50 protein-coding genes and 2 pseudogenes (1 of these 52 running past the window's edge) are annotated in these 57,671 nt (G+C 65.6%); 34 read left to right on the forward strand and 18 right to left on the reverse strand.

The genetic code is table 11. The annotated features are described in order from the left end of the window. Together HTS88_RS14960 and HTS88_RS14965 are read left to right on the forward strand one after the other, a co-directional pair. Positions 1-860, forward strand: an 860-nt coding sequence (locus tag HTS88_RS14960) for a carbohydrate ABC transporter permease (RefSeq protein ID WP_217432634.1), incomplete at its 5' end; no start/stop codon positions are given. Positions 861-898: 38 nt separating this feature from the next. Then, positions 899-1,987 carry a LacI family DNA-binding transcriptional regulator gene (locus tag HTS88_RS14965; RefSeq protein WP_174179689.1) on the forward strand — a complete coding sequence of 363 codons (1,089 nt, stop codon included), beginning with the start codon at positions 899-901 and terminating at the stop codon, positions 1,985-1,987. Between the two features lie 7 nt (positions 1,988-1,994). On the opposite strand, the gene HTS88_RS14970 is transcribed toward HTS88_RS14965, so the two are convergent. Together HTS88_RS14970 and HTS88_RS14975 are read right to left on the reverse strand one after the other, a co-directional pair. Next, a complete protein-coding gene (locus HTS88_RS14970; RefSeq protein WP_246256354.1) occupies positions 1,995-3,209 on the reverse strand; it encodes an MFS transporter in 1,215 nt (404 codons plus the stop codon). Between the two features lie 100 nt (positions 3,210-3,309). After that, positions 3,310-3,981 (reverse strand): GntR family transcriptional regulator, encoded by a 672-nt coding sequence (locus tag HTS88_RS14975; protein WP_174179691.1) that lies wholly within the window; start codon positions 3,979-3,981, stop codon positions 3,310-3,312. Between the two features lie 156 nt (positions 3,982-4,137). On the opposite strand from HTS88_RS14975, the gene glyA reads away from it, so the two are divergent. From glyA to purU, 7 genes are read left to right on the forward strand one after another with little or no spacing between them, the layout of a single operon-like run. Further along, positions 4,138-5,478 carry a serine hydroxymethyltransferase gene (gene glyA, locus HTS88_RS14980; protein ID WP_285835568.1) on the forward strand — a complete coding sequence of 447 codons (1,341 nt, stop codon included), beginning with the start codon at positions 4,138-4,140 and terminating at the stop codon, positions 5,476-5,478. After that, positions 5,475-6,695, forward strand: coding sequence for a sarcosine oxidase subunit beta family protein (locus HTS88_RS14985; protein ID WP_104185774.1), 1,221 nt, complete (start codon positions 5,475-5,477; stop codon positions 6,693-6,695). Before glyA ends, HTS88_RS14985 begins: the two co-directional genes overlap by 4 nt. A 37-nt stretch (positions 6,696-6,732) precedes the next feature. Next, the gene (locus HTS88_RS14990; protein WP_174179693.1) at positions 6,733-7,158 is read left to right on the forward strand and encodes a sarcosine oxidase subunit delta; all 426 of its coding nucleotides are present in this window, start codon (positions 6,733-6,735) and stop codon (positions 7,156-7,158) included. Further along, the gene (locus HTS88_RS14995) at positions 7,155-10,100 is read left to right on the forward strand and encodes a sarcosine oxidase subunit alpha family protein (RefSeq protein ID WP_174179695.1); all 2,946 of its coding nucleotides are present in this window, start codon (positions 7,155-7,157) and stop codon (positions 10,098-10,100) included. Before HTS88_RS14990 ends, HTS88_RS14995 begins: the two co-directional genes overlap by 4 nt. Next, complete coding sequence (locus HTS88_RS15000; protein ID WP_174179697.1) at positions 10,093-10,731, forward strand: sarcosine oxidase subunit gamma; 639 nt, start codon at positions 10,093-10,095, stop codon at positions 10,729-10,731. Before HTS88_RS14995 ends, HTS88_RS15000 begins: the two co-directional genes overlap by 8 nt. Beyond that, on the forward strand, positions 10,732-12,105 hold the full coding sequence (locus HTS88_RS15005) for an L-serine ammonia-lyase (RefSeq protein ID WP_174179699.1): 1,374 nt from the start codon (positions 10,732-10,734) through the stop codon (positions 12,103-12,105). It abuts the gene before it with no gap. A gap of 3 nt (positions 12,106-12,108) precedes the next feature. Continuing rightward, positions 12,109-13,005, forward strand: a complete 897-nt coding sequence (purU, locus tag HTS88_RS15010) for a formyltetrahydrofolate deformylase (protein WP_174179701.1) — start codon at positions 12,109-12,111, stop codon at positions 13,003-13,005. Positions 13,006-13,219: 214 nt separating this feature from the next. On the opposite strand, the gene HTS88_RS15015 is transcribed toward purU, so the two are convergent. Continuing rightward, positions 13,220-14,179, reverse strand: a complete 960-nt coding sequence (locus HTS88_RS15015; RefSeq protein ID WP_174179703.1) for a DUF559 domain-containing protein — start codon at positions 14,177-14,179, stop codon at positions 13,220-13,222. Positions 14,180-14,365: 186 nt separating this feature from the next. After that, positions 14,366-15,916 carry a helix-turn-helix domain-containing protein gene (locus tag HTS88_RS15020; RefSeq protein WP_174179705.1) on the reverse strand — a complete coding sequence of 517 codons (1,551 nt, stop codon included), beginning with the start codon at positions 15,914-15,916 and terminating at the stop codon, positions 14,366-14,368. 109 nt (positions 15,917-16,025) lie between these two features. Between HTS88_RS15020 and HTS88_RS15025 the strand changes: the two genes are divergently transcribed. The 13 genes and pseudogenes from HTS88_RS15025 to araA all read left to right on the forward strand — a co-directional run bounded on the left by HTS88_RS15025 (position 16,026) and on the right by araA (position 31,081). Beyond that, positions 16,026-17,558 carry a purine-cytosine permease family protein gene (locus HTS88_RS15025; protein WP_174179707.1) on the forward strand — a complete coding sequence of 511 codons (1,533 nt, stop codon included), beginning with the start codon at positions 16,026-16,028 and terminating at the stop codon, positions 17,556-17,558. 16 nt (positions 17,559-17,574) lie between these two features. Next, the gene (locus HTS88_RS15030) at positions 17,575-18,531 is read left to right on the forward strand and encodes a polysaccharide deacetylase family protein (RefSeq protein WP_174179709.1); all 957 of its coding nucleotides are present in this window, start codon (positions 17,575-17,577) and stop codon (positions 18,529-18,531) included. Positions 18,532-18,712: 181 nt separating this feature from the next. Continuing rightward, positions 18,713-19,144 (forward strand): translesion error-prone DNA polymerase V autoproteolytic subunit, encoded by a 432-nt coding sequence (locus HTS88_RS15035; RefSeq protein ID WP_174179711.1) that lies wholly within the window; start codon positions 18,713-18,715, stop codon positions 19,142-19,144. Between the two features lie 24 nt (positions 19,145-19,168). After that, positions 19,169-19,495 (forward strand): annotated as a pseudogene (locus tag HTS88_RS15040) (Y-family DNA polymerase); the annotation flags it as partial. A gap of 494 nt (positions 19,496-19,989) precedes the next feature. After that, on the forward strand, positions 19,990-21,168 hold the full coding sequence (locus tag HTS88_RS15045) for a substrate-binding domain-containing protein (RefSeq protein WP_174179713.1): 1,179 nt from the start codon (positions 19,990-19,992) through the stop codon (positions 21,166-21,168). Positions 21,169-21,316: 148 nt separating this feature from the next. Beyond that, the gene (locus HTS88_RS15050) at positions 21,317-23,497 is read left to right on the forward strand and encodes an alpha-galactosidase (RefSeq protein ID WP_217432635.1); all 2,181 of its coding nucleotides are present in this window, start codon (positions 21,317-21,319) and stop codon (positions 23,495-23,497) included. Positions 23,498-23,541: 44 nt separating this feature from the next. After that, on the forward strand, positions 23,542-24,807 hold the full coding sequence (locus tag HTS88_RS15055; RefSeq protein ID WP_174179715.1) for an ABC transporter substrate-binding protein: 1,266 nt from the start codon (positions 23,542-23,544) through the stop codon (positions 24,805-24,807). Positions 24,808-24,903: 96 nt separating this feature from the next. After that, complete coding sequence (locus HTS88_RS15060) at positions 24,904-25,839, forward strand: carbohydrate ABC transporter permease (protein WP_174179717.1); 936 nt, start codon at positions 24,904-24,906, stop codon at positions 25,837-25,839. Then, entirely contained in the window at positions 25,839-26,708 is an 870-nt protein-coding gene (locus tag HTS88_RS15065) for a carbohydrate ABC transporter permease (protein ID WP_174179719.1), read from the forward strand. Before HTS88_RS15060 ends, HTS88_RS15065 begins: the two co-directional genes overlap by 1 nt. 111 nt (positions 26,709-26,819) lie before the next feature. Then, positions 26,820-27,053 carry a GntR family transcriptional regulator gene (locus tag HTS88_RS15070; RefSeq protein ID WP_174179721.1) on the forward strand — a complete coding sequence of 78 codons (234 nt, stop codon included), beginning with the start codon at positions 26,820-26,822 and terminating at the stop codon, positions 27,051-27,053. Between the two features lie 66 nt (positions 27,054-27,119). Beyond that, the gene (gene araB / locus HTS88_RS15075) at positions 27,120-28,820 is read left to right on the forward strand and encodes a ribulokinase (protein WP_174179723.1); all 1,701 of its coding nucleotides are present in this window, start codon (positions 27,120-27,122) and stop codon (positions 28,818-28,820) included. Then, entirely contained in the window at positions 28,817-29,527 is a 711-nt protein-coding gene (locus tag HTS88_RS15080; protein ID WP_174179725.1) for an L-ribulose-5-phosphate 4-epimerase, read from the forward strand. The genes araB and HTS88_RS15080 overlap by 4 nt, the downstream gene beginning before the upstream one ends. Before the next feature lie 33 nt (positions 29,528-29,560). Next, positions 29,561-31,081 (forward strand): L-arabinose isomerase, encoded by a 1,521-nt coding sequence (gene araA / locus HTS88_RS15085; protein ID WP_174179727.1) that lies wholly within the window; start codon positions 29,561-29,563, stop codon positions 31,079-31,081. A 104-nt stretch (positions 31,082-31,185) separates the two neighbouring features. Here araA and HTS88_RS15090 read toward each other — a convergent pair whose 3' ends face one another. The 4 genes from HTS88_RS15090 to HTS88_RS15105 form a co-directional block, all read right to left on the reverse strand. Beyond that, positions 31,186-31,587 (reverse strand): hypothetical protein, encoded by a 402-nt coding sequence (locus HTS88_RS15090; protein ID WP_174179729.1) that lies wholly within the window; start codon positions 31,585-31,587, stop codon positions 31,186-31,188. Beyond that, positions 31,584-33,563, reverse strand: a complete 1,980-nt coding sequence (locus tag HTS88_RS15095) for a site-specific integrase (RefSeq protein ID WP_174179730.1) — start codon at positions 33,561-33,563, stop codon at positions 31,584-31,586. The genes HTS88_RS15090 and HTS88_RS15095 overlap by 4 nt, the downstream gene beginning before the upstream one ends. A gap of 125 nt (positions 33,564-33,688) precedes the next feature. Next, positions 33,689-34,594 (reverse strand): hypothetical protein, encoded by a 906-nt coding sequence (locus HTS88_RS15100; protein ID WP_174179731.1) that lies wholly within the window; start codon positions 34,592-34,594, stop codon positions 33,689-33,691. Positions 34,595-35,514: 920 nt separating this feature from the next. After that, positions 35,515-37,053 carry a site-specific integrase gene (locus HTS88_RS15105; protein WP_174179732.1) on the reverse strand — a complete coding sequence of 513 codons (1,539 nt, stop codon included), beginning with the start codon at positions 37,051-37,053 and terminating at the stop codon, positions 35,515-35,517. 56 nt (positions 37,054-37,109) lie between these two features. Here HTS88_RS15105 and HTS88_RS15110 point away from each other — a divergent pair. Beyond that, a pseudogene (locus HTS88_RS15110) lies at positions 37,110-38,093 on the forward strand (DinB/UmuC family translesion DNA polymerase); the annotation flags it as partial. 53 nt (positions 38,094-38,146) lie between these two features. Here the strand turns inward: HTS88_RS15110 and HTS88_RS15115 are convergent. Beyond that, positions 38,147-38,605 carry an SRPBCC family protein gene (locus HTS88_RS15115; RefSeq protein WP_174179733.1) on the reverse strand — a complete coding sequence of 153 codons (459 nt, stop codon included), beginning with the start codon at positions 38,603-38,605 and terminating at the stop codon, positions 38,147-38,149. Positions 38,606-38,852: 247 nt separating this feature from the next. Here HTS88_RS15115 and HTS88_RS15120 point away from each other — a divergent pair, with 247 nt between their 5' ends. Next, on the forward strand, positions 38,853-40,040 hold the full coding sequence (locus HTS88_RS15120; protein ID WP_174179734.1) for an ABC transporter substrate-binding protein: 1,188 nt from the start codon (positions 38,853-38,855) through the stop codon (positions 40,038-40,040). Positions 40,041-40,106: 66 nt separating this feature from the next. On the opposite strand, the gene HTS88_RS15125 is transcribed toward HTS88_RS15120, so the two are convergent. The 4 genes from HTS88_RS15125 to HTS88_RS15140 form a co-directional block, all read right to left on the reverse strand. Beyond that, positions 40,107-40,670: a DoxX family protein gene (locus HTS88_RS15125; RefSeq protein WP_174179735.1), complete on the reverse strand. Its 564-nt coding sequence runs from the start codon at positions 40,668-40,670 to the stop codon at positions 40,107-40,109. 105 nt (positions 40,671-40,775) lie between these two features. Further along, positions 40,776-41,735: a carbohydrate kinase family protein gene (locus HTS88_RS15130; RefSeq protein WP_281359070.1), complete on the reverse strand. Its 960-nt coding sequence runs from the start codon at positions 41,733-41,735 to the stop codon at positions 40,776-40,778. A 41-nt stretch (positions 41,736-41,776) separates the two neighbouring features. Next, positions 41,777-42,352 (reverse strand): DUF1349 domain-containing protein, encoded by a 576-nt coding sequence (locus tag HTS88_RS15135; RefSeq protein ID WP_174179739.1) that lies wholly within the window; start codon positions 42,350-42,352, stop codon positions 41,777-41,779. Between the two features lie 49 nt (positions 42,353-42,401). Then, entirely contained in the window at positions 42,402-43,202 is an 801-nt protein-coding gene (locus HTS88_RS15140) for an alpha/beta hydrolase (protein WP_174179748.1), read from the reverse strand. A gap of 103 nt (positions 43,203-43,305) precedes the next feature. On the opposite strand from HTS88_RS15140, the gene HTS88_RS15145 reads away from it, so the two are divergent. The 3 genes from HTS88_RS15145 (at position 43,306) to HTS88_RS15155 (ending at position 46,149) form a co-directional block, all read left to right on the forward strand. Next, entirely contained in the window at positions 43,306-43,632 is a 327-nt protein-coding gene (locus HTS88_RS15145; protein WP_174179750.1) for a GYD domain-containing protein, read from the forward strand. Between the two features lie 77 nt (positions 43,633-43,709). Beyond that, positions 43,710-45,290 carry a succinic semialdehyde dehydrogenase gene (locus tag HTS88_RS15150; RefSeq protein ID WP_174179752.1) on the forward strand — a complete coding sequence of 527 codons (1,581 nt, stop codon included), beginning with the start codon at positions 43,710-43,712 and terminating at the stop codon, positions 45,288-45,290. A 388-nt stretch (positions 45,291-45,678) separates the two neighbouring features. Next, a complete protein-coding gene (locus HTS88_RS15155) occupies positions 45,679-46,149 on the forward strand; it encodes a hypothetical protein (protein ID WP_174179754.1) in 471 nt (156 codons plus the stop codon). Between the two features lie 152 nt (positions 46,150-46,301). Here the strand turns inward: HTS88_RS15155 and HTS88_RS15160 are convergent, their stop codons facing one another. The 4 genes from HTS88_RS15160 to HTS88_RS15175 all read right to left on the reverse strand — a co-directional run bounded on the left by HTS88_RS15160 (position 46,302) and on the right by HTS88_RS15175 (position 50,160). Then, positions 46,302-47,267 carry a PfkB family carbohydrate kinase gene (locus tag HTS88_RS15160; RefSeq protein WP_174179756.1) on the reverse strand — a complete coding sequence of 322 codons (966 nt, stop codon included), beginning with the start codon at positions 47,265-47,267 and terminating at the stop codon, positions 46,302-46,304. Further along, positions 47,264-48,691 (reverse strand): uridine transporter UriT, encoded by a 1,428-nt coding sequence (gene uriT / locus HTS88_RS15165; protein ID WP_174179758.1) that lies wholly within the window; start codon positions 48,689-48,691, stop codon positions 47,264-47,266. The genes HTS88_RS15160 and uriT overlap by 4 nt, the downstream gene beginning before the upstream one ends. Further along, complete coding sequence (gene uriH, locus HTS88_RS15170; RefSeq protein WP_174179761.1) at positions 48,692-49,753, reverse strand: uridine-preferring nucleoside hydrolase UriH; 1,062 nt, start codon at positions 49,751-49,753, stop codon at positions 48,692-48,694. It lies immediately after the preceding gene. A gap of 191 nt (positions 49,754-49,944) precedes the next feature. Further along, positions 49,945-50,160 (reverse strand): hypothetical protein, encoded by a 216-nt coding sequence (locus HTS88_RS15175; RefSeq protein WP_174179763.1) that lies wholly within the window; start codon positions 50,158-50,160, stop codon positions 49,945-49,947. Between the two features lie 149 nt (positions 50,161-50,309). On the opposite strand from HTS88_RS15175, the gene HTS88_RS15180 reads away from it, so the two are divergent. The 4 genes from HTS88_RS15180 to HTS88_RS15195 all read left to right on the forward strand — a co-directional run bounded on the left by HTS88_RS15180 (position 50,310) and on the right by HTS88_RS15195 (position 53,451). Then, positions 50,310-50,678, forward strand: a complete 369-nt coding sequence (locus HTS88_RS15180) for a VOC family protein (protein WP_174179765.1) — start codon at positions 50,310-50,312, stop codon at positions 50,676-50,678. A gap of 35 nt (positions 50,679-50,713) precedes the next feature. Beyond that, positions 50,714-51,760, forward strand: a complete 1,047-nt coding sequence (locus tag HTS88_RS15185; RefSeq protein WP_174179767.1) for a LacI family DNA-binding transcriptional regulator — start codon at positions 50,714-50,716, stop codon at positions 51,758-51,760. Positions 51,761-51,809: 49 nt separating this feature from the next. Then, positions 51,810-52,916 (forward strand): GTP pyrophosphokinase, encoded by a 1,107-nt coding sequence (locus tag HTS88_RS15190; protein WP_174179769.1) that lies wholly within the window; start codon positions 51,810-51,812, stop codon positions 52,914-52,916. Positions 52,917-53,205: 289 nt separating this feature from the next. Continuing rightward, positions 53,206-53,451, forward strand: a complete 246-nt coding sequence (locus tag HTS88_RS15195) for a hypothetical protein (protein WP_174179771.1) — start codon at positions 53,206-53,208, stop codon at positions 53,449-53,451. A 63-nt stretch (positions 53,452-53,514) separates the two neighbouring features. Here HTS88_RS15195 and HTS88_RS15200 read toward each other — a convergent pair whose 3' ends face one another. Then, the gene (locus HTS88_RS15200) at positions 53,515-54,558 is read right to left on the reverse strand and encodes a LacI family DNA-binding transcriptional regulator (protein ID WP_174179773.1); all 1,044 of its coding nucleotides are present in this window, start codon (positions 54,556-54,558) and stop codon (positions 53,515-53,517) included. Between the two features lie 233 nt (positions 54,559-54,791). Between HTS88_RS15200 and HTS88_RS15205 the strand changes: the two genes are divergently transcribed. The 3 genes in view from HTS88_RS15205 to HTS88_RS15215 are tightly spaced (at most 1 nt apart) and all read left to right on the forward strand, a layout consistent with a single transcriptional unit that may run on beyond the window. Continuing rightward, positions 54,792-56,120 carry an extracellular solute-binding protein gene (locus HTS88_RS15205; RefSeq protein WP_174179782.1) on the forward strand — a complete coding sequence of 443 codons (1,329 nt, stop codon included), beginning with the start codon at positions 54,792-54,794 and terminating at the stop codon, positions 56,118-56,120. Continuing rightward, positions 56,117-57,064, forward strand: a complete 948-nt coding sequence (locus HTS88_RS15210; protein ID WP_174179784.1) for a carbohydrate ABC transporter permease — start codon at positions 56,117-56,119, stop codon at positions 57,062-57,064. The genes HTS88_RS15205 and HTS88_RS15210 overlap by 4 nt, the downstream gene beginning before the upstream one ends. Before the next feature lies 1 nt (position 57,065). Next, positions 57,066-57,671: the 5' portion of an ABC transporter permease subunit gene (locus HTS88_RS15215; protein ID WP_174179786.1), read on the forward strand. 300 nt of this gene lie beyond the right edge of the window; the window shows 606 of its 906 coding nt (coding positions 1-606); its start codon is at positions 57,066-57,068; its stop codon lies off the right edge, out of view.

Here is a 57,671-nt window from a genome sequence, read left to right on the forward strand (position 1 = left end):
AGGGAGCTGGGCAGGGCAAACGGATCACCGGTGGCGAAGTCCTGTTCCGGACGCTGTCCCGCGTGCTGATCATGCTCATCGTGATCGTGCAGGTGTACCCACTGGCGTGGCTGTTCCTGACCAGCCTCCGCACGGAACAGGACTTCGCCACCGGTGATCCGTTTGCCCTGCCCAGCTCCCTGACATGGGAGAACTATGCCAGGGCGTTCGAAACCGGCGACCTGGGGCGGAACATCCTGAACAGCTTCATCGTCACCATGGGGGCGAACATCCTGATTGTCCTGCTGGGCATGATGGCCGCCTACGCCATCCAGGTCCTGGGGTTCCGGCTCAGCAAGCTGGTCCGCGGCCTGTTCCTGATCGGCATCATCGTCCCGGTGCAGATAGCCCTGGTCCCGTTGTTCATCGACTATTCGGCGGTGAACCTGCTGGACACCTACCTCTCGATGATCATCCCGCTGGCCGGGTTCTCGCTTCCCATGGCCATCTACCTCTTCTGCTCGTTCTACGAGTACATCCCCAAGGAAACCTACGAGGCAGCATCCCTGGACGGCGCCGGCCCCTACCGGATCTTCGGGCTGATCACCATGCCGCTGTCCCTGAACACCGTGGTGACCGTGGTCCTGGTGAACAGCATCTTCATCTGGAACGACTTCATCTTCGCCAACACCTTCGTCCTGTCCGAGGACCTGAAGACCATTCCGCTGGGCCTGCAGAACTACATCGGCGCCATGGGCAAGGTGGACTGGACGGCAACGTTTGCCGCTGTATGCGTGACCATCACCCCCCTGCTGCTGGTGTTCCTGGTGCTCAACAAGGCCATGATCCAGGGACTTGAAAGCGGGGCGACGAAGGGATGACGGCAACGGCGGATGGATATACTCCTCAAGGAGGGCAGATGAGTTCAATGGAGAATGGTGCGGAGGTGCCGGCACCTGCCGCCCGGGCGCCGAAAACCCCGGAGCGCGCGCACCCCGTCACCCTCCGCGACGTCGCAGAAGCGGCCGGCGTTTCCACAGCCACGGTGTCCCTGGTGGTGAACAAGAAAAAGGCCGCCCGGATCGCCGAGGAAACCCGCCGGCGGGTGCAGGACGCCATCCGAACCCTGGGCTACCGGCCCAACGCGATGGCAAAGACCCTGGTCAGCGGCACGTCCCGGTTCATCGGGCTGGTGGCGGACGGCGTTGCCACCACGCCCTTCGCCGGCCAGATCATCCACGGAGCCCAGGACGAGGCGTGGAAGCACGGGTACGCCCTCCTCATCGCCAACACCGAGGGCAACGGAGAGCTCGAGCAGGACGCCATCCAGATGATGCTCGAATACAAGGTCCGCGGCATCCTCTACTCCACGTGGTTCCACCGCCAGACGGACATTCCGGCGCCGCTGCGGGAGGCCGGCTTCGTCCTGGTCAACTGCTTCTCCAACGAGCCGGGCACCCGGGCCGTGGTACCCGACGAGGTGCAGGGCGGCCGCTCTGCCACGGAAATCCTGCTGGGGCACGGGCACCGGAAGATTGCCTTCATCAATGCCACCATTCCGGCGCCGGCCAAGGACGGGCGGCTCCAGGGGTACCGGGAAGCACTGGAAAAGGCAGGTGTTCCGTTCGACCCCGAACTGGTGCTGGAAGCCTACCCGGACCAGGAAGGCGGCTACGGCGCCACGTCCGATCTCCTTACCCGCGGCGTGAGCGCGGTGTTCTGCTACAACGACCGGATGGCCATGGGCCTCTACGACGGCCTGCGCGAGCACGGCCTGTCCATCCCCGACGACATGGCCGTGGTGGGGTTCGACAACCAGGAAGTCATTGCCGCCCACCTGCGGCCGCCGCTTTCCACCGTGTCGCTCCCCCACTACGAACTGGGCGCTGCCGGTGTGAGGATGCTCCTCGGGCTGGATGGGGCGCCCGGAACCGCAACGGACGGGGTGGCCCGCATCAACTGCCCCGCCGTGGAACGGACGTCCGTCCGGGCGCAGGCGCACGCCTGACGGGGGCCTACGCCGCAGGGCTGATGACCCGGTTCCGCCCGGCGAGCATACCCATCACGGCGAGGACGGCCATGATGCCCGCGGTGACCAGGAGGGGAAGGGTCCAATCTCCGCTCAGATCGCGCAGCCCGCCGAACATCGCCGGACCCACAGCAGCCATGCCGTAGCCGACGGACTGCGCCATGCCGGACAATGATGCCGCCTGCGGGTAGTTGACGGTCCGGAGGCTGAACAGAGACAGGGCAATGACGATCAGGCTCCCGCACCCGGTTGCCCCCAGGAGGACCCACAACAGGATGAGGTCCGGCGCAAGCGCCAGGCCCAGGAACGTCACAACCATGACCGCTCCGCTGGCGGCGCTAACGATCCGCTGGTCCGAGCCCCGGTGAAGGATGCCCCCTGCGGCAAGGCTGGCGAAGACGCTGACGAGCAGGAAAACGGACAGGTGGATGCCGGCGGTAGTGGCCGGCACCCCGCGGCTTTGTTCGATGGTGGGCAGCCATGCCATCAGGACGTAAAAGGCGATTGACTGCAGCCCCATGAAGATCGTCACCTGCCAGCCCAAGGCTGAAGTCCACGGCGACCGGTAGGACACGTCCGGCCTGGCGGCGCTCACGATGCCGGAGCCGTGCCGGCGCAGCCACGGCAGGAGCACCGCCATGGCAATGAGGGCAAGTCCCACCCAGATGCCGAGGGCAAGGCGCCATCCCGCGGGGGACGTTTGCGCCACGGGCACGACGACGGCGGCCCCCATGGCGGCAAAGGCGGCCTGGGTGGCGGTGTAGCTTCCGGTGAGCTGGCTGACCCTCGTGGGAAAGTCCCGCTTCACCAGCGAAGGGACCAGGACATTGAGGAACGCGATCGCGAGGCCTATGAGTGCTGTTCCCACCCAAATGACGCCGGACACAGGCAGGGAGCGGAGCGCAATGCCCGAGGCCAGGATCAGCAGGGACATCCACAGCGCACGGTCGAGGCCCAGGCGCGAAGCGAGGCCGGGCGCCACGGGCGAGAAGATGGCAAAGGCAATGAGCGGAAGACCCGTCAGGAAACCTGCCGCGGCGCTGGACAGGCCAAGGTCGGAGCTGATGTTGGCCAGGACCGGCCCCACGCTGACAAAGGACACCCGAAGGTTGACTGCGATGAGCAGGACGCCGATGAAGGCGAACCCGAACCTGGCAGTGCGGTCCTGTGCGTTCCGGGCGGCAGCGGGCATGGAGCGCATTCCATCCTTTCAGGAGTGAGAGAGCGTCCCGGTTTATACGGCGTTAAGTGAGAGAGCGACCCGGATTGTTGGGCGTTAAGTGAGAGAGCGTCCCGGGGGGCTACAGCACCTTGCGGATGGTTTCCTCGAAGCTCGTGACATGGTGCAGGGCCAGCTCGGCAGCCTTGTCAGCGTCGCCGGCGGCCACCGCCTTGAGCAGGTCCACGTGCTCGGTGATGTGGCCGCTCACTGACGGCACCTTGTCCAGCACCACGCACCAGATGCGGGTGGCCAGGTTGTCGTAGCGGATCAGGGTGCTTTCCAGGTGCGGGTTCGCGGCCGCCTTGTAGATCAGCCGGTGCACCATCAGGTCGTAGCGCATCAGGTCGCGCGACTCCCCCTGGCCGGGCCCCAGCTCCGCGATGGCATCGGCCACCTGCAGCAGTTCGCGGCGCATGCTTTCACTGGCCCTTTTCGCCGCCCGGCGCGCGGCCAGCGGCTCCAGGAGTTCCCGGATTTCCGAGACGTCCGCCAGCTCCGTGAAGTCCACATTCGTGGCGAAGGTGCCGCGGCGGGGATAGGAAATGACCAGGTGGTCAACCTCCAACCGCTTGATGGCCTCCCGCACGGGGGTGCGCCCAAGCCCGAGTTCAGCCGCCACCTGGCCCTCGTTGATCGGCTCGCCGGGGCGGATTTCCAGCATGATCAGTTTGTCCCGCAGCTGCCGGTAGGCGGCCTCAGCCTGGGACGGTGCCTCGTCCTCCGCCTGAGGCAGGGCTAGAAGTGCATTCAACGCGCCGCTCCGTTCTCCGCTGACGTGACGGGGCTGCCCGTGCCGGGCTTCACGTCACTTTCGTCCAGCTATTGACTCTGCTGTGATGCCGATCATACCATTGAGCTCACACTGATATATCAGTTAGTAAGCAAGTGGTATTTCAAAGGAGCATCCGTGGTTGAGCAGTTGAACGAGCGACTTTCGGTCGTTGATCCCGAGGTCCAGCAGGCCATTGCCAGTGAGCTGGGCCGCCAGCAGTCGACGCTGGAAATGATCGCCTCCGAGAACTTTGCCCCGTCCGCGGTCATGGAGGCCCAGGGCTCGGTACTGACCAACAAGTACGCCGAGGGCTACCCGGGCAAGCGCTACTACGGCGGCTGCGAGCACGTGGATGTTGTGGAGCAGCTCGCCATCGACCGGGTCAAGGCCCTGTTCGGCGCAGAATTCGCCAACGTCCAGCCGCACTCCGGCGCGCAGGCCAATGCCGCCGCCATGTTCGCCCTGCTGAACCCGGGCGACACCATCATGGGACTGAGCCTGGCCCACGGCGGCCACCTTACCCACGGCATGAAGATCAACTTCTCCGGCAAGCTCTACAACGTGGTCCCGTACCACGTAAGCGAATCGGACCTTCGCATCGATATGGCCGAGGTTGAGGCGCTGGCCCTGGAACACCGGCCCAAGCTGATCGTGGCCGGCTGGTCCGCCTACTCCCGCCAGCTGGACTTCGCCGAGTTCCGCCGCATCGCCGACCTGGTGGACGCGTACCTCATGGTGGACATGGCCCACTTCGCAGGCCTGGTGGCCGCCGGCCTGCACCCGAACCCGGTGCCCTACGCCGACGTCGTCACCACCACCACCCATAAGACCCTCGGCGGCCCGCGCGGCGGCGTCATCCTTGCCAAGGAGCAGTACGGCAAGAAGATCAACAGCGCCGTGTTCCCCGGCCAGCAGGGCGGCCCGCTGGAGCACGTGATCGCCGCCAAGGCCGTGGCCTTCAAGCTCGCCGCCTCCCCCGAGTTCAAGGAACGCCAGCAGCGTGTCCTTGAGGGATCCAAGCTTCTCGCCGAACGGCTCCTCCGCGACGACGTTGCCGCGGCCGGAATCTCCGTGGTCAACGGCGGCACCGACGTGCACCTGGTCCTCGTGGACCTCCGCAATTCCGAGCTGGACGGACAGCAGGCCGAAGACGCCCTGCACCGCATCGGCATCACCGTCAACCGCAATGCCGTCCCCTTCGATCCCCGCCCGCCGATGGTCTCCTCGGGGCTGCGCATCGGCACCCCGGCCCTCGCCACCCGCGGCTTCGGCGCCAAGGAATTCGAGGAAGTCGCAGACATTATTGCGACGGCGCTGATCGCCGCTGCGGGCAGCGGCACCCTGGGCGACAGCACCGCCGTCGAACTCCGCGCCCGTGTCACCGCGCTGGCCGAGCAGTTTCCCCTCTACCCACACCTCAGCAACGGCACTGAAGTTGCCGCCCTTGAAGCAGACCTGATTGGAGCAGCCCAGTGAGTGCAGACCTCCTCCCCGAGCACCCCGACTTCCTCTGGCGCAACCCGGAGCCCAAGTCCTCCTACGACGCCGTGATCGTGGGCGGCGGCGGGCACGGCCTGGCTACCGCCTACTTCCTGGCCAAGAACCACGGCATGACCAACATCGCCGTCCTGGAAAAGGGCTGGCTGGCCGGCGGCAACATGGCCCGGAACACCACCATCATCCGTTCCAACTACCTCTGGGACGAGAGCGCGGCCATCTACGAGCACGCCCTCAAGCTCTGGGAGATCCTGCCGGAGGAGCTCGAGTACGACTTCCTCTTCAGCCAGCGCGGCGTGATGAACCTCGCCCACACCCTGGGCGACGTCCGTGAAAGCATGCGGCGCGTGGGAGCGAACAAGCTCAACGGCGTGGACGCCGAGTGGCTGGACCCGAAGCAGGTCAAGGAACTTTGCCCCATCCTGAACATCAGCGACAACATCCGCTACCCCGTCATGGGCGCCACGTACCAGCCCCGGGCCGGCATCGCCAAGCACGACCACGTTGCCTGGGCCTTCGCCCGCAAGTGCGATGAGATGGGCGTGGACATCATCCAGAACTGCGAAGTCACCGGCTTCGTCAAGGACGGCAACCGCGTGGTGGGCGTCAAGACCAACCGCGGCACCATCAACACCGAAAAGGTGGGCCTCGCCGCCGCCGGGCACAGCTCGGTCCTGGCCGAGATGGCCGGCTTCCGGCTCCCCATCCAGTCCCACCCGCTCCAGGCCCTGGTCTCCGAGCTGCACGAGCCCGTCCACCCCACGGTGGTCATGTCCAACCACGTGCACGTCTACGTTTCCCAGGCCCACAAGGGCGAACTGGTGATGGGCGCCGGCGTCGATTCCTACAACGGCTACGGCCAGCGCGGCTCGTTCCACGTGATCGAGCACCAGATGGCCGCCGCCGTTGAGCTCTTTCCCATCTTTGCCCGGGCCCACGTGCTCCGGACCTGGGGCGGCATTGTGGACACCACGCTGGACGCCTCCCCGATCGTGGGCAACACCCCGGTGGAGAACATGTTCGTGAACTGCGGCTGGGGCACCGGCGGATTCAAGGCCACCCCCGCGGCCGGGCTCACCTTCGCGCACAACATCGCCACGGGCTCCCCGCACAAGCTGAACAAGCCGTTTGCGCTGGAACGCTTCGAAACCGGCGCGCTGATCGACGAACACGGCGCCGCCGCCGTGGCCCACTAGCCGCCAGCGAACACTGCACTTTAGAAAGAAGACGCACATGCTGCTCATCTCCTGCCCCAACTGCGGCTCCCGCGACGAGACCGAATTCCACTACGGCGGCCAGGCCCACGTGCCCTACCCCGAAAACCCGAACGAGCTGACCGACCGCCAATGGGCCGAGTACCTGTTCTACCGGGACAACACCAAGGGCGCCTTCGCCGAGCGCTGGCTGCACAGCACCGGCTGCCGCCAGTGGTTCAACATGCTCCGCGACACCGTCACCTATGACATCCAGGCCATCTACCCGATGGGCACGCCCCGGCCTGACGCTGCCGGTCAGCTGACCGTCGAAACGGGCACCGCCAGCCTCGCCCCGGACAGCACCACCACCGGGACCGCGGCCCCCAGCACGTCCGGGACAAGCATTTCCGGCACCAGCACCACACCCGCCAGCACCACTGCCCCGGAAGGAGCAACCAAGTGACTTCCCAGAACGCCCGCCTCGCTTCCGGCGGCCGCATCGACCGCACCATCTCCTGGCGTTTCACCGTGGACGGCGAGGAATTCACGGGGCATCCCGGCGACACCCTCGCCTCGGCCCTGATCGCCAACGGCCGCATCAACGCCGGCAACTCGCTCTACGAGGACCGCCCCCGCGGCATCATGTCCGCCGGTGTGGAGGAATCCAATGCGATGGTGAAGATCGCTGCGCGCTTCCCGGGCGACGTCGCCGAATCCATGCTCCCCGCCACCACGGTCACCCTGGTGGACGGCCTGAAGGCGGAACTGCTCAGCGGCCTGGGGAAGCTGGATCCCGAGGAGGACCGCGCCGAGTACGACAAGAAGTACGTCCACACCGACGTCCTGGTGGTCGGCGGCGGCCCCGCCGGCCTGGCCGCAGCCCGCGAAGCCGTCCGCACCGGCGCACGCGTGATGCTGCTGGACGACCAGCCCGAGCTGGGCGGGTCCCTCCTGTCCGGGTCAACGGCACCGGAACTCGCTGAGACCATCGAAGGCAAGCCGGCCCTGGAATGGGTGGCGGACGTCGAAGCCGAGCTCGTTTCAGGCGCCGAATCCACCGTCCTGAACCGCACCACGGCCTTCGGCGCCTACGACGCCAACTATGTAATTGCCGTCCAAAACCGCACGGACCACCTGTCCTCCCCTGCCGCGTCCGGAGTGTCCCGGCAGCGGATTTGGCACATCCGTGCCAACCAGGTGGTCCTGGCACCGGGCGCCCACGAGCGTCCCCTGGTGTTCGAGAACAACGACCGCCCGGGCATCATCCTCGCCTCGGCCGTCCGCACCTACCTGAACCGCTACGGGGTGGCCGCCGGCCGCCGCGTGGTCATCAGCACCACCAACGACAGCGCCTACGCCGTTGCCGCTGACCTGCGCGCCGCCGGCGTCAAGGTTGCCGCCGTCGTGGACGCCCGTCCGCAGCTCACCGCAGCGGCCGCTGCCGCCGTCGAGTCCGGCACCCGCGTGCTGATCGGCAGCGCCGTGGCCAACACGTCCTCCCAGTCAGCAGACGGCAGGGTGGACGGCGTCACCGTCCGCAGCATTAGCGACGACGGCGAGCTCACCTCGGGCGTGGAACAGATCGCCTGCGACCTGCTGGCTGTGTCCGGCGGCTGGAGCCCGCTGGTGCACCTGCACTCCCAGCGGCAGGGCAAGCTGCGCTGGGACGACGAGCTGGCCGCCTTCGTGCCGAACACCGTGGTCCCCAACCAGCAGACCATCGGCTCGGGCCGCGGCAGCTTCGACCTGGCCGACTGCCTGGCCGAGGGCATCTCCGCCGGTGCAGCCGCAGCCATCGCTGCCGGGTTCGCGTCCGCCGTCGCTCCTCTCGTCCTGGCGGAGCCGAAGGCTTCAGCCCCCACCCGCCAGCTGTGGCTGGTCCCCGGCGAGACGGGAACCCCGGACGACTGGCACCAGCACTACGTGGACTTCCAGCGCGACCAGTCCGTGGCTGACGTGCTGCGGTCCACGGGGGCCGGCATGCGCTCGGTGGAGCACATCAAGCGCTACACCTCCATCAGCACCGCCAACGACCAGGGCAAGACCTCCGGCGTCAACGCGATCGGCGTCATCGCCGCCGCGCTGCGCACCGCAGGAGAAGCCTCCCGCGGCATCGGCGACATCGGCACCACCACGTACCGCGCACCGTTCACGCCCGTGGCCTTCGCGGCACTGGCCGGACGCCAGCGCGGCGAGCTGTTCGACCCCGCCCGCAAGACCTCCATCCACCCGTGGCACGTCGCCAAGGGCGCCCTGTTCGAGGACGTCGGACAGTGGAAGCGGCCCTGGTACTACCCGCAGGGCAGCGAGGACATGGACACGGCCGTGCTGCGCGAATGCGCCGCCGTCCGCGAATCCGTGGGCTTCATGGACGCCACCACCCTGGGCAAGATCGAAATCCGGGGCAAGGACGCCGGCGAGTTCCTCAACCGGATCTACACCAACGCGTTCAAGAAGCTCGCCCCGGGTTCCGCCCGCTATGGCGTGATGTGCATGGCTGACGGCATGATCTTCGACGACGGCGTGACCCTGCGCCTGGACGACGACACCTACTTCATGACCACCACCACCGGCGGCGCCGCGAAGGTGCTGGACTGGCTGGAGGAATGGCTGCAGACCGAATGGCCGGACCTGGACGTCCACTGCACCTCGGTGACCGAACAGTGGTCCACCATTGCCGTCGTCGGGCCCAAGTCCCGCGCAGTCCTTGCCAAGGTGGCCCCGGAACTGGCGGCCAACGGCGGGCTGGAAGCCGAGGCCTTCCCGTTCATGACGTTCCGCGAAACCACCCTGGCCTCCGGCGTCCGCGCCCGGGTCTGCCGGATCTCCTTCTCCGGTGAACTGGCCTACGAGATCAACGTTCCGTCCTGGTACGGGCTGAACACCTGGGAGGCCGTGGCGGCTGCCGGCGCCGAATTCAACATCACCCCGTACGGCACCGAAACCATGCACGTGCTCCGCGCCGAGAAGGGCTACCCGATCGTCGGCCAGGACACGGACGGCACGGTCACCCCGCAGGACGCCGGCATGGAATGGATCGTCTCCAAGGCCAAGGACTTCATCGGCAAGCGCTCCTACTCCCGGGCCGACGGCCAGCGCGAGGACCGCAAGCACCTGGTGAGCGTGCTGCCGGTGGACGGGACGCTGCGGCTGCCGGAAGGCACCCAGCTCGTGGAGAAGGGCCGTTCCACCAACCCTGCCTACGGGCCGGTCCCGATGGAAGGCTTCGTCACCTCCAGCTACCACAGCGCGGCGCTCGGCAGGTCCTTTGGCCTGGCCCTGATCAAGAACGGCCGCAACCGCATCGGCGAAACCCTGACTGCCGCCGCCGGCGACCAGCTGGTGGACGTCGTCGTCGCCGAAACCGTACTTTTTGACCCCGAAGGGACCCGCAAAGATGGCTGAAACAGCAGCACCCGCAACCTCCTACGAGAAGAACCTCTCACTCCGGGTCAGCCCCGCCGCCCAGCTCCGCGCAGACTTTGAAACCGGCTCCGTCCGGGGCGTGGTGGAGATCAGCGAAGTGGCTTTCCTGACCATGGTGGGCCTCCGGGTCAACCGGGACAGCGACGCCGGACAGCGCGTCGCCGCTGTCACCGGCGGCCTGCCCGCCACGTGCGGCAGCGTCACCGGAACCGGGGACTCCTCCGTGCTGTGGCTTGGCCCGGAAGAGTTCCTGGTGGTGGCACCACGGGAAGCCCACGAATCCCTGGGCGGCGGCCTGATCCAGGCGCTCCGCGAAGCCCTGGGGGACGGCGCCGGCCAGGTGGTGGACCTCTCCGCGAACCGCACCACGTTCGAGCTCACCGGGCCGCGGGCCCGGGCCGTCCTGGAGAAGGGCTGCTCGCTGGACCTGCACCCGCGCGTGCTGAAAGCCGGCACGGCGCTTTCCACGGAGGTGGGCAACATCCCCGTGGTGCTGTGGAAGACCGGTGAGGAGACGTTCCGGCTCTTCCCCCGCGCGTCGTTCGCTGATTTCCTGGGCCGCTGGCTGCTCGACGCAATGCGCGAGTATGCCTCGCCTGAGGTCCCCTAAATGGCCCTCAGCGTCCTGGACCTGTTCTCCGTTGGCATCGGGCCGTCGTCGTCACACACGGTCGGCCCGATGCGGGCAGCAAAGCTGTTCGCCGACGGACTCAAGGGTGACGGACACCTGAGCTCCACCCGGCGCGTACAGGCTGAACTGTTCGGCTCGCTGGGCGCCACCGGGCGGGGCCACGGCTCGGACAAGGCCGTGGTCCTGGGCCTCAAGGGCCTGGACCCCGAAACCGTGGACACTTTCACGGCCGACGACCAGGTGGCCGCAGCCGCGCTGGACGCCGAACTGTGGATCGGCGGGGACCACCGGGTGGACTTCAACTGGGACGAGGACGTAGTGCTGCACCGGCGCAAGTCCCTCCCGGCCCACCCCAACGGCATGACCTTCCGCGCCCTGGACCATGCCGGGTCAGTCCTCAGCGAACGGAGCTTCTATTCGATTGGGGGCGGCTTTGTTGTTGACGGGGACGCCGACGCCGGAGACAGGGTGGTGGCGGACTCCACCGTCCTGCCTTACCCGTTCACCACGGCGGACGAGCTCCTGGAGATCTGCCAACGCGAGGGGATGTCCATCTCGGACGTCATGCTCGCCAATGAACTGACCTGGCGGCCCGAAGCGGAGCTCCGGGAGAAGCTGCTGGGGCTGTGGGCGGTCATGCGCGAATGCGTGGACAACGGCTGCGCCGCGGAAGGCATCCTTCCGGGCGGGCTCAACGTCCGCCGCCGCGCGCCGTCGTTGTTCCAGACCCTGACGGCGGACACCGGCGTGACCGATCCGCTCCGGGCCATGGAATGGGTGAACCTGTTCGCGCTGGCCGTGAACGAGGAAAACGCCGCCGGCGGGCGCATCGTCACGGCGCCCACCAACGGCGCGGCGGGCATCGTCCCGGCGGTGCTGCACTACTACGTGAAGTTTGTCCCCGGCGCCAACGACGACGGCGTGGTCCGCTTCCTGCTGGCGGCGGCCGCCGTCGGAATCCTGTTCAAGATCAACGCCTCCATCTCGGGTGCCGAGGTGGGCTGCCAGGGCGAGGTGGGCTCCGCCTGCTCCATGGCCGCCGCCGGGCTCTGCGAGGTCCTCGGCGGCACGCCCGCCCAGGTGGAGAACGCCGCCGAGGTGGGCATTGAACACAACCTTGGGCTGACGTGCGACCCCGTGGGCGGGCTGGTGCAGATCCCCTGCATCGAACGCAACGCGATCGCCAGCGTCAAGGCCATCAACGCCGCCCGCCTTGCCCTGCACGGCGACGGCAGCCACAAGGTGTCCCTGGACAAAGCCATCAAGACGATGCGCGAAACCGGAGCCGACATGAAAACCAAGTACAAGGAAACCTCCCGAGGAGGACTCGCCGTGAATGTGATCGAGTGCTGAACCATGACCGCCATTGAGACTGAAACTTCCCTGTCCGCGCCGGTGACCACCGTGGAGCATGTCCTCACGCTGGACTGCAGCGAGTCGCCGGGCATCGTCCACGCCGTGTCCGGCTTCCTGCTGGAGCACGGCTGCGACATCATCGACAACCAGCAGTTCGGCGAACGCAGCGAAGGGCACTTCTTCATGCGGGTGCATTTCGCGTCCGACGGCGATGCCTCCACCGCGGACACGCTGCGGGCCGCGTTTGGGCCGGTTGCGGAGCGTTTCGGGATGCGCTGGCGCCTGGAACCGCACGGCTCCAAGCGGCGGGTGCTGATCATGGTGTCCAAGTTCGGGCACTGCCTTAACGACCTCCTGTTCCGGGCACGCATCGGCGAACTGCCCGTGGACGTGGTGGCCGTGGTGTCCAACCACACCGACCACCAGGCCCTGGTGGAATGGCACGGGATCCCGTTCTTCCATGTGCCGGTCACGGCTGATACCAAGCCTGAGGCAGAGGCGCGGCTGCTGGAGCTGGTGGACGAGTTCGATGTGGAGCTTGTGGTGCTGGCCCGGTACATGCAGGTGCTCAGCGACAACCTGACCCGGAAGCTGGACGGCAAGGCGATCAACATCCACCACTCGTTCCTGCCCAGTTTCAAGGGCGCCAAGCCGTACCACCAGGCGTACGCACGCGGCGTCAAGACCGTGGGCGCCACCGCGCACTACGTCAACAGCGAGCTGGACGAGGGACCCATCATCTCCCAGCAGACCGTGGAGGTGGACCACACCTACGGGCCCGAGGACCTGGTGGCCGCCGGCCGTGACACCGAGTGCAAGGCCCTGTCCAACGCGGTCCGCTGGCACTGCGAGGGCCGGGTCATCCTGCAGGGCAACCGCACGGTGGTCCTCCGGTAGCCCCCTGCGACGCTCTCTCACTTAACGCCGGCTTTTGCGTGACGCTCTCTCACCTGATGCTGGTTTTTACGTGGCGCTCTCTCACCTGATGCGGGTTCTTACGTGACGCTCTCCCACTTGATGTGGGTTTTACGTGGCGCTCTCTCACCCCAAGGTGAGGGGGCGCCACGGCCTTAAGCACCGCCGTCGTCATTGCCCAGAAGTCCCTTGATGCTCAGGCCCCGCCGGCAAACCCCGACGCCTGGGGGTGGTCAAGCCAACCGTTCCGGAGTGCCCGTTTGATCCCCTGCACTGCGCGCTGAAACTCGTCAGCAAGATCGTCCCTATCAAAGATGAGAACCGTCCAGCCGGCTGATTCGAAGGCCTTGTCCCGTCTCCTGTCGCTCAGGATCTGTGCGTCACCGAGGTGATGGTCGCCGTCGTACTGGATCGCAACGCGGCGATGACGGTAGCCGAGATCGGCCGACGGCGACCGCGCGTCTCCGGTGCGCAACGGCACCTGGAGTTCGGGCTCCGGGAGCCCGGCGTCGGCGATTGCCAAGCGAAGGAGCGATTCGGGCGCGGAGTCAGCCCCCACCCGCATCAGATCCAGCGCTTCACGGGCGCGGACGATGCCCTGGAGATTCGGGTGGCGGGCTACAAGCGCGCGAAGGCCCGCTATGGTGTCGTAGGGCTGTGCCCTTCCCTCGAAATCCATCCGTGGCATGCGGATGAGTTGGTCCCCCATGCTCACCAGGTCGTGGAGCGGCAGGATGCGGGCCACATCAAGCCACGTGCGGGACCGGGTGCTCAGGCGGATGCCGTCGACAAGTTCAGTCTCATCCTCACGTGCCAGCACGGTATGGCCGATCACGCCCTTCCGGCGGACCGATGGCAGCGACCTCGGCTTGCTCAGATGCAGCTCTGACGAATCCGCCAGCCATGGCGGCAGCAGTTGGCATCGAAGCCGTGCCGCGGTCACATGCGAGATCCAGGCTCCCGGCGACGCCGCGGACAACGCCCTGCCCGCGCCTTCCAGGTCAAAATCCCAGCCCGCCGGACGGTAGAGGCCGCGGCCCACATTGATCACATCCTTGCGGCGGAGCCTGCTTAACGGGACGCCGGAAGACATGGCTGAGCTGAAGGTGAAGGGAGCCGCTGCCAACGGCAGGGGCAGGGAATCCTGCTTTTGCATGCTGGCATTCTGCCCCGATCCGGCTCAAGGCTGCAGAAGTTATCCACAGGCCCGCGGTTAGGTTTCCGAGGGGTGAGAGAGCGTCCGCCCAAAACGCGCATTAACTGCGAGATGGTTTCCCGGAACCCGACGTTAGGTGAGAGAGGATCGCCGGGGAAGGGGCATTAAGGAAGAGAGGGTTGGGGCCTAGTCGGAGTGCAGGGCGGCGAGGCGGCTGGCCAGGTGGAGGGCGGCAAGGCGGCCGGTGCTGCGGGGGTCGCCGCCGCACAGGGAGAAGATCCGTTGCAGCCGCTGGTGCATGGACTGCCGCTCCAGGTGCAGCTCCCGCGCAGCCTGGGCGGTGTTGCAGCCGGAGTCCAGCCATACCCGCAGCGTCTCGGCCAGCTGCGAGCGGCGCTGCGCATCGTAGTCAAGGACGGACCCCAACTGCTGGCGGACAAAGTCCTCGCGCCTGGCCGCATCCAGGGCATGGAAGGCCATCCGTTCCACCGCAAACGCCTCCGCGTCGAGCGCCCCACCGGCCAGCCGCGCCCCGGACGGGCGCAGCTCATCACGGGCTCCAATATCCAGCGTCAGCCGCGCCTCTGCCAGCGACCAGGGCGCTGCCGATATCCCGGCGGCCACCGGGCCTACAGCGCTGATGCTGCCCTCGGGCAGCTCGAGCGTGCGGAGCCCGGCAAGGATCTCGCTCCGGTCCTCCTGCCCCTTACCGGTCCGCAACGCCGCAAGCGCCAGCAGCTCCTCGTTATCCGCATAGCTCGCACTGTGCCGGCCCACCCGGTCCAGCAGCTGTTCCACGGTGGTTCGGAGCTGCCGGGAGCCGGGGGAACGGACCACAACCGCCACCAGCTGCGCGGCCGGGGGGATCCCCGCAGCCGGTGCGAGCTGCTGGAGCCGCCAGTTCTGCGTACCGGAATCAACGGCGCGGATCAGCGCGGCACCCGCCATCTCCTTCAGGCCGGGCGGCATGCGCTGCAGCAGGGCCAGCGCCAGAATGTCCACTGAGCGGTTCCCGGCAATCCTTGCCAGGTTCACATCGCCTCCCTCCAGTGTGTGAAGGCTTAGTCGCGCCGACGGTATGCCCCGCACGGACACATCAATATGGGTAGTGCGTGCCCGGTCCTGGTCGGCGTCCCCCGCCGGAGCAGGCCCGGCATCCGCGGCATGGCCGGCAGGCAGTGCGCTTGCCAGCGGAGCACCCGCGTTGGATGTCAGGACAACTTCCGCGCCGGTGGCGTCGGCGAGGACGGCCAGGATCCGGTCGAGGCTGCCGCCGTGGGCCAGCTCCACCGCCATGGCATGGCTTGCCCGGTCAGCCTGCTGCAGGTGCGCGGCAGATTCGCTCACCAGCAACGAGTTGATGGCCTCCATTACGCCTACGAAGGGCACCACCTTGCGCAGCTCGATCAGGGGAAGCCCTGCGGCTTCGGCTGCTCCCACCATGGAGGACGGAATGGACGGCAGGGCCACGCCCGTCTCGATGGCCAATGCAGCTACTCCACGCTCCGCCAGCTCCCAGATGTAGCCGATGCGCCGCTTGTCCGTTGCCGCGGCCAGGGCCTGGCCGCCGGTGAGCAGCAGTTCTCCGCCGCCAAGTAACGGTGCGATGTCCAAAACTTCACTGGAGTGGATCCAGCGCAGCTGCGTTTGGGCCGCAATCGCCGCCGCCGCGCGTATTACGGGGTCCGCCGGGGTGAGGGTGGAATGTTTCAAAACATCCTGCAGCCGTATGGGCATGACACTCCGTCAAGTAGAAGGTGAATCTTCACGACACATTGTATGTGGTGGTTGTGGCATGAGCCACATAATCTGGATCTATCCCTTTCACTTACTGGAGGCTTTCCCCATGCAAGACAACCTCTCCACGAAGCAGTCTGGGCCGGCAATGGCGCCGGCCGAGGACTGCGAAGCCTGGCTCCAGCCCATTCCCGAGTCCCAGCGCACGCACAAGGTTTCAGGCCAGTTCTGGATCTGGGCCGGCGCCAACCTTGCCCCCATCAACTGGGTATTGGGCGCCCTCGGAATCCACCTGGGGCTGGGTTTCGCGGATACCGTCATCGTCCTGGTCCTCGGCAACCTGATCGGCATGCTGCTCTTTGGCTGCTTCGTCCTGCTGGGCCAGAAGACCGGCGCCACCGGCATGGTTCTGGCCCGGGCAGCCTTCGGCCGGCGCGGAAACTACCTCCCCGCAAGCATCCAGGCCCTCCTGGTGATCGGCTGGTGCGCCGTCAACACCTGGATCATCCTGGACCTGGTGATGGCGCTGTTCGGAACGCTCGGCTGGGTGGATCCCACGGCGCAGAACTACGCCTGGAAGATCGGCGTCGCAACGGCCATCATGGCCACCCAGGTGGCCATCGCCTGGTTTGGCTACAAGGCGATCGCCGCCTTTGAAAAGTGGACCGTCCCGCCCACCATCATCATTCTGGCCGTTATGTCCGCTGTTGCCTGGTTCGGCATGAAGATCGACTGGGCCTACGCCGGCCCCGCGGGCAACATCCTGGAAGGCTCCGAGCGGATCGCGGCCATGAGCGCCGTCATGACGGCCATCGGCATCGGCTGGGGCATCACCTGGTTCACGTACGCCGCCGATTACTCCCGCTTCGTCAGCACCGAGGTCCCCAAGAAGAAGGTCTACCTGGCGTCCGTCCTGGGCCAGTTCATCCCGGTCGTCTGGCTCGGCGTGCTGGGTGCGAGCCTGGCCACCAACAGCGGTGAAATCGATCCCGGGAAGCTCATCGTCCAGAACTTCGGCGTCCTCGCCCTGCCCGTCCTGCTGATGGTGCTGCACGGCCCCATCGCCACCAACATCCTGAACATCTACACCTTTTCGGTGGCCACCCAGTCACTGGACATCACCATCAGCCGCCGCAAGCTGAACCTGTTCGTCGGCGTCTTCTCGCTCATCGCCGTCGTCTTCTTCATCTTCCAGGAGGACTTCGCAGCGGTGCTGGACGCCTGGCTCATCGGACTGGTGGCCTGGGTGGCCGCCTGGGGCGGCGTGATGCTGGTGCACTACTTCTGGATCGAGAAGCGCTGGCCCGGCAACCCCGCACGGCTGTTCGACGGCGTCGGGACCAAGCGGCTGCCCGGCGTCAACTGGGCGGGAGTCACCTCCCTCCTGGTCGGCATCTTCGCCACCTGGCTGTTTATGTACGGCCTCGTTCCCGCCATGCAGGGCCCCATCGCCGTGGCCCTGGGCGGCTGGGACCTGTCCTGGCTGGCCGGCGGGCTGGCGAGCGCCACGAGCTACGCCATCCTGGGCCCGAGGGTCCACCGCAAGTTCCTCGAATCCGCTCCGGCTGCCGGCGCCGACTCCCAGCCCTCCCCGGCCCTGGCCGGAATCCCTGCCCGGCCCAGCGCCCCGGCCGGCCTCTAACCTAGGAACACCTGACATGACCATTGACGCATTCCCCGATTCCGCCCACCCGATCACCTGGCCCGAGGGCAAGCAGGCGGCAGCCTCCTTCACCTTCGACGTCGACGCCGAATCCTGCACCATCGCCCACGATCCCAAGAGCACCAGCCGGATGTCCCTGATGACCCACCAGTCCTACGGGCCCAAGGTGGCAGTCCCCCGGCTGCTGCAGATCCTCCAGCGGCAGGACATCCGTGCCACGTTCTTCGTCCCCGGCTTCACCGCCGAGTGCTATCCGGACACGGTCCGGCGCATCGTGGACGCGGGGCATGAGGTGGCCCACCACGGCTACCTGCACGAGCCCATGCAGGGTATCGACGCCGAGACGGAGGCACGTTACATCGACCGCGGCCTGGAGGCGCTGGCCAAGGCAGCCGGGGTGGAACCGGTGGGCTACCGGGCGCCGTGGTGGGAACTGAACTGGCACTCCCCGGCGCTCCTGGCGGACCGCGGCTTCCTCTACGATTCAAGCCTGCTCGACGGCGATGCCCCCTACCGCTTCAGCGTCGCCCCGGGCGACTCCCGGGACATTGTGGAGATTCCGGTGGACTGGGCGCTGGACGACTGGGAGCAGTACGCGTTCTACCCGGGCGTCACCGGCAGCGGCGTCATCGAGAGCCCGGCGAAGGTCCTGGAAATGTGGACGCTGGAGGCGGAGGCGCACCATGCGCAGGGCAGCTGCTTCGTCCTGACCAACCATCCCTTCATCTCCGGCCGGCCTTCCAAGGCTGTAGCCCTGGAACAGCTGATTGAACGGGTCAAGGGAATGGACGGCATGTGGGTGGCCACCATGGAAGAGATCGCGGAGCACACCCGGCGGACGGTTCAGGAAGTCCACACCCACGCCCGCATCCAGGTGCCCTCCTTCCCGGATACCGGGGCGAAGTTCACGCCGTCGGTGGTCCGGGAGTCACGGCCCGCCGTCGCCGGCTGACCTAACCACAACCAGACGCAGAGTGGCGCTGCCCAGCCGGGCAGCACCACTCTGCTCTTTAAGGTGGCTGCCTCACAGTGAAGCACCCGGAGGCAGGGACGCCAGATACTCCGGGGGTGGCATTGTCAGGGCCAGGGTCTACACTGAAGTAATCGAACATATATTCGAGTAAAGGTGTGTTGTGGGCGTTATTATCGGTCCCCGCGTGATACATGCGGGCGCCTCGTTGTTGTCAGTGCTGATTGCCCCGGTTCCCGTCGCCGCAGGGTTTCCTTCGCCGGCGCAGGACTACTTCGATGGCCGGATCGACCTGAACGCCCACCTGATCAAGGACATCACCAGCACGTTCGTGGTCCGCGTGACAGGAGACTCCATGGAGCAAGCGGGCATCAGCGACGGTGATGAGCTGATCGTCAACAGGGCACTGGAACCCCGGGACGGCTCGGTGGTGATTGCCGTGCTGGACGGGGAGCTGACGGTGAAGCGCCTGCGCCTTAACGCCACAGGCGTGGTGCTGCAGGCGGAGAATCCAAAGTATCCGGACATCAGAGTGCCTGCCCTCTCGGAGCTGACCATCTGGGGCGTGGCCACGAGGTGCCTGCACCATGTCTAGCCGGCGGCGTCCGGATGCCCGGCGATGAGCAAACCCGTCCCCATGCGGCAGATGCCGCAGATCGCCCACGTGGACGTGAACTGTTTCTACGCCTCGGCAGAGCGTGCCTTCGATCCCTCGCTGGAGGGCAGGCCGCTGGTGGTCCTTTCGAACAACGACGGCTGCGCCGTCACCCGCTCCCCCGAGGCGAAGGCCCTGGGCATTGCCACCGGCGAGCCGTGGTTCAAACTCGCACCCCGCGCGAAGGAATGGGGACTGGTGGCCAAATCCAGCAACTACGAGCTCTATGGCGACATCAGCGCCCGGGTCATGGAGCTGCTCGGCAGGTACTCCGCGTGGCTGGAGGTCTACATTCTGTATCCATAAAGCTGTTGTTGGAGGCCTCGGGGACGGTCAAGCGCTTCGACTTTCTTCTGGATCAGGTGCTAGTTAGGACGCCGCCCAGGCCGCGGGAAATCAGGGAGGAGACTGTGGCCGCACTCGTGGGAGGCGAAAGTCGTCTTGGAGCAGCGCAACAATATCCTCCACGCAACCCTTGGAGGTTCCCTTCTGGAGGGCAAGACGGCGTTCTACAACAGCTGCCGCAAGAGGTTTAGTGCAGGGCCACTGCGGACTGTTTTGCCTCTAAAGTAGTCAGTCGGTGGTCATTGGAGACGTAGGCGTAGTTGATCAGTGCCGTTTTCCGGAGCGGCTTGGTGAGTCTAGGGGCGTGCCACCGCGTCCTGCCTTCTGCGTGCCGTGACATCTGGCTCAAGCTATCCACACGGCGGATGAAACAGTGCTCGACTCTCGGAATGTCTTCGTGAATTACCCGCATTTCAGTTGCATGAGCGATGATTGGTGTTGTGGATGATCAACGTATTCATAGCCTGTCGCGAGAGCCGGTCATGAACGAACATGCTTTTCAAAGCCAACGGAAGGTTGAGGCGGCGCCTGAACATCAGGCTGACGCTCACTCGAGCGACGGGTCAATACGCCTGCTTTCCCAGCGTGACGCTGGAACGAGGATGCCCGGTGGGCGCAAGAGGCCGCCGACGATTGCCGATGTCGCACGCGTTGCCGGCGTTTCGCAGCCTACCGTCTCCCGCGTCCTGACCGGCAACACTCCGGTGCGCGACGTGACGAAAGAGCGCGTCCGGGCTGCGATGAAAAGTCTTGGCTATCGGCCCAACGGGGCGGCCCGCGCCCTGGTGCAAGGGCGGCAGCCGATTGTGGGCGTTATCACGCGTGACACCGCCTTGCATGGCTACACCCGAATGCTGGCCAACATAGAAAGCCGGGCACGCCAGGCAGGCTACCTTGTTGCTATCGTCGCCCTCGACCCTGCAGACGTGCAAAAAGCCACTTCTGCTCTTGATTTGCTGCTGGGTCAGCCTATCGTCGGGGTCGTCGTCCTTGACTACACCACCTACGACACGCGCCTGAAGGACAGCTTGGGGAATTTGCCCGTCTCCACGGTGATACACGGCGACCAAACCGACATCGATGTACCTCATGTGCGTGTCGATGACCGGAGGGCTGCGTACGAGGTCACAAATCATTTGCTCGCGCTCGGCCACCGGACTGTTCATCACGTCGCCGCCCCAAGCCGCAGCGGGGAACCGCATATTCGCGAAGCAGCCTGGCGCCAGGCTTTGATCGATGCGGGTGCTCCTGTCCCTGAAGTCCGTAGAACCGACTGGTCAATCAAGGCTGCGCGCGAGGCAGGCGCAGCCTTGGCGCACGACCCCGACGTGACAGCAATCTTTTGCGCCAACGACGAGATCGCGTTCGCGGTGATGCGCAGCATCCACGAAGCGGGCAAGCGGGTCCCGGAAGACATCAGCGTTGCAGGCATCGACGATGAGCCTCTGGCGGCGGCTTGGGTTCCTGCTTTGACCACCTTCCGGCTTGATTTTGATTGGGCCGGAGTGGCAGCACTGGAACTGCTAATGGAACTCGATGAGCTGCACAGCACGGCCGGCACGCCGTCCTATGGACTTGTCGTCCGGGAAAGCACGGCGCCTCCCGCACCCGCCGCCTGAGCGTCTGCCGGGGCGAACCCGGCGCAGAAAAACTTCTTGCATCAAAAAATGATCAACGCTTGCATGCGTTCATGTCAGGACATATGCTGTTCTTCAATCAGATTTGATCAACGCTTTCATTTAGCGGATCGACGCAAAGGAGCATCGTTTGGACAACACGCAGACCTCGCCAACCATCACGGTTGTGGCAGAGCAGGAGCCGGAAGAATCCGTGGCCCCGCTCCCGTTCCGCTTCGAGTGGAACACGGGCCAAATGCGCCTGACCTTCACCGCCGACACCGATCTGCCGGTGATCCTGAGCGGCGTCAGTGACACAGATTCCGCGGTGACGCGTACCATGCAGCCGATTGTCGAACTCATCGCAACCGGCGACGGCCGTTCCAGGACAACGACGCGCTTCACCAACACCGGTGTAGGTTCCCGCCTTCGCTACGCAAGCCACGCCGAGAGTGTCCAGGACGGAGCCGCCGAACTGGAGGTTGTGCAGCGGGACCAGCATACGGGGTTGGAGGTGACGACAAAGTTCACCGCCTCGCCGGTGCTGGCGGCCGCCCGCGTGAAGACGACTGTCGCGAACACATCGGCGACTCCTGTGATCCTTGAGGCAGTCAGCTCCTTTTCGGCTGGGGCGTTTGTCTACCCTGGCGAATCGACGAAGGACCTGCTGCTGCACTCCGGTACCGGCGAGCAGTTGGCGGAATTCCGCTGGACGACCCAGGCGTTGTGGAGCCAGGAAAACCTCGCCGACTTCAACTCGGCCGACATGAACCAGCCCGGTCGCGGCGGCGTTGAGAAGGTCAGCACCTCCACCTGGTCAACGGCACGTGCACTGCCGACCGGCGCCCTTGAAAACAAGGTCACCGGACGGTCCTTTGCGTGGCAGATCGAACACAATGGGGGGTGGCGCTGGGAGGTTGATAACGTCCGCGAGGACGAAGACTCCGTGGCCCTCGTCCTGCTCGGCCCGGAAGACCTCGATCACCACTGGTCGCACAAACTTGAGCCAGCCGAAGCATTCACGTCCGTGCCGGTGTCGTTTGCCGTCAGCGGGGCCGGGTTCGTGGGCGTCATCGCAGAGCTCACCCGCCATCGTCGGTGGTTGCGCCGCCACCAGAATGCCGACACTAGTTCACTACTGGTCTTCAACGACTACATGAACACGATTAACGGCGACCCGACCACCGAGAAGCTGCTCCCTCTTATCCAGGAAGCGGCGGCCGCCGGCGCCGAGTGCTTCTGCATTGACGCCGGATGGTACGACGATACGGCGGCCGGCGATTGGTGGCCCTCTGTCGGCGAGTGGGTTCCTTCGGCCCGGCGCTTTCCCGACGGCGGATTGGCTCGGGTGGTTTCGGCGATCCGGGATGCCGGCATGGGAGTCGGGATCTGGCTGGAGCCTGAGGTTATCGGCGTCGACAGCCCGGTCGCCCAGCAGCTCCCGGACGGTGCTTTTCTGCAGCGCCACGGACAGCGCGTCACGGAGCACCAGCGCTACTTTCTTGACCTGCGCCACCCCGCTGCCCGCGCGCACCTGGACGCGACATTCGATCGGCTCATCACGACGTTCGGCATCGACTTCTTCAAGCTGGACTACAACGTGACCCCCGGGCCGGGTACGGACTTCGAAGCCTTCTCAGTCGGCGCGGGCCTGCTCGGGCACAACCGCGCCCATCTCGAATGGTTCGCCGGGCTCCGCCGCCGCTACCCCAACGTGGTCTTCGAGAACTGCAGTTCCGGTGCCATGCGGGCCGACTTCGCCATGCTGGAACTGTTCGACTTCCAGTCCACCTCCGACCAGGAGGACTTCCGCCTTTACCCGGCGATCGCCGCAGGCGCGCCGGTGCAAATGCTCCCTGAGCAGGCGGGCAACTGGGCCTATCCGCAGTCGTGGATGACCCAGGAGGAGATCGCCTTCACCATGGTCACCGGCCTCAGCGGCCGGCTCTACGCTTCCGGCTATCTCAACCGGATGAACTCGGATCAGCTTGAGCTCGTGCACGATGCCTACAGGCAATTCAAAGTGATCCGGAACAACATCGCCGCGTCCACTCCGAGCTGGCCTGCCGGTCTTCCCCAGTGGTACGCCGACACAATCGCGCTGACGCTCTCCGGTCCTGAGGCTGACCTCCTCTACGTCTGGAACCGCGGCGATGAGAACTCTGAAATCTCGCTGGACCTGGGCGACGGTGTCCACACCGGGCAACTCGTTGAAATCTACCCCCGCACCCTCGCCCCCTGGGACGTTACCGACGGCCCGGGCAACACCGTTCTGATGCGACCCGGCATCAGCGGCGCCACCGCACGGGTCTACACGATCCCGCGCGGATAACTCCTCCAACCCATCTGCAGTAACCCAACTACGAAGGACAAGCAATGAAGCTTTCTCGGAAAACGGCACGGGCGGCAATCGCGGCTCTCGGTGTCGCTGCCCTCCTTGTCAGCGCAACCGGATGCGACCGCGGCACCTCCTCCGGCAGTGATGAGGTTCAGCTGTTCCTCAACGGTGGCACCGACACTCCCCAGTACAAGGCGATGACGGACCTCATCGCCAAGTTCAAGGAGGAGAAGGGTATCTCCGTGAAGATGACAGCGGCGTCAACGGACTACGAGGACCAGATGAAGGTCAAGCTCGCCTCCGGTGACATCCCCGATATCTTCACCACCCACGGCTGGTCCCTGCTGCGCTACAGCAAGTTCTTGGAACCGCTCACCGACCGGCCATGGGCATCAAAGGTCAACCCGGGCCTGGACTCCGCGATGCGTGACAGTGACGGCAAGATTTACGCCTTCCCCGGCGCATTCGACACGGCAGGCATCGCATACAACAAGGACGTCCTTGACAAGGCCGGCATCGACCCGGCCACAATCACCACCTGGGACGCTTTCGATGCCGCAGCAGCGGCGGTTGCAGCCAAGGGAAGCACGCCGATCTTCTCCAGCGGCAAGGCCCAAGGCCCGGCCGGCCACATGGCCGACTACCTGGCCGCAGACTCGTTCACGGACGCCGAACTCACCCAGATGAAGGAGGGCACTTTCGTCACCTCCGCTTACACCAAGGTCCTCGACCGGGTGAAGTCCTGGCAGAGCAAGGGCTGGTTCAACAAGGACTACTCTTCCGCTTCGGAAGATGACATGGCCCGCGCCCTCGCCAACGGAACGGCCGGCTTCGAGATCTACAACAACAACATCCTCGCCTCAGCGCGGACCTACAACCCGAACGCCAATGTCGGTTTCATCCCGCTGCCGCCCACCAACGGCGATACCCCATACCTGATCGGCGGCGAAGGCATCGACTCGTTCGGCGTCTCCAAGACCAGCAGCCACAAAGACAACGCACTGGCGTTCCTTGACTTCCTCGCCCAGCCGGCCAACGCCGCCGCCCTCGCCGAAGCCAACGGCGCCGCCGCAGGCCTTGTGGACGTCAAGGTCGACTTCGGCAAACTCACCGCCAGCTACGACAAGTACGTCACCAGCGGATCGACCCCGGTCAAACCTTACTTCGACCGCGTGTACCTTCCGAACGGCTCATGGAACACGATGGTCGCGACCACCGACTCCGTGATCTCCGGACAATCCGACGTTGCCGGCGCCGTCGCCCAGATGAAGAACCAGTTCGCCACACTGTACGGCCAGAAATAGCCCAAAAAAGGGGGCCTGCCCACGAACGAACCGGCAGGCCCCCATCCGCATTACCCATCGGCACCGCCGATCCAAAACCTCGCGAAAGCAAGAGACATGAGCCAACAAACCACCCTCCCCCGGACCACCAAGGGGGTCGAATCCCACAAAGAACGCCGGCCGCGGCGGCGCCGTGGCGGGTCAATGAACCTGATGTACGTGCCTGCGATCGCCATGGTCGCCATCTTCATGCTCTACCCGCTTGTCCAGGGCATCGGACTCGCATTCACGAACTGGGACGGATACTCCCCCACCAAGGCCTTCGTTGGACTCGATAATTTCGCGCGGCTCTTCACCGACGCGACGTTCCAGACCGCGCTGGTCAACACGCTCATCTACGGCATCGGCTGCACAGTGCTGCAGCAGGTCCTCGGCCTCGGGCTCGCCGTCGCCCTCGACGGCGCTGGCCGCAGCAAGGCCTTCGCCCGGGCCCTGATCTACCTGCCCGTGCTCGTCTCGCCCGTCGTGATGACCATGATGTACTACTTCCTCTTCCAGTACGACCGCGGGGCCCTGAATGACATCCTCGTCTCGGTTGGATTCGACCGGATCGCCTGGCTCTCCACCGGCCCCGGAACGGTCACCATCGTCGTGCTCATTAACACGCTTCAATTCGTCGGCATCTCAATGGTCATCTACCTCGCCGGCCTCCAAGGCATCGGCCAGGAAATCACCGAGGCCGCTGAAGTAGACGGCGCCCGCGGACTGCGCCTCTTCCGGTCCATTACCCTGCCCCTGCTGCGACCGGCCATCATTTCCAGCGTGATCATCAACCTCATCGGCGGGCTCAAGCTCTACGACGTCATCCAGGTCCTCACGGCCGGCGGCCCCGGATACTCCTCACACTCAGTCTCGACCCTGATTGCACGCAGCTACTTCGGCCAGCAGGCCGCCGGCTACGCCTCCGCCATGGGCGTCGCGCTTTTCGTGCTGATCGCCGTGGTCTCAATCTTCCTCGTCGCGCGCATGGACCGCACCGGAAAGGACCTCTGATGGCCACCACAATCGCACCGCAACGGACCGCTTCACCACGCGTCCGGCGCACCTCCCAAGCCGGACAACTCGGACGCTGGATCCTCATCGCCATCGCCGTGATCACACAGGTGACCCCGTTCTATCTGGCCCTGACCACAGCCTTCAAACCCATCACCGACACCACCTCGCTGTGGCTCCCACCCCTGAACGGCGGAACACTCGATAATTTCGCGACGGCATGGGACTCCGGGCACCTCGACTGGGCCCTGGAGAACGGCCTGATCGTCACCGTCGTTAGCACCGCGCTCACCTGCATCGTCGGCGCCATGGCCGCCTACCCCCTCGCGCGCCGCAGCACGAAACTGAACCGTTTCGTCTCGCTGGCCATCCTCGGCATGCTCATGGTCCCACCCCTGAGCATCCTCGTTCCCCTCTACACAATGCTCGCCCAGCTCGGCCTCCTGAACACCTACGTCAGCCTCATCCTGGTCCTCACCACCCTGCAACTCCCCCTCGCAGTGTTCCTGTTCACCCAGTTCATGCGGACACTGCCGCTCTCTCTCGAGGAAGCAGCCGCCATCGACGGCGCCGGACTCACCACCACGTTCCTACGCATCGTGCTCCCCTCACTCAAGCCCGTCTTCGCGACCGTCGTGATCCTCACATCAACCAACGTATGGAACGAGTTCGCCATGAGCTCCTACATCCTGAACAAAGCCGAAGTCCGCACTCTCGCCCCCGCCGCAGCCAGCTTCTTCGGTACCCAGGGCAACAACGTCGGCGCCGCAGCCGCCGCCGCGCTCATCGGACTCCTCCCAATCCTCATCGCCTACCTCTTCCTCCAAAAGTACTTCGTCAAAGGCGCCCTCGCCGGAGCCGAAAAGTAACACACCAACCGCAAACGACATCACTGTGCTTGCAACCGATGACGAGCGCCGGACCTTGGAACCCGCGGATGCCACACCGGCAGAAGACACGAAAAGGAGATGGTCCCCTTGATGAATATTCAGATCCTCAAGAGCTCTCCGGTGCCGCTGTATTTCCAGATAGCCGAAGCGATTCGCGCAGACGTGCGGCGAAACAACATCCCGGCAGGTTCCAAACTCATGACCGAAGGCCAGCTGGCACGTGAGCTGAAGGTGGCGACAGGAACTGTCCGCCAGGCCATGCAGTTGCTTGCTGAGAACCACGTCGTCGTTCGAGTGCAAGGGTCTGGAACCTACGTGGCCTAGCGGCAAATCTTCCGATTGTTGTTAGCGCTAATACATTGATCTACCGTTCCGAATGGAGAAATACAGATGACGCCAACACTGGATCCGTCAGCCAGCTACGTGATCGGCGTGGACTATGGCACCTTGTCAGGGCGTGCCGTCGTCGTCCGCGTCTCGGATGGCGCCGAGCTGGGCAGCGGCGTCTTCGAATACCCGCACGCCGTCGTCTCTGAGCGGCTTCCCTCCACCGGCAAGCGGCTGCCGGCTGACTGGGCGCTCCAAGTGCCCAACGACTACCGCGACGTCCTGCGCCATGCGGTACCAGCTGCCGTCGCCGACGCCGGAATCGACCCGGCAGAGGTGGTGGGCATCGCCACTGACTTCACCGCGTGCACTATGGTCCCGACGGCGGCGGACGGCACGCCGCTGAACGAACTGGAACGCTTCGCGGACCGGCCGCACGCATACGTGAAGCTGTGGCGGCACCACGCAGCGCAGCCGCAGGCTGACCGCATCAACCAGCTCGCCGAAGAGCGCAACGAGTTCTGGCTCCCGCGCTACGGCGGCCTGATCTCCTCGGAGTGGGAGTTCGCCAAGGGCCTGCAGTTGCTCGAGGAAGACCCCGAAGTCTACGGCGCAATGGACCACTGGGTTGAGGCAGCCGATTGGATCGTGTGGCAGCTCTGCGGCAAGTACGTCCGCAACGCCTGCACGGCCGGATACAAGGGCATCTACCAAGACGGCGAATACCCGTCAGAGGACTTCCTCGCAGCATTGAACCCGGAGTTCAAGGGCTTCGTGTCCGAAAAGCTGGAACACACCGTCGGCCGTCTGGGTGACGCCGCGGGCTACCTCACGGAGGAAGCCGCGGCCTGGACCGGGCTGCCTGCGGGCATCGCAGTGGCGGTTGGAAACGTGGACGCCCACGTCAGCGCCCCGGCTGCCAACGCAGTACAGCCGGGACAGCTCGTCGCGATCATGGGCACGTCCACCTGCCACGTGATGAACGGCGATGTCCTCCGCGAAGTGCCCGGCATGTGCGGCGTGGTAGACGGCGGCATCGTGGACGGTCTCTGGGGCTACGAAGCCGGCCAGTCCGGCGTCGGAGACATTTTCGGCTGGTTCACCAAGAACGGTGTGCCGCCGGAGTACCACGAGGCCGCAGCCGAAAAGGGTTTGGGCATCCACGAATACCTCACCGAACTCGCGTCGAAGCAGGCCATCGGCGAGCACGGCCTGCTCGCCCTGGACTGGCATTCGGGCAACCGCTCCGTGCTGGTGGACCACGAGCTCTCAGGCGTGGTGATCGGCCAAACCTTGGCCACCAAACCCGAAGACACCTACAGGGCGCTGCTTGAAGCCACGGCGTTCGGCACGCGCACCATCGTGGACGCCTTCCGCGATTCCGGAGTTCCGGTCAAGGAGTTCATCGTGGCCGGCGGGCTCTTGAAGAACACGTTCCTGATGCAGGTCTACGCGGACATCACGGGCTTGCAGCTTTCCACGATCGGCTCGGAGCAGGGCCCGGCCCTTGGCTCAGCGATCCACGCTGCCGTGGCCGCCGGGAAATACAAGGACATCCGGGAAGCCGCGGCCGCCATGGCAGCCGCCCCCGGCGCGGTCTACACACCGATGCCGGAGAACGTCGCAGCCTACGAAGCCCTTTTCCAGGAATACCGGACCCTGCACGACTACTTCGGCCGCGGAACCAACGAGGTGATGCACCGCCTCAAGGCAATCCAGCGCACTGCACACGAGGCAACCGTCCCGGCAGGAACCCGCGCATGAGCGACCTGCTGGAAACCATCGCGCAAGTCAGGCGCGAAGTCTGCGATCTGCATGCCGAGCTAACCCGCTATCAACTGGTGGTGTGGACCGCGGGCAACGTCTCGGGCCGCATCCCGGGGTATGACCTCATGGTCATCAAGCCCTCCGGCGTCTCCTACGACGAACTGACCCCCGAGCAGATGGTGGTCACCGACCTGTACGGAACGCCCGTAGCCCGCCTAAGCTCGGACGCCGACGGCAATCCGGCCGCCTGGGGCAACCCGGACCTGTCTCCTTCATCGGATACCGCAGCCCACGCGTACGTCTACCGACACATGCCCGAGGTCGGCGGAGTGGTGCACACGCATTCCACTTACGCCACCGCGTGGGCTGCCCGCGGCGAGGAGATCCCGTGCGTGCTGACCATGATGGGCGACGAATTCGGCGGACCTATCCCGGTGGGCCCGTTCGCACTGATCGGCGACGACTCGATCGGGCAGGGCATCGTGGAGACGCTAAAGAACTCCCACTCACCCGCGGTCCTCATGCAAAACCACGGCCCGTTCACCATCGGCAAGGACGCGAAATCCGCGGTCAAGGCCGCCGTGATGTGCGAGGAAGTGGCCCGCACCGTGCACATTGCCCGGCAGCTCGGCGATCCGCTGCCCATTGACCAGGCCAAGATCGAATCCCTCTACGACCGCTACCAAAACGTCTACGGCCGCTAGATCGGCCCCGCAAACTTACCCAAGGAGCCCCACATGCCCAACGCCAACAACACATCCCTTGAGCAGTACGAGGTCTGGTTCCTCACCGGCAGCCAGCACCTCTACGGCGAGGATGTGCTGAAACAGGTCGCCGCGCAGTCACAGGAGATCGCCGCCGCCCTGAACGCCTCCTCCGACGTGCCCGTCAAGCTCGTCTGGAAGCCCGTGCTGACCGATTCGGACGCCATCCGCCGCACTGCGCTGGAGGCCAACTCGGACGATTCCGTGATCGGTGTGACGGCCTGGATGCACACGTTCAGCCCGGCGAAGATGTGGATCCAGGGCCTGGACCTGCTCCGCAAGCCGCTGCTGCACCTGCACACCCAGGCCAACGTGGAACTGCCCTGGGCGGACATCGACTTCGACTTCATGAACCTCAACCAGGCCGCGCACGGCGACCGCGAATTCGGCTACATTCAGTCCCGCCTCGGCATCCCGCGCAAGACCGTGGTGGGGCACGCCTCCAACCCCGCGGTGGCCCGCCAGGTGGGTGCCTGGCAGCGCGCCTCCGCCGGCTGGGCCGCCGTCCGGACCCTGAAGCTGACCCGCTTCGGGGACAACATGCGCAACGTGGCCGTCACCGAAGGCGACAAGACCGAGGCCGAGCTCCGCTTCGGCGTCTCGGTGAACACCTGGTCCGTCAACGAGCTCGCCGACGCCGTGCACGGCGCCGCGGAGTCCGACGTCGACGCACTGGTGGCGGAGTACGAGCGCCTTTACGAGGTGGTCCCGGAACTGAAGGCGGGCGGTGCCCGCCATGAGTCCCTGCGCTACAGCGCCCGCATCGAACTGGGCCTGCGCAGCTTCTTGGAGGCGAACGGCTCGGCCGCGTTCACCACGTCCTTCGAAGACCTCGGCGAGCTGCGCCAGCTCCCCGGCATGGCCGTCCAGCGGCTCATGGCCGACGGCTACGGCTTCGGCGCCGAGGGCGACTGGAAGACCGCCATCCTGGTCCGCGCGGCCAAGGTCATGGGCGCGGGACTGCCCGGCGGCGCCTCGCTCATGGAGGACTACACCTACCACCTGGAGCCGGGCTCGGAGAAGATCCTGGGCGCCCACATGCTCGAGGTCTGCCCCTCACTGACTGCCTCCAAACCGCGGCTGGAGGTCCACGCGCTGGGCATCGGCGGCAAGGAAGACCCCGTCCGCATGGTCTTCGACACCGACGCCGGCCCCGGCGTGGTGGTGGCGCTCTCCGACATGCGCGACCGCTTCCGCCTGGTGGCGAACGCCGTCGACGTCGTCGACTTGGACGAGCCGCTGCCGAATCTGCCGGTGGCCCGGGCGCTCTGGTCGCCCAAGCCCGATTTCGCCACCTCCGCCGCCGCCTGGCTCACCGCCGGCGCCGCCCACCACACCGTCCTCTCCACCCAGGTGGGCATGGAGGTCTTCGAGGACTTCGCCGAGATCGCCAAGACCGAACTCCTCACCATCGACGAGGGCACCACCATCCGGCAGTTCAAGAAGGAAGTGGCCTGGAACGCCGCCTACTACAAGCTGGCCGGCGGACTGTAGCGGCCAGATGCGCTAAGGCGGCCATGTCCTCCTTGTTCAGTCCGGCCTAGCACTCTCTCATTTGGTCGATTCATCGCGATGGGATCATGCTCCGGAACCCTGAACTAACGCCTGTGATCTGAGATGTCGCGGATGTTCTCTTGGCCTTTCAAGGCTGCGGTCAGCCGATCGCGCTCCTCAAGCACGGCGTGCAGGGCGGTGGCATAGGCGTTGACTCGTCTATCGAGTGCATCGCGTTCTGCGACCAGTCGCTTGTTCCGTTTGCGTTCGTCGTCGAGTTGTGCCCGGAGGCCGTCGACTTCAGGCTTTGTGCGGTTCAATTCGCGCGCTCTTTGCTGAAACTCGTCGTTGATGTCTTTGTTGTCGTGGGTGAGGCGGTGGCGTTTGACTCCGGCGACCTCGACCAGCCTGATGCTTGTGAGGGGACCGGGAACCCGGCCCTCCAGCAGGTCATCTTTGGCCCGTTCGAGTGCTGCACGAATGATGTGTGCGTCCTGATCGCTCATCGTTTCGGCTCCTCGTGGTTCTTGACGGCGTCGGTCAGGGTTTGTTTTATGAGTTCGAGTCGGCGGTGCCGAATCGGGGGTGCCAGTGGATCGTCGGGAAGCGACTCGATGTCGGCGCGAAGTTCGAGGATGTCTCCGTCAGTTCGCGCAATGTTGGAGCATGAGCTTCTACATTCTCCAAGGGAAGGCTCCTCTTCGGATTCCTTTGTGCACAGGGCTGTGGCTTTGTTGAACACGCAGTGCATTCCTCGGCCCTTGAAGAGTTGAAGCACCGGATCCTGGAGAAGCCTGTCGGCCTGGCGTCCCGTGGGGATTGTCCGGCCGGCAAACTTCGCCTGCGCACGTTGGATTCTCGATTCGAATTCGGTCGCCGCTGGTCCGCTGACCTGGCCTCCGGAGTCGAGGTAGGCTTCCAGTTCATCAACGTCTTCGATGCGTTCCAGCCAGCGCTCCAGCGCGAGCTCGTCCAGGAAGCCCGCGCTGTAGGTTCCCGCGTACCCCTGGGTGATGTGCGTGGCCACGTGCCCATACTGGATTGCTGCTGCAACCAGGCCCCTCGGCTGGCGAACGATGTGCCAGGCGAGAGTTCTGCGAAAGCGCCTCGGGCTGACACGGCCATGATGGTCAGCAGGAATGGAATCGGGCCTCGTGTTGTCCTCGCAGTATTTGTTGACCCATTCAATGAACTCGACGATGTCGGCGCCGATCTGAGATGTGGTGAGGGCCTTGCCCGGCCTGAGGTTGTCTGGCTCAGCCGGACCCCGCACCGGTTTGGGGCGAAGACGCAGCGGGAAGAGAAGCTTCTCGGGGTGCAGCCGGGTCAGTACCTCGATGGCACGGGCCACGATCGGATGGACCACCCACGGAATTTCCCTTTGTTGGCCCTCGACTGCCTTGGCTCCGTCATCGGTTCGAGCGCCTTTCCACCGGACGCCCGTCACTGTCCATCGTCCGGTGGATTCATGGTGTTCAACACAGCCACGTTCGAGGCTCAGCACCTCCCCGGGCCGCATGCTGGACAGATACGCGATAACTATGAAGCATGCCGTGACGAGATGCTGTGCGAGATTGGTTGCGTCGTCGAAGGGTATGGGCCTTGTTCGCCATGGTTCACCGTCAACCGTCCCTTCACATGGCGTTCCCAGGTAGACGTTGTCGCCAATCTCGAGACCCGATTCGTGGATCGGATCCCGGTCATGCCGCGAGTGTTCGTGCCCCGTCGAGTGGGTGAGCCTGCCAAGGTGCTGCCAGCGGACTTCGCGGCCGCCGTCCTCGCGGGATCGGCCCGGCAGTTTCTTGCCGTCGCGGGCAAGTTCGTCCAGGACGTGCTGGAGCCTCTCCCGTCGCGTTCCGGGAGGTGCCCACCGGCCAATGCCCGGTACACGAAACCGGTCCTCCTGCTGAAGCAGGAGGCAGTATTCACGAAAGGATGCGGTGAGGTCCGCCGAAAAATCGTCGACGAACCGCATGGCCCACCCGAGAAGTGGAACAAGCGTCTCGTCATCGATCCTGGGTGTGCGATTCCACGACCGGTGCTGGGGTTCGGCGAACAAATCCCGCGTGAGCTCCCCGAGCCATGGTTGACGTTCCGGCAAGCGGAGCACCTCGGGAACCACGTCGCGGTAGGCCCATAGCCGGCGGGTCTCGCAAATCATTCGTCCTTTGGCGAGGTAACTCAGGTCAAGCGTCGCCATATTGTCCAGCAGGAGGTCGAGTTTGGCGGCAGATAGCTCCTCTAACGACGTGGCTCCGCGATCTTCGGCCCAGGTCAGGACCTTTGCCAACGGAGTCCGCGCGAAACTGATCGTCCGTAGTGAAACGCGTTTCCCCAGTTGCGCCGCCGGCAGGGACCTGGCCGTGTCGTCGTTGATGAGACACCAAAAGTATTCCTTTACCGCCAACCGCCACCTGGACGGAAAGGCCTCGAAAGTCAGACTCACCTTGGTGCCGTGATCCTCAAAAATGCCTGGGGTCAAATCCCATCTATCGTCAGTGAACCGGGACAACCGGGAGGCCTCTACGTCGGGGCGAACCGGCCGGTTGGTGAGCACAAGCGGATTGGCCTCGAGGACCCATCCGCTCTGTGCGGCTGCTTGACGAGTCACCGCAGGTCAAGCCTTCCGCCCAGTAATGCGTCGACGAGGGCCGCGTCCTCATCAGTCGCCCGGGATGCAGCCGCTGCAATGCCGGCCCGCTGTTGCTGGAGCAGGTCATCGAGTTGTTCGGCGGCCGTGCCGTATAGCTGCTGCCAGCGTTGGGGTGGAAGCTCATCCCGAAGCGTCTCCAGCCGCTGGCGTAGCAATGCCTGGATGGGGACCTGCCGCGGTTCGGACCGGGCATTCGCACAGCCCAGGCAGAGCAGAAAGGAAGCCGTGCACGGCTTTCCCGGTTCCGTGATGGGCCCGTTCCTATTGTCGATGCAGGACGTTGCCACGGTTTCAAGCCGGCCATCCAGAAGGGGCCGCAGTTTCTCGACCGGGATCCCGAACCGTTGGGCGACTCCGTTCGCGTCAGTGGCTGCCTGCTCGACATCGCGCTGCGTCAGGGCGAGGGCGGCCCTCTCTGACGTGATGCGCTCTACTTCGGTCTCCAGGACGCGTTGGACAACCCTCTGGTTTGCGTCGAGGGATCCAGCGTCGCGGGACAAGTACGTGTCCGCCAGGGTGTCAGCGGTGTGCGCCACGGGACGCTGGTGAAGTTCAAGGAAGGTGCGTCGGAGGCGCTTGCTGTCCACGCGTTGCTGCTTTCCGTCCTCGGTCCAGCCCTTCCATAGGCTCGTGCAGCTGGTGTCCGTCACCTGCCGAAAACCCAGGCCATTTGTCGTGCTGGCTCGTTGTTGGTTCCAGTGCCCGACCAGCAGTGCGTCTGTGGATGCGAGCTGGCGGGCACGGCGGCACAGCTCCTCGGCAATCATGTAGAGGCCAAACGGGGACACGTAGTCGTCCTTCTCATCCTCAGTTGGGCGTGGCTCGATCCATGCCGGAATTGATGTGAGGGAAAAGTCCATTTCAGCTTTCCTTGGCCCTCGCCGGGGTTTGGAACCGCGGGTGATCAGCACCTTGGTCTCACCCTGCCAGTCGCCGTCCGCGCGGCTGTACCGCATCGTCAGGTTACAAATAGTGGATAGGTTCTGCCCGGTCAGGCACTGGAACAGCACGGCCATCGCCGCCACCTCTGAGGCGGTGGGGAAGAGTGAACTGAAGGCTTTCGTCGCTCCACGTACGGAGCTGTGACCGCGCGATGCACCAGACGTGTACCGCGGAACGTCGCCGAACAATGCCAAATGATTTAGAACGCCCCCTCGGTCCGAGCTGCGTCCCGGACGGTCCGAAGCGTCTGAGACCTGACCGCGTTCCTGTCGCCATGAACTGAGCTCGACTTCGCCGGCACGAATACGCTGCAACGCCGCGCGGACGTCGGACCGTGCTGCCCGTTGGATGCTCCGGAACTCCGCCTTCGTGTAAGAAACGGACAATGTCGAGCGTCCCGCGTTGGGAAGGGGCGCGAAGAGTGCGTTTCTGAACGGCATCGGCACTTCGAGATTCGAGCGAAGAACGACCCGAAGGGCATGCAGTGCACTGACCGCGGACGCCGTGTGCCGCATGCGCAGCTCCGCCAGGTGCACGGGGCGAAGGTCCGCAGTCCGGGCGGGCGGCCTCGGGCTGGCGGCCATCAGCTTCACAAACATACTGATTCCCGCGAAGAGGTTCGCGGCAGAAGGGATCGTGCGTCGGGTGCCTGATGGACCAGTTGCCGAGGCGAATCCCTCTGCGAACAGCGTTTGAAGCTCTGGTGCCACCTTCAAGGCGTGGAACGAGAAGTCCTTGAACCCCCGACCCGCCTCCGGATAAACACGCACGATGGTCCGGCCGTCCGACAAGAGGTTTTGGGGGGATGCGTACCCCGCGTTGGGTAGTGCAGCCTCCATCATCGGGATTCCGCAACCGGAAGGACTTCGTCAAGACGGACTCTTGGGTCTGACCGGAGCACCTGCAACAACGTCTCGGCCTGCAGCTCGTTGACCCCGTGCTCGAGGAGTAGTTTTACGTCAAGACCACGAAACGGTTCCAGATAGATGTCCCTGGTTGTATTCACGTCGGAGTGCCCGAGCATCATTTGGACCAGAGACCAGGTGTCACCGAACTGCTCCCGGAAATCGAGAGTTTGGCCAGGGCTGAGGCTTGGTGCCCGTCGTTCCCAGACCAGCCGTCCAACTGCGTACCAGCGCAGGGCGAAGCTGTGGCGCAGCACGTGGGGATGACACTGCAACCGGTCGATGCCCGCCCTCGCCACTCGTCGATTGGCCCCGTTGAAGCACTTGTACCAACTCCGCTTGCCACGCGGGAGGCCATCCTCGTTCAACCAGAGAGCCAAGGGCTCCAGGCCCTCAGCCGTCCGCTTAAAGAGGGACAGTCGTTGTTCGGGCGACAGGTCATTCAGCGCCAACAAACTCGAAGGGCGGCCCGGTTCACTGCGAGTCGCAAGAGCGTCCCCACGGACCTCGCAAATGATGCGTATTCCGGAAAGGCGCTCGTACACTCCCGAAGCCTGGGCACGGCGAATGGACGCGGCCCGCTCTGTCTCGATGTAGTTCCAAACACTGTTGAGCACATCACGCTTGGCCCAGTACGGGTGGCCATGACCGCCCTTTGCACAGGCGTCCGCCAGGCGCAGAGTGACGTAGTTGCTGTCCGCCGCCGGATGTCTCACTTCGTTGGCCAGGACGCTCGCCCATTCCTGCAGACGCAGACCAGTGCCATAAAGGCCGTCGACAAAGGCAGCATCCCGTGTCAGGGACCGCGGCCGCCAACGGATTCTCTCCGTCCCGTCCGGCGCCATGCCCAGAATCCCCACATCGCGCCACCTTCTGAACGCTCCCGGGGAGAACCATTTCACATCGGCAGACCTGACCCTCGACGCACCCGCCCGGCCCCGCTTCCCGGAATACTCGGGGCGCGTGGCCCAGGGCCTTCTGTCCCGTGGGCCCCTGACAAGGCAATCAGGTGCGCCGAGAGATGCGAGGGCAGTCTCTTGGAAGCTTTCGGCCCAACCATAAAAGGCGGAAATCGCTGACAGATCGTCGCGCCAGGTTGAACCTGCCACGCGTCGTGGATTGTTCTCATCTGTCCGTCGCCAGAACTTGTAGTCGAAGAGGTCGTCGTCCGCGGCGGCATCCCACGAGGTCCGGCGAAGCTCGAGGAAGTTCATCCAGACGCGGAGGGCGAATGCATATTTGCGATTGGTTGAAGTGGCCCTGTTGCGCATTCTGCGGCTTGAAAAAAATGCGTTGACAGCGTCGTGTGGGGAGCCCCGCGCGTCGAGGAGAAACGGTCGCCCGACCCTTGCTGCATTGCCAGGTCCATCGGACAGCGATTCGAGGGAGCGAACCAGCAGCGGGTCAGCCGCTTTCTCAGGCAATGCCTGAACAAAATGCAGGTGCCATGTTCTGGTTGCTGACTCACTCATCTATCCGAAGCTAGAGGTCGTTCGCGACAGTGCCGCTGCAACACGCAGGAGGGGGTGTGAGAATTTACAGCATCGACGAGGCCTTCCTCGGAGTGAAGGGGGAGCCGGAGCAGCTGCTGGCGCTGGGCAGGACCATGAAGAATGCCGTCCGCCGCAATGTGGGCGTGCCCGTATGCGTCGGGATCGCGCCCACCAAGACGCTGGCCAAACTGTGCAACAAATGGGCCAAGAACAACCCGGCGTTCGGCGGGGTATGCCACTGGGACAGCGTTCCCGCCGCCGTGCGGGAGCAGCTGCTGGGGCGCCTGTCCGTGGAGGAAATCTGGGGCATCGCCGGCCGCCTGACCAGGCGCCTGAACGCCATCGGCATCCACACCATCCTGGACCTCACCCGCGCCGACCCCGTGGCCATCCGGGACAAGTTCTCCGTGGTCATGATGCGCACTGTCCTGGAACTCAACGGCACACCCTGCATCCCCATGGAAGAGGAACGCCTGGGCCGGGACCAGCTGATCTTCTCCCGTTCCTTCTCCACCCCGGTCACCACGGCGGCGGGGCTGCGGCAGGTCCTTAGCATTTACGGCCAGAATGCGAGCGCGCGGCTGGCCAAGCACGGGCTGCAGGCGAAAGTCCTCACCGCATTCGCCGGCACCTCGCCCTTCAGCGGGCAGGAGCAGGCGTATCCGTCCGTGTGCGTCCCGTTGCCGATGCCAACCGCCGACCCGCTCCTGCTCACCAGGGCGGCGCACGCCCTGCTGCCCAACATCCGCGATGGCCTGAAGTACGTCAAAGTGGGGCTCATGCTCACGGACCTGCGGCCTACCGGCAACCAGTCCCCGCTGGAGCTGTTCGAGAACCGGCACGAGGAACGCCACATCGGCACCCTGCTGGAGGACGTGGGCAGCCGCTTCGGACGCGGCTCCATCGGCCTGGGGCACGCCGGCATCAAGTCGGGCCTGGACTGGACCATGAAACGGAACATGCGGTCCCCCAGGTACACCACCCACTGGGACGAGCTTCCGCTGGTGAAAGCTGCCTAAACGGCCGTTTGACTGAGCCGCACGGAGGTCCAGGGCCGCCGCGGGCAACTAGGTCAGGCCCGCGCTTCGGCGAGGTCCTTGAGTTTGGCGAGGGCCACGGGCCACGTTTCGTTCAGCATGGCCGCCCAGTCCTCCACGCTCTCAACCTCGACCTCGACTTTCGTTACGCCGTCGGCTTCGGTGAACGAATAGTTTTCGTGGGCTCCGATGAATTCCTGCGCAGCATCACTGGTCGTGTCATCCACACCGCGGACGATCTGGCCGAGATACCGCAGGGACACGAACTCGTTCGGCCTGCATTCCTCAACTGTTGCGATCATCCCTCCCACGGACCCCTCACCGTCCGGGCCGAGGAATCGAATCTCGCTGCCCGCCCTCCAGTCGCCCTCATAGAAGGAACCTGTCTCGCTGAAGGCACTCGTCCATTCCCGGTAGGTGGCATCGTCGAGCATCGTGGCCCAGACGGTCCCGGCGGGAGCGTTGATATCCACCTCAAATTTCAACTTTTCCATGCCCGATCGTACGTCCGCACCAGGGCCCGAAAACAGGCCCCGGTGACCGGCAACCTATGGGATTCATTGCCGCGGGAACACTCCTTCGGACGCCCCGGAAAAAGACGTCCCGCGACGTTTCTTGTCGCTGCGCTACGCCTTGTTGAGCCTCCGCGACCTCCCGTGAACGCCCGCTACGGGAACAATTGTGGCGCTGCCGGTCGCTCCGTAATCTCAACTCAGCATCCGCCCCAGCAAAGGAATTCCAGTGTCAGATCCCTCGCGCCAAAACCCCAATAATCCGCAGGACCAGCCAGGCTCCACCCGCATCGTGGCCGGCCAGTCCGCCGCGCCCAAGCGGCCGCTCGGGCTGAAGGTGGGCATCGCCGTCGGCATCCTTGCCCTCATTGGCGGGGGCGTCGCCGTCGCCTCCGCCGTGAACGGCGGGACCCCCGCGGCAGTGCAGGAGACCGCCACCGCCGGCAACCCCGCCGCGGAACTCAAGCTTGGATACTTCGGCAACGTCACCCACGCCCCCGCCCTGGTGGGGGTAAGCCAGGGATACATCGCGGAGGAGCTCGGCGATACCAGGCTCAGCACCCAGGTGTTCAACGCCGGCCCGGCCGCGATCGAGGCCCTGAACGCCGGTGCCATCGATGCCACGTACATCGGCCCGAATCCCGCCATCAACTCGTTCGTGAAGAGCGGCGGCGAGTCGGTGAACATCATCGCCGGTGCTGCAGCCGGCGGCGCCCAGCTGGTGGTTCGGCCGGAGATCAGCTCCGCCGCGGACCTTAGGGGCAAAACCCTTGCCTCCCCGCAGCTCGGCGGTACGCAGGACGTGGCCCTCCGCGCCTGGCTCGCGTCGCAGGGCTACAAGACCAACGTTGACGGCAGCGGCGACGTGGCCATCAACCCCACCGAGAACGCCCAGACCCTGAAGCTCTTCCAGGACGGAAAGCTCGACGGCGCGTGGCTGCCTGAGCCGTGGGCCTCACGCCTGGTGCTCACTGCCGGAGCCAAGGTCCTGGTGGACGAAAAGGACCTGTGGGACGGCTCGCTGTCCGGCAAGCCGGGCGAGTTCCCCACTACCATCCTGATCGTCAACCAGAAGTTCGCCGCCGACCACCCGGACACCGTCAAGGCACTCCTGAAAGGCCATGTGAAGTCGGTTGAGTGGCTGAACAACGCCTCTACCGGCAACAAGGCCACTGTCATCAATGCAGCCCTCAAGGAAGCCGCCGGTGCCGAACTCAAGGCCGACGTCATTGACCGCTCCCTGAAGAACATCGTGTTCACCGTGGACCCGCTGGCAGGGACTTACCAGAAACTCCTGGCGGACGGCGTAACCGCCGGCACCACCAAGCAGGCCGACATCAACGGTATCTTCAACCTCACCGCCCTCAATGAGGTAACGGGCGGGAAGACCCCGGCTGCCGGGCTGGGGAAGGAGTAGCAGGAGCCCAATAAACGTTTAGGAAAACCCGCCCGCCGCGGGAACCACTTCCGGCGGCGGCCAGGTTCAGCCTTCCTCCGGGGCGGCACCCGCCGCCGGAGCCGCAGCGTCGCCAGCCAAGGCCTTGCGCCGGCGGGAAATCTGGATGGCGATGGCTGTGGGGATCACAGCCAAGGCAGTGATCCGCATCCACGGCCGGTCCAGGACATGACCGGTGAGGGCATCCAGGGAATAGGGCCCGGAGCCGCCGATCGTGAACGCTGCTGCTGCCAGGCCCAGCACGGCTGGGTACTCCAGACCGCCCTCGGTGGCGAAAAAACCGTTCGGTGCGTGGACACTGGCCGCGACGCCCATCGTGGTTGCCGCAGCTGCGCCGGCAGCTGGGGTGCCCAGCCCCAGCGCCAGGGCAAACCCAGCTCCTGCTTCACCTACACCAGCCAGGACGGCGCTGGGTTTCGCGGGTCGGAATCCCATGGCGTGCATGCCCTTGCTGGTGCCTTCAACGCCTCCCCCGCCAAACCAGCCGAATAGTTTCTGGGTTCCGTGAGCGACAAGCACTCCTCCCAGAGCGACCCGGAACAGGGTCTGCGCGGCGGCCGCCGCCTCGGGACTCGTTGTTACATTGCCCATAACAGTCCTCCTGGGGTTGTTTGAGTCGCTGCACGGCTCGCTGTCATCACGAGTGTACGTCCGTGCAACTTCCGGGTCACGGGCGGCGACCGGACTGATCACTCCCTAGAGAACCGCATCCAGTTCAGCCCGCGTGGGCGGGTTGGCGCCGGGCCGGGAAACCGTCACCGCTGCGGCCCGGGCAGCATGCGCCAGGAGCTCGGCCAGGCCCTCGGCCGGCAGTTCCCGCAGGTCCTTCCGGTTCTGCGCGCCGTCCAGGCCGCGGTCCACCAGGCCGGAGAGCAGTGCCGCCATGAATGAGTCCCCTGCCCCCACGGTGTCCGCCACCTCAACCCGGGGTGCCGGCACTTTGGCTTCACCGGCATGGCCCACTCCCCACGGTCCTTCGGCGCCGCGGGTGACCACCACCATCGCGGGGCCCTCGGATCCGCCCAGCGACAACCAGCGCCGTGCGGCATCCAGCACGTCCATGTCCGGGTACAGCCAGGCAAGGTCCTCATCGGAGGCCTTGACCACGTCCGCCAGGGTCACAAACTTTTCCGTGTGCCGGCGCGCGTAGTCCACATCGGTGATGATGCTTGGCCGGCAGTTGGGGTCGAAGCTGATGGTGGCGTGCGGGTGGGCGTATTCGACGGCGGCCAGCACGTCCGTTGCACCGGGCGCCAGCATGGTGGCGATGGAGCCGGTGTGCAGCAGGGTGGTGCCCTGCAGCATAAAGGCGAGACGGTCGGCGATGCCGGGAAGCTCCCAGGTGAGGTCGAACGTGTAGGTGGCGGCGCCGTCGTCGTCAATCAGGGCGGTGGCCACGCTGGTGGGCAGGTCATCGGGGCCCATTGGAACCATGACGGAGCTGGCGCGCAGGTGCGCCGCGACGGAATCGCCGTAGGCGTCGCGGCCGTACCGGCCGATGAACTGCACCGGGTGGTCAAGGCGGGCCAGGCCCACCGCCACGTTCAGCGGGCTGCCGCCCACGTGGGCTTCAATTCCCGAGGCGCGCTGGACAACGTCAACAAGGCCTTCGCCAATAACAGTGAGCATGGTCATACTCTGCCAGAAAGAGGGCAGCCAACGGCGGTCCGTGACGACGTCCGGGCCGGCAGGCGCGGTCAGTGCAGGGCGCCGTCGGGTTCCGTGGTCCTCCAGGCATGGAAAGGCACGGTCAGCCCCGCCCTGGTGGGGGCACACACGAAAGGCCCGGCGTGGGCATCCGCAGCGGGATCGAGCGGGACCAGCCGGACCAGCTGCAGGGGTCCGCCGGCTGCCTGTGCCCGGATGGTGAGCGCGTCACCGGTACGGCTGATCCGGACGAGCACCCGGCTTCCGCGCCAGGCCGGAACGGGAGCCAGGGACCAGTCGGACACGCCGTCGGTGACCACCGCCCCGAGCTGGCAGGAGCCGTCGGCAAACTCGACGCCGGCCTTGACCCACTGCCCGGCAGAAATGCGCACGAAGATCCCCGCCTGGTCGAACTGCTCGGAAAAGTCAGCGGTAAATTCCACTTCCATCGCGGAATCCGGCGGAAAAGGTGCCAGGAGGGCGTGCTCACTGTCGTGGATAAAGCCGTACGAGGTGGTTCGCCAGGCGTCGCTGCCTTCCTTGGCGGTGACCATCAGATCCGTGCCTTGCTCGACGGTGGAAACGGGCGGGTGGGTCCAGGCACCTTGCGACCAGGGAATGTCCATGGCCGTCACTGTACTTCAGGACAGCTGCGGGCTCGGCACGCTGAGCGCCTCACCGCAGCAGCTCCTGCACAAGTCCGCGGCACTTTCTGTAGGCCTGGGACCCTGGCTCGATCAGCGCATAGTGGTCCCCGGGCACCGTGACCAGCCGCGCAGGCACTGGTCCGGACTTGCCCGCCTCCACGTAGGAGGTTGACATGGCCAACGGCACGTCCTCGTCCTCCGTGGCGTGGACGGCGAAGACGGGAACATCCAGCGGGAGCGCGGCCATGGGGTCTGCGTACCGGTACCGGCCGGGGAATTCCGACGACGGCCCGCCAAGGAAATTGGCCACGGCATCATCGCTGAGGTTCAGCTTTTCCGCTTCCGCCAGGTCGAGGACGCCGGACTGGCTCACCACCCCGGTGAGGCGGACGCCGCCGTCCTTCACGTTCACCTCGCGGTGCTCGGCTTCCAGCCCCAAGTGGGGCAGCCGGTCGCGGCCCGCCGCCCACACCGCGAGGTGTCCGCCGGCGGAGTGTCCCAGCGCCACCACCCTGGCCAGGTCCAGGGCATGGGGACCGGCCAGCTCCTGCAGTTTGTCGATGCCCGCCAGGATGTCCTGGAACGTTTGCGGCCAGCCGCCGCCGTTCCCTGCCCGGCGGTACTCCAAATTCCAGGCCGCCACTCCGTGCGCGGCGAGGTCCCCAGCCAGCGGCTCCCCCAGCTCCGCCCCGTACTTTGACCGCCAGTAGCCCCCGTGGATCACCACCACCACACCGCGGTGGGTACCGCCGTCGGGCACCTCAGGGAGGAAGAGCTCGCCCCACTGGCTTGGGTCTTCACCGTAGTAATGCCTATGCCGCTGCACCATGTGCCGAGCGTACCGTGCAGCAAATTCCATGGCCGTTGCCGTTCGGTCCGCGCGCTGCCATTCTGGGTGGATCACCCGGGCAGGACACGGAAGGACAGGAAAAATGCCTCTGTATTTGTCAAGGTTCAGCTACACACCGGAGACCTGGGGCCGGCTGATCAACAACCCCGAAGACCGGCGGAAAGCCGCGCAGGCGTACATCGAATCGGTGGGCGGAAAGCTGCACGGATTCTGGTATGCCTTCGGCAGCCATGACGGCTACAACCTGTGGGAAGCCCCGGACAACGTCTCCATGGCAGCGGTGGCACTGGCCATCAGCGGAGGCGGCGCGCTGAGCACGTTTGAAACCACGGTGCTGATGAGCGTGGAGGACACCATGGAAGCCCTGCAGAAAGCAGGTGAGATCAAGTACCGGCCTCCCGGCGCCTGAATTCACGGGTGCCGCCGGATCCACAGGCCCTTCTGCGGCTAGGCTCGGAAATTACATTGCCGCCAAAGGGGACCACAATGACCAGCACCGCCGAGCCGGGGACCACGCCGGCAGGAACCGGCCACAAGCTTGGAGCGCCTGGCGACCTTTTCCACCTGCCGGACCTGGTGACCTGCGGACCGGGCCGGCCGACCCAGGACTCCCATTCCCCGCTGGACGGCAGCCTGGTGGGCGCCGTCCCCGTCTGCACGCCGGATGACGTGGCGGCCGCCGTCGAAAGTGCCCGGGCAGCCCAGCGCGAGTGGGCCGCCGTTCCCCTCCGCGAGCGCCGCGCCGTCGTCGGGCGGTTCCATGCGCTGCTGCTCCAGCGGGAGGCGGAGATCCTGGACCTGGTCCAGGCGGAGAGCGGCAAGTCGCGGCTCAATGCCTTCGAGGAGCTCGCGGACGCCGCCCTGACCGCCGCCTATTACCGGCGCACGGCCGGACGCTTCCTCCGCCCGGCCCGCCGCACCGGGGCGGCTCCGGGCCTGACCCGGACGGCGGAGTACCGGATCCCCAAAGGCGTGGTGGGCATCATCAGCCCGTGGAACTACCCGCTGACCCTCGCCGTCTCGGATGCCATCCCCGCCCTGCTGGCCGGCAACGCCTGCGTCCTCAAGCCTGATTCCCAGACCCCTTTCACGGCACTGCTTGCCCTGGAACTGCTGCGGGAGGCCGGGCTTCCGCGGGACCTGTTCCAGATCGTGACCGGGGACGGGCCGACGCTGGGCCCTGCGCTGATCAGCGGCGTGGACTTCCTCATGTTCACGGGCTCCTCCGAGACCGGGAGGATCGTGGCACAGCAGTGCGCCGAACGGCTGATCGGCTTCTCGGGTGAGCTGGGCGGAAAGAACGCCACGCTGGTCCTCGCCGACGCGGACCTCGACAAGGCGGCCAGGGGTGCCGCGCAGGGCTGCTTCTCCAACTCCGGCCAGCTGTGCATCAGCATGGAACGCATCTACGTCCACCGCGCCGTCTTCGAGGACTTCCTGGCAACTTTCACTGCCCATGTGGAAGCGATCCGTTTGGGGTCCGGGCCGGGCTGGGACATCGACATGGGCTCGCTCACGGGCCAACGGCAGCTGGACCGGGTCAGCACGCATGTGGAGGACGCCCGGGCGAAGGGCGCCCGCGTGATCACCGGCGGGCGGCCCCGGCCGGACCTCGGCCCGTACTTCTACGAGCCCACCATCCTCACCGGCGTCACCGGGGAGATGGTGGTTGCGCGGGAGGAGACGTTCGGGCCCGTGGTGGCGGTCTACCAGGTGGAGGACAACGACGAAGCTGTGGCCCTGGCCAACGACTCCCACTATGGACTCAACGCCAGCGTCTGGTCCGCGCGGCACGGCCGGGACGCGGGGCGACGCCTGCTTGCCGGGACGGTCAACATTAACGACGGCTACTCCGCTGCGTGGGCGTCCCACGACGCCCCCATGGGCGGCATGAAGGATTCCGGCGTGGGGCGGCGCCACGGGAAGGAAGGCATCCTCAAGTACACGGAAGCCCAAACAGTGGCCCAGCAGCGGCTGGTTCCCGTGGGGCCTCCGCCCGGCATGACCAACCAGCGGTACACCAGGTTGGTCAAGGGTGCGCTCACGCTGATGGGACGGCTGCGCTGATGGCAGGCGGGACGCATAACCCAAAACAACGCCTGTAGCCGATACGCAACCGGCGGCGCGACTGTTTTGACCCTATTGTTACCCTCCACTGCACGGATCCCTTCAAACACGCGGATCAGCTCCTCGTGCGGTGGCGCCACCCGTACGAGCACGACTCGTTGGAATATCCATTGTGGCTTTTTTGTCGACTCCAGCGGCAAGGACGGCTACTGTATGCGGTCGCGCAAACGAAAACCCGGCCTTTGCCCCCGTGTACCGAGGGACGCAAGCAGGCTGACGAATTCGCCTTGCCCGCAACCGGATATGGTGCAAATCTGAAGGACCCGTAAAGCAGCAGGCAGTACCTCAACAGACCCAGCCGCGCTTGAAAGACCAGTCAGGACAAGACATGAGAACAGGCCCTCGATCTCAGAGACACGTCCTCACGGCGTTTCTCGCAGCCCTGGCCCTCCTGAGCCTGCCCGGATGTACTGCGGCGCCGGAGGAGGACTGGTATGCCATCGCAAACGGGGCCGACACTGATCTGGGGGACATCGAGGTACGGAGCCTGCTGCTTGTTGCCTTCGAGAAAAACGAAACCGGCCGGCTCCTGGGGACACTGTTCAACAGCTCTGATGGACCGGTAGAAGTCACCTTTTCTGACGAGGATGACAGCGTCACTATCCGAGTGGAGGGCCAATCCGATTTCGGACTCGACACCAACCCACACTTCTTTTCCTCCGTCAGCGAGATCCCCGGGTCGAGAGTGCCGGTCACCATCTCTGTAGGATCCGAGAGCACAAAGCTGGACACACCAGTAGTCGGCGGAAACCTTCCCGCTTACCGCCCATACCTGCCGACAAGCACCCCATCGGCCTAATTCCGCACTGATGCCCGTCCCAGTGTCGCACCGGCCGTCTCAGTAGAAGATTGGCTGCACAGCGGGAGAGGGTGGGGGAGGCCGCAGCGACCTCCCCCACCCTCTTCGTGTTTCCTGGCGTCGCGCACGACGGCGGCGCCTGGCGTATGTCCCTAAACCCTCAGCAGACGGGCGACATCCGCCGCCTCCGGGTACGCAGCCTGCGTTCCCTTCCGTGTGGTGGCCAGGGCGGCTGCCACGGACGCGTAGGCAGCCGCTCCGGCGAGCGCGTCCCCGGCGGCCAGCCTTACGGCAACGGCACCGGTGAAGGCGTCACCCGCCCCGGTGGTATCCACGGCCTTGACCGTCGTGGGCGCAATCCGGACCACCCGGGAACCCTCGGGCGCAGCCGAGTCCAGCACCACTGAGCCCTGCGAACCGAGGGTCACCAGCACCTGCCGGATCCCCCGCTCCGCAAACCGCCGGCGTACCCTGTCCCACTCGGAATCAGCAGCACCGGGGTCCGGGGTGGCGGCACCGTCGCCCAGGAACAGCGCGGCCTCATGCGCGTTGACCAGCAGGACCTCGGTGAGGGCTGTCAGCTCCTCCGGTACCTCGCCGTACGGCGAGAGATTGAGCAAAACTGTTGCGCCGGCGTCGTGCCCTGCCTTTGCCGCGGCGAGCACCGTCTCCATGCCCACCTCCAGGCAAAGGCAGACGACGGCGGCCTGCTCCAGGACGTCCGAGGCCTCCGCCACGTCCGCCGGGGACAGGGTGCCGTTGGCGCCGGCCGAGATGATGATGTTGTTCTCGCCGCCGGCATCCACCGCGATGACCGCCACGCCCGTGGGCTCGGACGCTGCGCGGACGTGCCCGACGTCCACCCCGGCGCGAGCGGCGGAGGACAGCAGCATGGCGCCGTTCGGGTCCTCCCCCACCGCGCCCACCAGGCTGACGCTCCCGCCCAGCCGGCTCGCGGCAACCGCCTGGTTGGCGCTCTTCCCGCCCGGGTTCACAGCGAATCCGTTGCCGTGCACCGTCTCGCCGGGGAGCGGAAGGCGTTCGCAGTAGATGGTGAGGTCGGCATTCAGGGAGCCGACGACGACGATCCGGCCTGCCTTTTCGACGGCGGCGTTCACTCCGCCACCTCGGCTTCAACCGGCTTGGGGATCAGGAGCGAGGCGGCGAACGCTGCGATGGTGAGCGCGAGGCCGACCACCACGACGGTCAGGTAGGACGCCTTCGCATCGCCGAGGGACGCCGTCGCCACCAGGACGGCGGGCAGCACCAGGAAGCTGAGGCCTGCGCCCAGGTTGAAGGCACCCGCGTTCATGCCCGGCAGGAAGCCCGGGTTGCCGGCGGGTGAAAGGACAACACCGAGTCCGTTGAGCATGATGTTGACCGTACCGGCGTACATGATGCCCAGCAACACCGTGCCGGCGATCATCAGCGGCAGGCTGTTCAGGCCGAAGAACGCGATGATGGCCAGCGCCGCGATGCTGCCCAGAAGGCCGATGCGCAGCACCCTGGTGTACCCGACGACCGGTGCGAGCCTGCCGCTGAGGGGTCCCACCGCCCAGCCGAGCAGTGCATAGGGAGTGAGAATGATGAGCGACATCTCGGTGGGTCCGATGCCGAAACCGGGGTCGGCGGCCTGGACGTAGGCGGGCACTATGCCGTTGATGACGGCGAAGATGCCGGTCATGGTCAGCGTGGTGGTGAGCAGCGGCGCCCAGGTGGAGCGCTGGCGCAGGTGCACGGTTTCCACCATTGGCTGGCTGGCCCGCTTTTCGGTCCGCCAGAACAGGTAGAACGCGGCGGCGGATACCAGCACCAGCGCCAGGCTCAGCATCAGGGTGCCGGAGGAGAAGGCGCCCACCAGCTTGGCGCCTTCGTTCAGGGCGGTAAGCAGCGCGCCCACGGCGACCACGATGAAGAACACGCCCAGCCAGTCCATCCGGGTGCCGGCGGCCGGCTTGCTTTCACCGGCCAGGAAAGCGATCAGCGCGGTGGCAGCCAGGGCCAGCACCACCATGAGCCAGAAGATGCTGCGGAAGCCGAAGTGCTCGGCGAAGTAGCCGCCCACAAAGGAGTCCACACCGGCCACGCCGCCGTTGACGGCCGTGATCAGGCCCATGAGGGTGCCGTATTTCCGCGGGTTGCTGACCGCGGAGCGCAGCATGATGAGGCAGAGCGGAACGGTGGGGCCGCTGACGCCCTGGATGATGCGGCCCACGAAGAGCCAGGTGACGTCCGGGGCGAGGGCTGCGATGACGGACCCCACGGCCATCAGGAGCATCATGCCCACGAGGATCTTCTTGCGGCCCACGATGTCGCTCAGGCGGGGCAGGAACAGGGAGAACAGGGCGGCCGCGGTGAAGAACCATGTCTGCGAGAGGCCGATGACGGCCTGGTCCGTGTTGAGCTCCTCGCCCATGGTCACCAGAGCGGGACTGAGCATGGAGGCGTTGAGCTGGAAGGCCACGCAGGCTGCCAGCAGGGCGACCATCAGGGCGGTGACGTTGCCCTTGGCGGTCCGGGTTTCGAGGACGGTGGCGGTCATTTACTTGACCCCTCCGGCGGTGAGGGAGTCACTTGCGTCGCGGACGAGGTCGGCCGTGTACTGTGTGCGGGCGTCACCGGTGAGCGGATCACCGATGCGTTCCAGCGCGTCGGTGACCAGGTTCCAGAACTTTTCGTGGTCCAGGTCCACGGCGACGCTGGTGTGGCAGTCCGCCGGCGCGGGGGCGCGGAAGTCCGCCACCGTCATGCCGAGCGTCAGCGTGCCCTGCAGCTCAATGTCCACCGGCACCTTGCGGGTGGTGACGATGCTGGGGTCGATCACGTAGGCCACGGCGCAGGGGTCGTGCACCGGCGGGTGGTCGAAGCCCTGGGCGTCCTTGTAGGTGTGGGCGAAGAAATCCATGAGTTCGGTGACGAACTTTGTGGGCCTGGTGCCGATCGCGGCAATCTTTTGCACGACGTCCGGGGTGGCGAGCGCCTGGTGGGTCAGGTCCAGGCCCACCATCACCACCGGCCACTTTTCGTTGAAGACGATGTGCGCGGCCTCGGGGTCGATGATGATGTTGAACTCGGCCACGGCGCTCCAGTTGCCCACGTGGTAGCCGCCGCCCATGAGGACAACTTCCTTCACGCGCTCCACGATGCGCGGTTCCTTCCGGGCGGCGAGGGCGATGTTGGTCAGGCCGGCGGTGGGCACCAGGGTGACGGTGCCGGGCTCGTGCGCCATGACGGTATCGATAATGAGGTCCACCGCGTGGCGGGGGTCCAGGTCGATGTCCGACGGCGGAAGTTCCGGGCCGTCCATGCCGCTGTCCCCATGGATGTCCGGGGCGGTTTCGATGCTCCTCACCAGGGGGCGTCCGCAGCCGGCGGCGAAGGGGACACCGGTGATGCCGGCGATGGTGCCGACGGCCAGGGCGTTGCGGGTGACCTTTTCCAGGGTCTGGTTTCCCACGACCGTTGTGACGGCCAGCAGGTCGATGTCCGGGTTGCCGTGGGCGAGCAGCAACGCCACAGCGTCGTCATGCCCGGGGTCGCAGTCAAGAATGATCTTTTTGCGGCCGGAGGATTGCCGGTCAAGGGAAGGGGCAGTGGGTTCCACGATGATCTCCACGTCGTTGGGGCCCGCGCCAGGTGTATCACTTGTTGCGCGGGGAGCTGAAGCGTTCAGGAGAGATCATGGCAGTGTTGTGGGGCACACGTCAAACGCTTGACGTAAACGCAGGTCAAGCGCTTGATGCCAGCGCCTGCGCGGAGGGGAGCTGGATGGTGTTGCGCGTGGACGGGGCCGGGTTAGTGGCGCTTCTCCTTGGGCTGCCCGGCGGCCGGGTGTGCCTGGGCCTCGTGCTGTTCGTACCTCTGGCGGGCCTCCTGGAGGTGCTGTTCAAGCTTCTCCTCTGCCTCCCGCCGGCGCTGCCCAATGGTCCGGATCTCCTGGGTGGTCGGCGCAACGTGGGCGTGCTGGCGGGGGCCAAGGTCCCGCGCGGTTGCATGGCTGGTATCGCTCATACGGGCATCGTCCCACCAGAGCCCCCGGTCCGGAAGGCCTGTATGACCTGCATTTTTCGGGGTGCCGGAGAGCGCCCATTTTGCTGTCCGGCGGCCCCCTCCGCGGGGCGTGATTGCCACGCCATGCGTGGCTTTGTAGGCTCACTGCCATGCTTCCACTTGGCTTCCTGGACATTGCGTCGCTCGACCCGTCCCGCTCCGCAGCGTTCTATGAGGGTGTCCTTGGCTTCGAGACCACCACCGGAGTCCACAGCAGGTTCCGCGCCGGCAACATTGACGGCGGATTTCCTGACCTGTTGCGCGGCTTCCCGCCCGTCATTGAAGTTCTTGAGCCCGGCGACATCCTGCCCTACTTCGAGCCTGCAGACCTGGGCGCGGCGCTCGAAAGCGCCGTCCGCTTGGGCGGAAAGGTGCTCCTCCATCCCGTCGAGAGCGCACCCGGCCACTGGGTTGCCATTGTCGCCGACCCCTCCGGCGCCAAGATCGCCCTGACCCGCATCGACCGGCAGGCACAGTAACCCGCAGCCCGCCTGCTGCCTACTACGATCGAGGTATGGAATCCGCGGAACAGCTGCAGCAGCCCGCGCGTTCGCGGCGGATCACGGCGGCGATGGTGGCCGCCAGGGCAGGGGTCTCCACGGCCACCGTCTCGCTGGTGGCCAACGGCAAGACCGCCGGCCGGGTCTCCGAGGACAACATTTCCAGGGTCCGGGAGGCAATCGCCGAGCTTGGCTACGTGGTGGACGGCATCGGCAGTTCGCTGGCCAAGGGGGTGAGCTCGATCGTGATCCTGGTGGCGCCGGACATCTCCAACCCCTTCTTCGCCAAGGTGATCGCCGGGGTGCGGGAGTCCCTGGGCCCGCGGTACCAGCTGCTGCTGTCCGTGACGGAGGCCGGCGAGTCCCCCCGGGCCGACGACGTCCGGCGGCTCATGTCCCTGCGCCCGGCAGGGCTCCTGGTGGACGCACCCAGCGCAGGCTTCCTCGAGGACCTCGCGTCGCCGTCGCCCGTTGTGCTGCTGGACGCGCCCGGGCTGGAGGCCTACGCGCCGTCGGTGAACCTGGACGTGGCAAGCGGTGCGCGGGAACTGGCGGCGCACCTGGCAGACGCGGGGCACCGCGAGGCGGCGTACGTGGACAGCGTCACGGGCACGGAAACCTTTGCGCTCCGCCGGAAAGCCTTCCTGGAGGAGGCGGCCGCCCGCGGCATCACCGTTGGGGCGGACCGCATAATCAGCACCACCATCGACGTCGGCACGGCGGCTTCAGCCTTCGCCGCCGCCTGGCCGGGGTGGCAGCGGAAGGGGGTGACCGCCGTCGTCTGCGGCACGGACACGCACGCCTACGGTGTGCTGCAGGAGGCCCGCGTGGCCGGCGTGCGTATTCCGGAGGAGCTGGCGGTGGCCGGCTTCGACGACCTCCCCTATTCGGCCACGAGCAATCCCGGGCTCACCAGCGTCCACCTGCCCGCCACCCCCCTGGGACTGAAGGCCGGAGAGCAGCTGCGCCGCCTCATGGAAGGCGGGGTGCTCGAACAGTCCGGGGTCACGCTGGAGAGTTCTCTGGTGGTGCGCGGATCCACGGCCGCAGCGGAACGCTGAGGGCGCCCGGCGCCACCGTTCTGTCAGTACCCGGCCGTAAGCTGGAACCATGCCGAGTCATTGGGACAGCCTGGACGCGAGCCTGCGCGAATCCGTGGAGCAGAACGTGGAGATCTACGAGCGCGTCCGCCCTGCCCTGAAACTGGTCACCCGGGATGTCCTGCTGACCCTGCGGGACATGCTGAAGGACTCCGAGGTCACCCCGCTGTTCGTCACCGGGCGCACCAAAACGGTGGAGTCATTCAAGGAGAAGATTTCACGGATCGAGGAACCGCTGGAACCGGGCGGGCCGCCCGTCCTGAAGTTCCCGGACCCGTTCCGGACGCTCAATGACATGGTGGGGATCCGGGTGATCACCAAGCTCCCGGCCGAGAATGCGGTGGTGGCCAACATCATCAAGCACCAGCGCCAGCTCTTCGACTGCCGCGGGGACCGGGAAAAGGACATCGGCTCCATCGAATCCGGCACCTACGGATATTCCAGCCGGCACCTGATCCTGCGGACCATCCAGAACGAGGCCGTGAAGGAGTACCAGCAGGTTTTCAACCCGGACGCCGTGCCCAACGGCAGCTACTTCTTTGAGTGCCAGATCCGGACGATTTTTGCCCACGCGTGGAGCGAGATCGAGCACGACATCCGGTTCAAGGCCGAGGACCCGCGCGCCTGGACCCCGCACTTCGACCGGCAGTTCACCGCCACCGCCGCCATGCTGGAGACGGTGGAGACAGCCTTCGCGGACCTGCATGAGCGCTATGAGGAAGTCCGCAGTTTTTGGGACGCCGACGGCGAGGGCGCCGCGCCGCTGACGCCCAACCGCATCCGGGACGTCTGGCGGACGCTGCTGCCCCACGTGGACCGCAAGGTGGATGACGACTGGGGCTGGGCCGCCGAACTCCTGGCCGCGCACGGCCTCAACCAGACCATGCAGCTGGCCGGCCTGCTCAGCGCCAACCGCATCACCGAAGTCCGGAAAGCCCTGGACCACCGCTATTCCCCCGGCCCCGACAGGCTGCTCGACGACCTGCTGCTGTGGCAGTACGGCACCAAACACATCGACCTCACCGCGGAAGCGTCCGACGCCGTCCCGCATCCGCGGCGCGACAGCCTGATGCGGCGGCTGCGGCAGATCGAGCGGTACCGGCTCACCAAGAAGTAGGGAGTCCAGGTCTGCGGGCAGCCTGCCGTTGCCTGCAGACTGTCCCGTGAGTTCCGCCACCTTATTTTGATGCACTCAAAATAAGCCGTAACGTTGATGGCAGGCCATCGAAGCCCTGTCCGGGCTGTATGCGGGTGAACAGTTCCCCGAGCGCCAACGCGCCAGCTCCCCGCGCTGCATCGAACCCCACCCCCACCGCCCCCCTGCGGACACCTGCAGGACTGACGCACATGGGAACGGCAGGGACCCGGATGGCAGCCGCCCAATCCTCACGCATCAGGAGAACACCATGACCCAGATCCTCGAACGCCCAGTGACCATCGAAGCAGCCCCGTCCGCCGTCATCGGGACACCCCGGGGCGGCAGCTATGTCACCCTGGCCGGCCACCTGGCCGACTTCCGCCGCACCGAGGCAGGCTACATATCGATTTCCGGCAGCGGCACGCGCACCGGGAACACAGCACAGGGCAGCTACGTGACCCTGCATTCGGCACCCCTGGGCACGACCGACATCAGCTACACGCGCCGGGGCTAAGGCGCGGTCCGCGGCGCTGCCGGTCCAGGCCGGAGCCTGCGCTGCCGTGGGCGCCTGCCGGCCTCAGGCCGCAGGCGGTGCCGTGGAATCCCGGACGATCAGGTGGGTGGCCAGTTCAACGCGGTGCGAATCCAGGACCTCCCCCCGCGCCTGCCGCAGCACGGACCGGAGCGCTGCCCGCCCCATTTCCTCCAGCGGCTGGGCTACGGAACTCAACGACGGCACCGACTCCTCGCCCTGGTTCGTCCCGTCAAAACCGATAAGGCTCAGGTCCTCGGGAACCCGGATACCGTGCCGGCCCGCTTCCCCCAGTATGCCCAGGGCGATGGTGTCGCTGGCGGCGAAGATCGCCGTCGGAAGCTTGTCCAGCTGGAGCAGCGCCTGCAAGCCCCTAACGCCGCCCTCCCGCCGGAACCTGCCGCCGGAGAAGATGTACTGCGGGTCCACCGGTACGCCGTTGGCCATGAGCGCGGCCATGTAGCCGTGCAGCCGCGCCTGGTTGCACTCGGCCTTCTCTATGCCGCCGATGTACGCGATGCGACGGTGCCCCAGCTCCAGCAGGTGCTCCGTGGCCGCCTTGCCGCCGGCCCAGTTGGTGGCCCCGATGCTGACCACGTCAGCGGAGGGCGGGTTCAGCGGGTCAATCACGACGACGGGAATCTGGCGGCGCCGGAAAGGGTGCAGTTGCGTCTCGCTGAAGGCTGAGGTCACCACAATCATTCCGGCCCTGCCCTCGTCCACCATGCGCTGCGCGCGGCCCTCGGGGCTGCGCCTGCCCTGGCCCGCCGGCCCGGTGACGCTGACCATGATCTCCACGTCGGCATCTGCCGCGGACTGCAGCACTCCGTTAAGCACCTGGATGGTGTACGCGGAATCGAGGACATCGATGACCACCTCCACCACCGTGCCGGTCTCCCCTGCGGAACGGCGCTGCAGCGGGGACTGGTACCCGGCCTGCTCCAGCACGGCCAGCACGCGGGCCCTGGTTTCCGGAGACACATCCTCGCGGCCGTTCACCACCTTCGAAACGGTGGGCGCGGAAACTCCGGCCTGCTGGGCAACGGAGGCAAGCGTCGGCTTGGCCCGTTCCGGGATCTTCGTTGCCATCTGGTGAGACCTTTCGAAAAGTTTCGTTGACTCATTGTTCAGATTTGTGCTGGCGCGGTCAAGGGGCCGGAAGATACCTCCGTCATGAGGCCAATAAATTAGGCCTTGACCTTTGCCACTCCGGACCTTTAGTTTAGACCGTGACCTAAATCACGCATTCGAAATATTTCGAAACTGCTGGTGGAGCTCACGCCCCAAACATTTGCAACGAAGCAATTTCAGATGGAGAAGCAATGAAGCAATCCCAGACCTCCCGCCGCTCATTCCTCGCCCTTGCTGCCCTCACCCCCTTCGCCGCCATGACGGCCACTGCCTGCGGGACATCGGGACCGGGTTCCTCCAGCAGCGGCGGGGGCGCCAGCATGTGGTACCTCTCCGGCGAGCCCAACCAGACCACCATGCAGAAGGCCGTGGACGCCTTCACCGCGGCAAACCCTGACGACAAGCTCGCCGTCACCTACTTCCAGAACGACGCCTACAAGACCAAGATCAAGACAGCCATCGGCGCCGGCCAGGCACCCACCATCATCTACGGCTGGGGCGGCGGCACCCTGAAGACCTACGCCGAGGCCAACCAGGTGGATGACCTGACCGGCTGGTTCGACGAGAACCCGGACCTGAAGGACAAGTTCTTCCCGGCCTCGTTCGGTGCAGCCACGGTCGACGGAAAGATCTACGCACTGCCCAACCAGTACGTTGCCCCGATCGTCCTCTTCTACAACAAGGAACTGTTCGAAAAGGCCGGCGCCCAGCCGCCCAAGACCTGGGATGACGTCATGTCCCTGGTCAAGACCTTCAACGACATGGGCGTTGCGCCCTTCTCCCTCGGCGGACAGTCCCGCTGGACCTCCATGATGTGGCTGGAATACCTCCTGGACCGCATCGGCGGCGCCGAGGTCTTCACCGCCATCTTCGAAGGCAAGCCCAACTCCTGGATGGATCCCGCCGTCATCGAGACCGGAACGAAGATCCAGGAACTCGTCTCTGCGGATGGGTTCATCAAGGGCTTCTCCTCCATCGCCGCAGACTCCAATGCGGACCAGGCCCTGCTGTTCACGGGCAAGGCAGCCATGATGCTGCACGGCTCCTGGACCTACGGCGCCATGAAAAAGGGCGGCCAGAACTTCGTCCAGGACGGGAAGCTGGGGTTTGTCCAGTTCCCAACCGTTGCCGGCGGCAAGGGCGATCCGAAGAACGGCGTGGGAAACCCCGCCCAGTACATGTCGATCTCCTCCAAGGCCCCCGACGCGGAAAAGGAGACGGCGAAGAAGTTCTTCAAGGAAGGCATCCTGACCGAGACGGTCATCGATACCTACATCAATTCCGGCTCCGTCCCGATCGTCAACGGCATCGAGGACAAGCTCAACACCTCCGAAGACAAGGACTTCCTGAACTTTGTCTACGACCTGGCCAAGAACGCCCCCAACTTCCAGCAGTCGTGGGACCAGGCCCTCAGCCCCACCGCGGCCGAAGCCCTGCTGAACAACATCGACCAGCTGTTCCTGAAGTCGATCACCCCGCAGCAGTTCGCCGAGAACATGAATGCAACCCTGGGCAAATGAGTAACGCCGCCTCCACCACCCGTAAGCCGGCCGCCCGGGCCGCCCGCCCCAAGGGCGACCCGGGCCACAGCGGACAACGCAACACTGCCCTCGCCTGGCTGACAGTGCCCGCACTGTTCTTCTTCCTGGCGTTCGCCGTGGTGCCGCTGGCCGGTGTCCTCGTCCTGAGCTTCGCCAGCTGGGACGGCATCGGCGCCATCGGGTCGGCAGGGCTGGGCAACTGGTTCTCCGTGCTCGCGGACCCCGGGCTGTACAACGCCCTGGGGCTGACCTTCCTGATCATGATCGCCTCCTGGCTGGTCCAGACGCCCATCAGCCTCCTCTTGGGTGTCTTCACCGCGGGAAGCCAGCGCTACCGGGCTGCCCTGGCCGTGCTGTACTTCCTGCCGCTGCTGCTTTCATCGGCAGCGGTCGCCATCGCCTTCAAAGCCCTGCTGGACCCGAACTTCGGCCTGGCCACCGGGCTGGGACTCCCCTTCCTGGCGCAGGACTGGCTGGGTGTCCCCCACCTGGCCCTTGGGCTGGTCATCTTTGTGATCGCCTGGCAGTTCGTGCCGTTCCACACGCTCATCTACCAGGGCGGTGTGCGGCAGATTCCCAGGTCGCTCTATGAAGCGGCGGAAATCGACGGGGCGGGAACGATCAAGCAGTTCTTCCACATCACCCTCCCCCAGCTGAAGTACACCATCATCACCTCCTCCACCCTGATGGTGGTGGGGTCGCTGACGTACTTCGACCTGATCTTCGTCCTCACCGGCGGCGGCCCGGGCAACTCCACCCGGATCCTGGCCCTGGACATGTACCTGCGGGGCTTCCGGGCCAACCTCATGGGCCCTGCCAGCGTCATCGCCGTCATTCTCGTACTCATCGGCCTTGCACTCGCCCTGTTCCTCCAGCGCCTTGGAGGCAAGGACAAGCAGGGCAGCCAATTGGAAGGTATGTAGGGTGAGCACAGTCCTGAAAAGCAGCACCGAGGAAGTTCCCGCCGGCCCCCGGGCCGACGCCGCCGCCCCAAAGCGGGGACTGGGATCCCGGATGCGGAAGCTGAACGTCCCGGCTGGCGTCGGCGGCTGGATCTGGCTGGCCATCATCATCATCCCGGTGTACTACGTGGTGATCACCAGCCTGAAGACCCAGGAAGGGTACTTCGGCCAGAATCCGCTGGCGCTTCCCACCTCCCCGACGCTGGAAAACTACCAGATGGTCCTCGAGGCGGATTTCGCGCAGTACTTCATGAACAGCACCATCGTCACCCTCGGTGCCGTCATCCCCACGGTCCTGATCTCCTTCATGGCCGCCTTCGCGATCGTCCGGGGCAAGGGCAGGTTCCTGAAGCTGGTCAACGGCATGTTCCTGATGGGACTGGCCATTCCACTGCAGGCCACGATCATCCCGATCTACCTGATGATCATCCGGCTGAACCTCTACGACAGCCTGCTGGCACTCATGCTTCCCTCCATCGCCTTTGCCATCCCGCTGACCGTACTCATCCTGTCCAACTTCATCCGCGACGTACCCAATGAACTGTTCGAATCGATGCGGCTGGACGGC

The organism is Pseudarthrobacter oxydans (genome assembly GCF_013314975.1).
Classification (GTDB): Bacteria; Actinomycetota; Actinomycetes; order Actinomycetales; family Micrococcaceae; genus Arthrobacter; species Arthrobacter oxydans.

What these genes read in the sequence shown, in the direction of transcription:
- HTS88_RS15150 (WP_174179752.1), top strand. Translation starts at nt 43,710, where the DNA reads ATGACCAGCACCGCCGAGCCGGGGACCACGCCGGCAGGAACCGGCCAC.
- HTS88_RS15005 (WP_174179699.1), top strand. Translation starts at nt 10,732, where the DNA reads ATGGCCCTCAGCGTCCTGGACCTGTTCTCCGTTGGCATCGGGCCGTCG.
- HTS88_RS15065 (WP_174179719.1), top strand. Translation starts at nt 25,839, where the DNA reads ATGGCCACCACAATCGCACCGCAACGGACCGCTTCACCACGCGTCCGG.
- HTS88_RS15135 (WP_174179739.1), bottom strand. Translation starts at nt 42,352, where the DNA reads ATGGACATTCCCTGGTCGCAAGGTGCCTGGACCCACCCGCCCGTTTCC.
- HTS88_RS15055 (WP_174179715.1), top strand. Translation starts at nt 23,542, where the DNA reads ATGAAGCTTTCTCGGAAAACGGCACGGGCGGCAATCGCGGCTCTCGGT.
- HTS88_RS15070 (WP_174179721.1), top strand. Translation starts at nt 26,820, where the DNA reads ATGAATATTCAGATCCTCAAGAGCTCTCCGGTGCCGCTGTATTTCCAG.
- HTS88_RS15145 (WP_174179750.1), top strand. Translation starts at nt 43,306, where the DNA reads ATGCCTCTGTATTTGTCAAGGTTCAGCTACACACCGGAGACCTGGGGC.
- HTS88_RS15000 (WP_174179697.1), top strand. Translation starts at nt 10,093, where the DNA reads ATGGCTGAAACAGCAGCACCCGCAACCTCCTACGAGAAGAACCTCTCA.
- HTS88_RS15015 (WP_174179703.1), bottom strand. Translation starts at nt 14,179, where the DNA reads ATGCAAAAGCAGGATTCCCTGCCCCTGCCGTTGGCAGCGGCTCCCTTC.
- HTS88_RS15100 (WP_174179731.1), bottom strand. Translation starts at nt 34,594, where the DNA reads ATGGACTTTTCCCTCACATCAATTCCGGCATGGATCGAGCCACGCCCA.
- HTS88_RS15195 (WP_174179771.1), top strand. Translation starts at nt 53,206, where the DNA reads ATGACCCAGATCCTCGAACGCCCAGTGACCATCGAAGCAGCCCCGTCC.
- araB (WP_174179723.1), top strand. Translation starts at nt 27,120, where the DNA reads ATGACGCCAACACTGGATCCGTCAGCCAGCTACGTGATCGGCGTGGAC.
- HTS88_RS15210 (WP_174179784.1), top strand. Translation starts at nt 56,117, where the DNA reads ATGAGTAACGCCGCCTCCACCACCCGTAAGCCGGCCGCCCGGGCCGCC.
- HTS88_RS14970 (WP_246256354.1), bottom strand. Translation starts at nt 3,209, where the DNA reads ATGCGCTCCATGCCCGCTGCCGCCCGGAACGCACAGGACCGCACTGCC.
- HTS88_RS15175 (WP_174179763.1), bottom strand. Translation starts at nt 50,160, where the DNA reads ATGAGCGATACCAGCCATGCAACCGCGCGGGACCTTGGCCCCCGCCAG.
- HTS88_RS15115 (WP_174179733.1), bottom strand. Translation starts at nt 38,605, where the DNA reads ATGGAAAAGTTGAAATTTGAGGTGGATATCAACGCTCCCGCCGGGACC.
- uriT (WP_174179758.1), bottom strand. Translation starts at nt 48,691, where the DNA reads ATGACCGCCACCGTCCTCGAAACCCGGACCGCCAAGGGCAACGTCACC.
- HTS88_RS15020 (WP_174179705.1), bottom strand. Translation starts at nt 15,916, where the DNA reads ATGCCCATACGGCTGCAGGATGTTTTGAAACATTCCACCCTCACCCCG.
- HTS88_RS15185 (WP_174179767.1), top strand. Translation starts at nt 50,714, where the DNA reads ATGGAATCCGCGGAACAGCTGCAGCAGCCCGCGCGTTCGCGGCGGATC.
- HTS88_RS15125 (WP_174179735.1), bottom strand. Translation starts at nt 40,670, where the DNA reads ATGGGCAATGTAACAACGAGTCCCGAGGCGGCGGCCGCCGCGCAGACC.
- HTS88_RS15105 (WP_174179732.1), bottom strand. Translation starts at nt 37,053, where the DNA reads ATGAGTGAGTCAGCAACCAGAACATGGCACCTGCATTTTGTTCAGGCA.
- HTS88_RS15155 (WP_174179754.1), top strand. Translation starts at nt 45,679, where the DNA reads ATGAGAACAGGCCCTCGATCTCAGAGACACGTCCTCACGGCGTTTCTC.
- HTS88_RS14965 (WP_174179689.1), top strand. Translation starts at nt 899, where the DNA reads ATGAGTTCAATGGAGAATGGTGCGGAGGTGCCGGCACCTGCCGCCCGG.
- HTS88_RS15205 (WP_174179782.1), top strand. Translation starts at nt 54,792, where the DNA reads ATGAAGCAATCCCAGACCTCCCGCCGCTCATTCCTCGCCCTTGCTGCC.
- HTS88_RS15080 (WP_174179725.1), top strand. Translation starts at nt 28,817, where the DNA reads ATGAGCGACCTGCTGGAAACCATCGCGCAAGTCAGGCGCGAAGTCTGC.
- purU (WP_174179701.1), top strand. Translation starts at nt 12,109, where the DNA reads ATGACCGCCATTGAGACTGAAACTTCCCTGTCCGCGCCGGTGACCACC.
- HTS88_RS15025 (WP_174179707.1), top strand. Translation starts at nt 16,026, where the DNA reads ATGCAAGACAACCTCTCCACGAAGCAGTCTGGGCCGGCAATGGCGCCG.
- HTS88_RS15200 (WP_174179773.1), bottom strand. Translation starts at nt 54,558, where the DNA reads ATGGCAACGAAGATCCCGGAACGGGCCAAGCCGACGCTTGCCTCCGTT.
- HTS88_RS15030 (WP_174179709.1), top strand. Translation starts at nt 17,575, where the DNA reads ATGACCATTGACGCATTCCCCGATTCCGCCCACCCGATCACCTGGCCC.
- HTS88_RS15180 (WP_174179765.1), top strand. Translation starts at nt 50,310, where the DNA reads ATGCTTCCACTTGGCTTCCTGGACATTGCGTCGCTCGACCCGTCCCGC.
- HTS88_RS15190 (WP_174179769.1), top strand. Translation starts at nt 51,810, where the DNA reads ATGCCGAGTCATTGGGACAGCCTGGACGCGAGCCTGCGCGAATCCGTG.
- HTS88_RS15090 (WP_174179729.1), bottom strand. Translation starts at nt 31,587, where the DNA reads ATGAGCGATCAGGACGCACACATCATTCGTGCAGCACTCGAACGGGCC.
- HTS88_RS15060 (WP_174179717.1), top strand. Translation starts at nt 24,904, where the DNA reads ATGAGCCAACAAACCACCCTCCCCCGGACCACCAAGGGGGTCGAATCC.
- araA (WP_174179727.1), top strand. Translation starts at nt 29,561, where the DNA reads ATGCCCAACGCCAACAACACATCCCTTGAGCAGTACGAGGTCTGGTTC.
- HTS88_RS15140 (WP_174179748.1), bottom strand. Translation starts at nt 43,202, where the DNA reads ATGGTGCAGCGGCATAGGCATTACTACGGTGAAGACCCAAGCCAGTGG.
- HTS88_RS14990 (WP_174179693.1), top strand. Translation starts at nt 6,733, where the DNA reads ATGCTGCTCATCTCCTGCCCCAACTGCGGCTCCCGCGACGAGACCGAA.